Here is a 57671-nt window from a genome sequence, read left to right as displayed (position 1 = left end):
GACGAACGGCGAAGAAGGACCCTGCAAGGCCGCCGAACATAGCGCCCATCGCAAACGCAGTCAGCTTGGTGGTGACCGTGTTGATGCCCAGCGAACGGCAGGCGATCTCATCTTCGCGCAGCGCTTCCCAGGCACGCCCGATCGGCATCCGACGCATCCGGATGGTGACGAAGGCCGTCAGCATGCAAAGGCCGAGGGCCAAATAGAATAGAAAGATCTTATAGTAGGCCGAGGAGATCGGCAGGCCCATCAGCGCCGCGAAGCCGTCCTTGGAAGCATCGAACTTGATGCCGAACAGCGTCGCCTTGGCGATGCCGGACACACCGAAGGTACCCTTGGTGACCTCGGTCCAGTTGATCAGCACGAGGCGGATGATTTCCCCGAAGGCGAGGGTGACGATCGCCAGGTAGTCACCGCGCAGGCGCAGCACCGGGAAACCGAGGACCATACCCCAGCAGGCGGATAGAAGGCCGGCAACCGGCAGCAGCACCCAGAATGACAGGCCGAAATAGCTTGAGAGCAGCGCATAGGAATAGGCGCCAACCGCATAGAAGGCCACGTATCCAAGGTCGAGAAGACCGGCAAGGCCGACGACGATGTTAAGGCCCCAGGCGAGCATCACGTAGATCAGGATCTGGATGCCGAAGTTGTCCACCCACTTCAGCGATCCCTGGACACCGGTGAGGGCCAGTATGACCGGCGGATAGAGAACCAGAGCCACTATCGCGATCTTCGAGAAGTTGCGGCTGAAGAAGCTTTCCTCCTTGGCAACCTCTGGAGCGGCAGCCTTCACCGCCTTTCTCTGCGCGAGCCAGGGCTGGGCGTAGGCGACGATCAGGAAGCGACCGACCATGGCAACGATCACGAAGATCGCCAGCAGCCCCCAGCGCTGGGTGAGGACCAACTCGTTGCGAATGTTCTGGTCGGTCTTGAGGCCAACGAAGAGCACGAACAGACCGAGGGTGATGAGGCCGGCGAAGACAGCCTCGCGCAGGGCCCGCGCCGTCACCTCAGTGCCGGCGCTTGCAGTAGTAGATGCAATGTTTGCCATGGAATTATACCTTCTCGACTTCCGGTCGTCCGAGAATACCCGACGGCTTGAAGATCAGGACGATTGCGAGAATCGAGAATGTCGCAACGTCCTTGTAGTCGATCGTGAAATAAGCCGACCACAGGGATTCGATGAGGCCGATCAGAAGTCCGCCCAAAACAGCGCCCGGCAGCGAGCCGATGCCTCCGAGAACGGCGGCAGTGAATGCCTTGACCCCGGGAACGAAGCCGTCGGTGAAGACGACCACACCATAGTACATGAGGTACATGGTTCCCGCGACCGCAGCGAGAGCGGCACCCATAATGAAGGTCACGGAGATCGTACGATCGACGTCGACGCCAAGCAGAGCCGCCATCTTGCGATCCTGCTCGGTGGCGCGCTGCGCACGACCAAGCGGCGTCTTGTTGACAATGTACCAAAAGACGGAAAGCAGAAACGCCGTGATGATGATGATGATGATCTGCTTCAGCGATATGGCGATGCCGAACACGTCATAGACTGACGACACGAGCGGCGGGATCGGCTTGTTGCGCGGTCCCTGCGTCACCTGAATGAAGTTCGACAGCACGATCGACATGCCGATCGCGGTAATCAGCGGCGCCAAGCGGAAAGACCCGCGCAACGGACGGTAGGCCACTCGCTCAATCGTCCAATTCCACAGCGACGCCGCGAGCATCGCCACGATCATCATAAGCAAAAGCGCCAATACAACGGGCACGCCTGCTATGAATGAGGTGAGAAGCAGAAAAACAATCAAAGCGGCGAAGCCGCCAAGCATGAAGATATCGCCGTGGGCGAAGTTGATCATGCCGATGATGCCGTAGACCATGGTATAACCAATTGCGATCATACCATAAATAGACCCAAGCGTCAGCCCGTTGACGAGCTGCTGGACGAAATACTCCATCAATCTTCCCCTGGACCAGATCCTATCGGTCCGATCTCTTGTTATTGGCGCTCATTGTGAGCGTGCTATTTGCCCCGATTCCATACCTCTTTCAAATGAAAATGAAAGCTAAAAAATGCTTCCTCGCCAGATTCTTCGGCGATAAAATCGATTTGGCGCTTTCGGAGCCAGAAAAATCAAATTTTTAGCAGCATTCGCACGCCAAATGGGCAACTTTGAACGCAAAAGCGCGGAAATCGGTGGCTGGCGTGCCGACATAGCGCGCGGATCATATCAGGGCGGATTCTCGCCGCGGCCTGCCTCGTCAACCGGCGAATGCCGCAGTCAGATCGTATTCGCGTCCCATCGCCATGAGGTCGTCGAAAAGGGATTCGGCAAAAGAGCGTGGAGCGATCAGTTCAAATGTGTCGTCTCCCGTTCGGGCCAGATTGACGGCGATGTGGCCGCACAACGCATTCGCGCTGGCGCCGGTCGCAAAGGCTGCGGGATGCAGGTCGAGGCCGACGCCCTTTGCAAGAATCCGGTGCGTCGACGGACCGGAAAGCCGGAACAGGACACGTGCCTCGCTTTGGTCGACGACATAGGCCCGGCCGGCGCAAAAGGCGTCGATACGACGCTGCAGCCCTTCCGACGTATCGCTTTCAGAAACAACCAGCCATTCGCCTGGCGCGCTGAAACGCACGGTGAATTCAGTTGCCGATGACAACACCTGTTGGACGGTGTCCTCCTCGCCGGCGTGGGCGAGCACCATAGCGACCGCCTGCCTGTGGCCGATGGCCAGATGATTGACACCTGCCGGCCGAGGCGCGCCGCGCAGCTTCTCATCGAGTGCATGACGGTTGTAGTAATCGCGGATCATCGGCAGTCCCTCAGGCTTTCATTCTGGCGTTTTCGGGATCGACGAAGACCGGATCGCAGACCTCGGCCATCACCTCCTGATCGCGCAGCTTGTCCCAGACAACAATCCGTTCGCCATAGCGCTCACGGCCCGACTTGAGGAAGGCAAGCGCAATATGGTGACCGAGCACCGGCGAGAAGCAGGCGGAGCTCACCCAGCCCTGGTCGTTGAGGGTCGATGGCTTCATGCCCTCACGCAGCAGATGCGCACCCGCGCGAATATCCTTTTCCTTGTCCACCGGCTTCAGTCCCACGAGTTGCGAGCGGTCTGCGGCGGTCAGCCCGTATCGTGCCGAAAGATGCTTGCCGATGAAGTCCGTCTTCTGCGCCGAAACCATTCGGCCGAGTCCGGCGTCGTCCGGCGTCACCCGGCCGTCGAACTCGGCATGCGTCGGCAGGCCCTTCTCCAGCCGCAGGACGTTGAGCGCTTCGACGCCATAGGCGCAGATATCGAAGGCATGGCCCGCTTCCATGATCTGATCGGCGACCGCCACGCCAAATCCTGCCGGAACGGCCAGTTCGAAAGCCAGCTCGCCGGAGAAGGAGATGCGGAATAACCGCCCTTTCAGGCCGCCTTTGAGCGTTACTGTTCCGGCAGCGAGGAACGGGAATGCCGCATTGGAGATGTCGTCCTCGACGATCTGCTGCAGCACGCTGCGCGCCTTCGGACCGGCGATCGCGATCTGCGCCCATTGGTCGGAGACGGAGCAGAAGCGAATCTTCAGGTCCGGCCAGAGCACCTGCGAGCAATATTCCATGTGGGACATCACGCCACCCGCGAGCGCGGTCGTCGTCGTGACGAGAAAATGCTCCTCCGCGAGCCGGCTGACGGTGCCATCGTCATAGACGAAGCCGTCTTCGCGCAGCATCAGGCCATAACGCGCCTTGCCGACCGGGAGCTTCAACATCGCGTTGGAATAAAGCCGATTGAGGAATTCAGCCGCGTCCGGTCCGAAAAGTTCGATCTTGCCTAATGTCGACACATCGCAAATGCCGACGTTCGCGCGCACGTTCAGCACCTCGCGATCGACGCTCTCGCGCCAGGTCTTTTCGCCCGCCCGAGGAAACCAGGCGGATCGATACCAAAGGCCCGCTTCGACGAAGGTCGCCCCGTTTTTCCGTGCCCATTCATGCAACGGCGATTTGCGGACAGATGCTGCATGCTTGTCGCGCGCCGTGCCGGCAAGCGCGCCGAAGGAAACGGGTGTGTAGAACGGGCGGAATGTCGTCGTCCCCACATCCGCGGGGCTTACTCCTCGCATACCGGCAAGAATGCCGACTGCATTGGTGTTCGAGAGCTTGCCCTGGTCCGTGGCCATGCCGCTGGTCGTGTAGCGCTTGGCGTGTTCGACGTGGCCAAACCCTTCGCGGAGCGCAAGCCCCAGATCCTTTGCGTGCACGTCGTTCTGGAAATCGACAAAGGCCTTGGACTTTGCACCGGGTGCGTACCAAAGTGCGGTGAACGACGGATCGGTCTCCTCTCCCGTTGCCGGCAAGACGTCCTGAACGGGTTTGAATCCCAGCTCGGACGCGATCGCCGACGCCTTGGCGGCCCCGTCGCCGAGGCAGCCCGAGAGCGTGTAAACGCCATTCGCCGAACCGGCAACGCGCAATCCACCGCCGACAGCCGGCGCGACGAACGTGCTTAGAGCTTCGGACCACACAGGCTTCGCTCCCCGTTGGCAGGCCAGGTGGATGACCGGGCTCCAGCCGCCGGACATGCCGACCGCATCGCAGGCGACGAGCTCCTCGAAACCCGACCGTTCGACCACAAGCCCGGAAACCCGCAGGCGTCCACGCGTATCGACGACGGAGGCCGAACGGATCACGCGCACGCCTTCCGGCGCGGCGTCCGCTGCCGCTGCGCGACTGTCGACGATTGCAGCAATGGCGATGCCCTTGGCGCTGAGATCGCGGGCGGTGCAATACCCCGCGCTGCCATTGGTGAAAATCGCAACCGACCTGCCGGCCGCCACGCCGTAACGGTTGGCATAGGTGCTGAGTGCCCCGGCCATCATGACTCCCGGCCGGTCATTGCCGCCGAAGACAAGCGGGCGCTCCTCCGCACCGGTCGCGAGAAGCGCTCGCCTCGCGACAATGCGCCAGACCCGCTCCGTCGGCAGCTTGGCCGAGGGCTCGGCGACATGCTTCTGGACCCGCTCGACCGCGCCGAAAACATTGTCGTCGTACCAGCCGAAGACTGACGTCCGCGGCAGCAAGGTTACATTCGGCAGCGCCTGCAATTCGGCAACGGCGCGATCGGCAAAGACATGCGCGGGCGCACCGTCTATCGGCTGCGTCTCCGAAAGGAGCGAACCGCCCAGGCGAAAATCCTCGTCGGCGAGAATGACGCGAAGCCCCGCGCGTCCCGCGGTCAGCGCGGCCATCAGCCCGGCCGGGCCGCCGCCAACGACGAGCAGATCGCAATGTGCCCAGGATTTCTCGTAGCTTTCCGGGTCGCGTTCGAGCACTGCGCGACCGAGACCGGCAGCCCGGCGGATCAGCGGTTCGTAGAGCCTTTCCCAAAGTTGCGCCGGCCGCATGAAGGTCTTGTAGTAGAAACCCGCACCGAGAAATGGCGAGAAAAGATCAACTACCGCGCCGATATCTACGCCGAGCGACGGCCAGCGATTCTGGCTGCGCGCCGTCAATCCGGCATAGAGCTCGGCAACGGTCGCCTTTGTGTTGGGATCGCTGCGCGCGCCGGAGCCGATGGTGACGAGCGCATTCGGTTCCGAAGAGCCTGCGCTGACGATCCCACGCGGACGATGATATTTGAAGCTGCGGCCGACCAGAATCTGGTCGTTGGCAATCAGCGCCGAGGCCAGCGTATCGCCGGCAAAACCACGCAAGGGGCGGCCGTCGAAGCTGAAACTGAGCGAACGGCTGCGATCGACCAGCCCTCCGGCCGTCAGGCGATAGGCGGTCATCGGCCGTTCTCCCGGGCGAAGACCGCGCCGTCGGTCACGGAATGGACCTCATGGGTGAACGTGTCGCGCTCGACCACGAGGAAACGGCGGCAGCCCGCCACGTGCTGCCAGTGCTCGAGCGTGCGCCCGCGCGGGTTGGCGCGTACATAGACGTAATCGTGCCAGGCCTCGTCCGATGCGGTCGGCGCCGGACGAACGAGCGACGCGTCGCCGCGGATCGAAAACTCTTCTTTTGGACGGACCCCGCAATGGGGACAGGTGATCAGGCTTGCCATCGTCTTGTCCTTGGGCCCGAGCGGGTCCAGTTGGCTCGAAATGCGGCCGCTGCGGGCTCGCCGCTTCTGTCAGTGAAGATTGGGTTGTGGACCGGCACCGGCCTCGTCGACCGCATAGCCGCGGGCGAAGCGGTCGAGCCTCAGGGCACGTGCGACCGGATGCGTGTCGTTCTTGGCGATCAGGTGGGCAAAGCAGTAACCGGATGCGGGAGTAGCCTTGAAGCCGCCGTAGCACCAGCCGCAGTTCAGGTAGAGATTGTCGATCGGCGTGCGGTCGATGATCGGCGACCCGTCCATGCTCATGTCCATGACGCCGGCCCAGGAGCGCAGCACGCGGACGCGCGAAAGACCGGGGATCATCGTTACGCCCTCCTCCATCACATGCTCGGCGGTCGCGAGGTTTCCGCGCTGGGCATAGGAGGAGTAGCCGTCGATCTCCGCCCCGAAGACGAGGCCGCCCTTGTCCGACTGCGAGATATAGAAGTGGCCGCCGCCATAGACGATCACATGATCGATGCAGGGCTTCAGCCCTTCGGTGACGAAGGCCTGCAGCACATGGCTCTCGATCGGCAGCTTCAGATCCGCCATCTCACCGACGCGGGAGCTGTTGCCCGCGGCCGCCAGCGCGAGCTTGCCGCAGCCGATGAACCCCTTGGTCGTCTCGACACCGGTGACGACGCCATTCTCGCGACGGATCGCGGTCACCTCGCAGTGCTCGATGATATCGACACCATGCCGGTCGGCGCCGCGCGCGTAACCCCAGGCGACCGCATCGTGTCGGGCCGTACCGGCGCGCCGCTGGAGGAGCCCGCCGAGGATCGGATAGCGGGCGTGGTCGTAGTTGAGAAAGGGGATCATCTTCTTCAGCTGATCGCGCTCGATCAGCTCCGCCGCCACGCCTTCCATCCACATGGCGTTGCCGCGCCGTATATAGGCGTCGCGTTGGCCATCGCTGTGGTAAAGCATGATGACGCCGCGTTGCGACAGCATCACATTATAGTTCAGCTCCCGCTCCAGCCCTTCCCAAAGCTTCATGGAAAATTCATAGAACGGCTCGTTGCCCGGCAGCATGTAATTGGAGCGGACGATCGTCGTGTTGCGGCCGACATTCCCGGAGCCGAGATAGCCCTTCTCCAGCACGGCAACGTTTTTGATACCGAATTCCTTGGCGAGATAATAAGCGGTTGCAAGGCCATGACCCCCACCGCCGACGATGATCACGTCATAATGCGATTTTGGCTCGGCCTGTCGCCATTGCGGCTTCCAATTCAGATTTCCGGAGAGAGCGTTCTTGACGATCGAGAATGCGGAGTAGCGCATGAAGGCATCCAGTTCACTTGCGCGGCCACTTTTGCATAAGCGAAGCGCAACGCAAAGATGCAAGAGGCCCTGCGGCTGCAAAATGCCGCGGTGATGGGTCGCCACGGCGTCGAGCGTCCGCGATTGCGGCAAAGAGAAAGATTTGAGTATGAACGGAAGAAGCCTATCGGTATTCGGCCCGGCTCATGCGAATCGCAGCAACGGCGTGGAAAAAGAAGAGTGACGATGCTGGAAATACTGGAAAGATCGGCGATCGCGGCTGGAAGGGCAATCCTGGACATTTACAACGCCGGGCCGGCCGTCGCCTACAAAGCCGATGCTTCGCCGGTCACCGACGCGGACCACAGCGCCGAACGCATAATCCTCGCCGCTCTCGCGGCGAACTTTGTCGATATTCCGGTCATCGCCGAGGAATCGGTTGCGGCCGGGCATGTACCCGATATTTCCGGAAAACGCTTCTTTCTCGTCGATCCCCTGGACGGCACCAAGGAGTTCGTAGGCCGCAGCAGCGATTTCACCGTCAACATCGCCTTGATCGAGAATGGCGTCCCCGTTGCCGGCGTGGTTTATGCGCCCGCGCTCGGCATCCTCTATTCGGCAAGTGCCGGCAAAGCGAGGAAGGCCTTGATCGAGGACGATCGCGTTGCCGCTCCCCACGCAGTTATCGGCTGCCGCACCTGCGGCGACCGGCCGGTGGCGCTGACCAGCCGCTGGCACAACAGCGCAGAGACGATCGCCTACCTCGCCGATCAGGGCATTGCCGATTATGAGGCTGTCGGCTCATCGCTGAAATTTTGCCTACTGGCCGAAGGGCTTGCCGACATCTACCCGCGCTTCAGCCGTACCATGGAATGGGACACGGCAGCCGGCGACGCCATTCTGCGGGCTGCCGGCGGCGAGACGCTGACCATGGAGGGAACGCCGCTCACCTATGGCAAGCGCAATCAGCGCCACGACAGCGATTTTGCCAATCCCTGGTTCGTCGCCCGCGGCAGGCCCTGATGATCAACGAAATCGTTTCAAGGACCGCGCTGGTCATACGCGGCGGCGATAAGGCTGCCGATCGTCGTCTCGCTGAAAGGTTTGTCGATCCTCGGAATACTGCGCAGATGCTGCGGCGAAGGAAACGATTCTCCGTATCCGCTGGTAAATCCGACCATGATGCCGCGCGCGATCAGGGCATCGGCGACGACAAAGCTTGTATCGCTGTCGAGATTGACGTCGATGAGGGCAAAATCGATCGAGTGAGCGGTAGCCATTTCCAACGCCTGCTCGGCATTGGTGGCGACATGAACCTCTGCCACTCCCAAGGATGTGAGGATTTCCTCGGCGTCCATCGCAATGATGAAATTGTCGTCCAAAACGAGAACCGTCTTAATTGTCGGCGGAATTTCGTTGCTTTGCACTCCCGACGCCCTTTCAGAACCCTGCGCAAGACCGGGGCTCGACCCGACAAGCTAACCTAGGCGCTAAGGAGCGGTTCGGCACTTAAAAATGACATACGGCCAGTAAATCAGATGAATGGACGCTTGTGCTCGGTGATACCCCTCCACTCGGCAATCGCAAGCAGCCCATCGACATTGCGCACGTTGCACCCACCGTCCACCCACCGAATAAGCCCGCGGTCGGCAAGTTTCTTCAGGGTCTTGTTGGTGTGGACGACCGAAAGGCCAAGCGTATCGGCAACATGTTGTTGGCGGATCGGGATCGCGACTCGATTGCCGCGAAAGAGGTCCAGTACCTTTGCCCGCTGGTAAAGAAAAGCAAGGAGATAGGCGGCCCTCTCAAGTGCCGAACGCCGGCCGATGCTCAGGAGATGCTCGTCAAGCATGCGTTCCTCCCGGGCTGCAATCCAGGTCAGATCATAAGCAAGGTCGGGATGCCTGGTATAAAGCTGATTGAGCCTGTCCCGTTCGAAGACGCAGAGAGTAACCGGTGAAAGCGCCTCGATGGAATGTTGCATTTCTCCCATCAGACTGCCTTGCAGTCCGACGATGTCTCCAGGCATGACATAGTTCAGGATCTGGCGCCGGCCGTCATCGAGCATCTTGTATCGAAAGCCCCAACCGGAAAGAACGGTGAAGAGGTGAGCGCTATGCGTGCCTTCAAGAACTATCGTCGCGCCGCTATCGACTGCCAACTCGCCCGTCTTGAAGTCCGAAACGAAGGCGAGTTCCTCGGCTGTGAAATCGCGGAAGACCGCGAGCTGACGAAGAGGACAATGGTCACAGGGCGTGCGCTTGCTGTTCTTGCTCGTTTGGCTTGCCATGAACTTCTCGTGGCCGGGCGTGCAACGGCACTCATCCATTAGACCCAAGTCGTGAAGTAGCGCTCACGCGCTTGCGGACAAGGAGGTTGCTGGAAAGCGATGACATTTCAGATGTTTCACGGGCCCGTTCGGCGGTGATTGCGATGGACTTGGCAGCGGCGCCGCTCTATCTCTTTCGGAACTTTCCGCCGTCAACGGGGATCTACGCCATGTCCTACGCCGCCATTGCAAAAAACCATGTCGCCGTCATCACCGGAGCTGCCTCTGGCATCGGACTTGCCGCGGCCAAGCGCTTCGCTGGCCTCGGGCTGAAGGTTGTCCTTGCCGACCTGCCCGGTGAGCGCTTGCAGGCGGCTGCGACCGAGGTGGCAAAGGGTGCCACGGGGGGCGCGAGCGATGTCGCCGCAATCGCCACGGATGTCTCCCGGCCTGACGATCTCGTGGCGCTGGCGCGCTCGGTACGCGAACGCTTCGGCCACGTTCATGTGCTGATGAACAATGCCGGCATCCAGCCTGGCAGTTCGATGTTCGGCCCGCTGGAGAACTGGGAAGGCGTGATCGCCGTCAATCTCTGGGGTGTCATCAACGGCTCGCGTATTTTCGCGCCCGCGATGATTGCCCATGGCGAACCGGGGCTGATCATCAATACCGGCTCGAAACAGGGCATCACCACGCCGCCCGGCGACCCCGCCTACAACGTGTCGAAGGCCGGCGTTAAGGTCTTCACCGAAGCGCTGCAGCACGAGCTGCGCAACACCGAAGGCTGCAAGGTTGCCGCCCACCTGCTGATCCCCGGTTTCGTCTATACGTCGCTGACCGCCCATGGACGGACGGAGAAACCGGCGGGAGCGTGGACGCCCGAGCAGACGGTGGACTTCATGATGGATAGCCTCGAACGCGGCGATTTCTATATCCTCTGCCCGGACAACGAAGTCGTCCGCTCGACGGACGAGAAACGCATCCTGTGGGCCGCCGGGGATATCGTCGAGAACCGGCCGCCGCTTTCGCGCTGGCACCCCGATCACGGCGACGCTTTCAAGGCATTCCTCGACCGCGATTGAGAAACGGCCGCCCGACGAAACAAGGCAACCCGACGGGCGGTTCTACAGCGCCGCGCGTCCAAGCGGACGCGCTAAGATCGCTGTAGCACCTTGAATCGCTGCATGATTCCTTAAATCGATTCCGATTTAAGGAATCATGCAGCAGGGGAACAGCAGGAAGGACAAGACGGTGACGAGCGGTATTCACCACATCACCCTGATCGCCCGAAAAGTGCAAGCAAATGTCGATTTCTATGTCGGCTTTCTCGGCCTGCGCCTCGTCAAGCGCACCGGCGGCTACGAGGACCCTAATCAATTGCATCTCTTTTACGGCGATGCGGTGGGATCGCCAGGTTCGCTCGTTACCTTCCTTATGTGGGAGGACGGCTCGCCAGGACGCGTCGGGCATGGCCAGCCGAGCGAAATCGCCTTTGCCATCCCGCCGGAGAGCATCGGCTTCTGGCTGACGCGTGCGTTGCAATTCAACATTCAGGCGACCGGCCCGGCACAGGAGTTCGGCGAACCGGTGTTGCGTCTGAAAGATCCGGACGGCGTGATCGTGAAACTGGTCGGAACGAACGCGCTCGCCGAACCTGCCCCGTGGGCGAGCCGGGACATCCCCGAAACGGACGCGGTCCGGCGGCTGCGCGGCGCGACCATTCTCACCGAGAAGCCCAAGGAAACCGCTCACTTCCTTCAAAACCATTTCGGCTATTCGGAGACCGGAGCGACAGCCACGATCCGGCGCTTCACGTCGAAATCCGGAGATGTCATCGACGTGCGCGACGCCACCGGCTTCTGGACGTCGGCGCCCGGCACGGGCACGATCGACCATATCGCCTTTCGCGCGCCAGACGAGGCGACGGTGCTTGCCGTGCGCGCCGATCTCGAGCAGGAGCACGCCGGCGCCACCAATGCGCATGACCGGAAGTACTTCTTCTCGCTCTATGTGCGTGAGCCGGGCGGCTCGCTCTTCGAGCTGGCCACCGACGGTCCGGGTTTTTCTGTCGACGAGCCTTCGGACACGCTCGGATCCAAGCTCTTCCTGCCATCGCATCTGGATGCCGACGCGGCTGCGACTTTGGTCAAGCTGCCGCAATTCGCCCTTCCCGGCGAGCCGCGGCTAACGCCGCGCGACCTGCCCTTTATCCACCGGTTCTATCATCCGGACCAGCCGAATGATCGCACCTTCGTGCTGCTGCACGGCAGCGGCGGCAACGAGACGGATATGCTTCCCTTCGGACATCAGGTCGATCCGCACGCCACCTTGCTCGGAATGCGTGGCCGAAGCAACGAGGAAGGTTTTCCCCGGTGGTTCCGCCGCGTGTCGATGACGACCTTCGACCAGCAAGACATCCGCTCGGAGGCAGCGGCCTTCGTGGCCTTCGTCGAAGGCGCGTGCGAGGGCTACGGGCTCGCTCCTGACAAGACAATATTCATCGGCTATTCCAACGGCGCCAACATGCTGGCTGCCGTCATGCTGCTTTATCCCGGCCTGCTCAGGAACGTGGTGATGATGCGCGCGATGTCCGCGCTCGAAGACGCGCCGAAGCCCGATCTTGCCGAAGCAAACATCCTGGTGCTCACCGGAAAGCAGGATCCCTACGGCAAACATGCGCCGGCCTTGAAGAAGGTCCTCGCCGATACCGGCGCCAATCTCGAGGCACTAGATATCGATACCCATCACGGTATCGGCGACGACGATGTTGCAGCCATTCGCCGCTGGATGGCGGAAAACAGGCTCTGAACACCGCCTTATGCTTTCACTGTCGCGACATGGTCGGCGAAAGCCCTGACGAAGCCGCGCAACCGCTCCCTGGTCTGGTCGTCGGTCAACTGCCCTTCGCTGTCGAAGAGCGTGTCGGCCTTCGGCAGCATCAGCCGCTTACCCGACCAAAGCTCGGCTCCGAGCGTCCGCATCACGGCGAGCCAGGCATTCTGGCTGAGAATGGTCCCGAAACTGCCGGGAGAGGCGCCGGCCAAGGCAAAGGGACGACCACCGAACACCTTTCGGATGTCAGCCGGCGGGCGACTGAGCCAGTCGATCGCGTTCTTAAAAACGCCCGGCATCGAATTGTTGTATTCCGGCGTGAAAAGGATCACGCCGTGCGCCGCCACGATCTTCTGCTTGAGATCGGCCGCCGCCGCCGGAACGCCGCTCTCAGCCTCCACATCGCCGTCGTAAAGCGGGATGCCGTGCAGCGTCGCGCTCTCGAATTCGACATCGTCCGGCGCGACGGACTTTGCAGCCTTCAGCAAGGCCGTATTGAAGGAAGCCTTCCGCAGACTGCCTGATATGCCGAGTATCTTCGTCATGAATGCTTGGTTTCCTCTTATTTATGCCTCGGTGGCGCTACTCCATGTTTCCTTAAATCCTAGCCGATTTAGGGATAAGAACATGCAGCAATTCAAAGGGCTACAGCATCTTTTGCGCGTCGGACAAGACGCAGGGCGCTGTAGGCCGCATCTCATTAGAACTAGAGATCAAAGGACAAAAAGAAAGCCAGGAGGAGCGTCCCGGCTTTTGCTTTGGCACTATTCCAGCGGTTTCAGCCTTGCCTCGATCTGAGCCCGCTTGGGCTCCAGGAAGGGCGGCAGCGACAGGCTTTCGCCGAGCGTTTCCATCGGTTCATCGACAGCAAAACCGGGCCCGTCGGTCGCGATCTCGAACAGGATGCCGTTCGGCTCCCGGAAGTAGAGCGAGCGGAAATAGAAGCGTTCGACCTCGCCGCTCGACGGCAGGCGGAAGCCGTTCAGGCGTTCGGTCCACTGATGCAGCGCGTCCACGTCCGGCGCCCGGAACGCCACGTGGTGAACGGCGCCAGCGCCCTGGCGCGCAATCGGCAGGTCCGGTTGAACCGCGACATGCAATTCGGCCGCCGGACCACCCTCGCCCATCGAGAAGACGTGTACTTCGCCGGAGCCGTCGGGCGAAGCGTAGCGGCGCACCTCCGCCATGTTCATCACATGCGTGAGCACGAGCGCCGTGTTGGTGATATCCGGCACGCTGATGGTAATGGGACCAAGGCCCTTGATCTGATGCTCGGCTGGAACCGGGCTCCTGTCCCAGGGATGCGACGGCGTCAGTCCGCCATCGTCCAGCAGCCGGAAACGCTGGCCTTCGCCGTCTTCGAAGGCAAGCGAGGTGCGGCCATCGATTTCCGTGACCTCGCCGGCGGAGACGCTTAGCTCCTCGAAACGGCGCTTCCACCATCTGACGCTTTCGGCACTGCCAACGCGAAGGCCGGTGCGCGAAATGCTGTGCGTGCCGCGTCCCTCGGGGCCGACCGGCCAGTCGAAGAACGTCAGGTCCGTTCCGGGCGTCGCCTTCCCGTCGGCATAGAAGAGATGGTAGGCGGTCGTATCGTCCTGATTGACGGTTTTCTTGACCAGCCTCAGTCCCAGCGTCTTCGTGTAAAAGCGCAGGTTTTCCGGTGCATTGGCCGTGATCGCCGTGAGATGGTGGATACCTGTTAGTTGCAAGCTCATGATTGCCTCCAATTCGAAGCGTTACGGCGGACTTTGCGCATCCGGGGACGCGCGGCGCCGTAAGGCGGGCACCTCGTTGAGCAGAACATCGGTCGGCCCGGTCGTTTCAAAAAGAGGAAACGACGCGAACAGATTGTTCTCTAAACGCGAACGATCTAGCGGTGCGGACGCTGCAGGTCCTTGAGATAAGTATTCTCCAAGCGCGAAATGGCAAATGCCCCCGGGTCGATCTCGGCAAAGATCAGGGTCTCGTCCGCGGAATTGGCTTTCGCCAGGGGTTGGCCGTCCGGCGAGGCAACCCGCGACAAGCCGGCGAAAGAAAACATCGGATCGGAACCGCAATGATTGATGTAGGCGACGAAGACCTGGTTTTCGAACGCCCTTGTCTGGATCATATGCTCGGTGATGAAGGTTCCCGACCAGCCGGCCGGAAGCGCCGTCGGCACCAATACCGCCTCGGCGCCGGCAAGCGCGAGCCGCCGGACATTTTCGGGAAACTCGACATCGTAGCAGATCAGCATGCCGCAGGTGACGCCCCGGTGTTCGAAGAGGCGCGTCGACGGCTCAGCCGGCGTGAACAGCCCGCGCTCATAGTCGCCATAAAGATGCGATTTGCGATAGACGGTCGGGGCGGCGTCGCCGTTGACGTAGACCGCGCTGTTGTAGACGGCATTGCCCTCGCGCTCGGCGAAGCCGGCAATGATCGCGATACCGGTTTCGGCCGAAATCTGCTGCAATCGCCGCACGATAGGGCCATCGGCGGGCTCGGCGAGGTCACGGATCACATCGCCCGCGCCGTAGCCTGTAATGCCGAGTTCGGGCGTGACCAGCAACGTCGCACCCTGGAGTGAAGCCTCCGCCGCCGCCCCGCCGATCCGGCCGAGATTGGCGGCAACGTCGCCGGCAATGGATTTCATCTGCAGAGCGGCAAGCCTCATCATTTACCATCCGATGACATGGCGCCGAGCAACTTCGGTAGGTCTCCGAAGCGGGCGACGAGACCGAAGATGACCGCAGCCGTCGTGACGAAGAGGATCGTCACCGACGCCATGGTCGGCGTGTAGCCATAGCGCAGCGCGTTGAAGATCTTGATCGGCAGCGTCTCCATGGTGAAGCCGACGGTCATATAGGCGACGATATATTCGTTGAGCGATAGCACGAAGGCAAAGGCATAGCCTGAAACGATGTAGGGCAGGATCAGCGGCAGCACCACCGTACGGAAAACCGTACGCTCGTCCGCGCCCATGGTTGAGGCCGCCTCGACCAAAGAACGATCGATCGACGTGAAACCGAGCGACAGGGTGACGAGCGGCAAGGTCACGAAGAAGATCGCGTGGCTGACGACTGCAGTCCATGGCTGGCCGTAGAATCCGGCGGTCGCCCAGAAGGTGAGAAGCCCGAGCGCCGTGATGACCGGCGGCAGCGTGAAGGGTGCGACGCCCAGAAGCTGGAAGATATTCGCCCAAGGCGCCACGCGCCGCCACAGGAACCAGGCAAGCGGCAGGGCTATGGCGACGGCAAGCGCCGCCGAAAGCACGGCAAGCGTGATCGAGGCCATCAGCGCGTTTCGCCATTCGGGATTCAGGAAGATCTCGCCATACCAGGATGTCGAGAAGCCTTGCGGCGGGAAGGCGAGCGTCTGCTTTTCGTTGATCGAAACGCCGGCAACCACAATCAGCGGCAGCGCGAGGAAGAGCGCGATCAGGAAGAAATAGAACTTGCGGAAAATGGACGTCATGCCGCTTCTCCCTTCCGTCCCGCAATCACCGTCAAGGCGACCAGGCCGAGCGTCACCAGCACGAGGAACACCGCCATCGCCGCAGCAAAGGGCATGTTCGACTGGTAGATCGCCTGGTCGGTGATCAGGACGGACAGCGTCCAGTGCTGAGGCCGTCCGAGAAGCTGTGGCAGCAGATAGGACCCGAGCGCGAAGATGAAGACCATGATCAGCGTCGCGACGATCGTGTTCCTGAGTGCCGGAACGACGACGGTGAAGAAGGCCTTGAGCGGCGAGGCGCCGAGCGTGCGAGCAGCTTCCGTCAAGGTCGGATCGAGGCGGACGAGCGCCGGGAAGAGGACGAGCACCGTATAAGGGAAGGCCTGATAGACCATGCCCGTCAGCACTGCCGCGAAACTCGGCGTCAGCGCCTTAGCCTCACCCATGAGGCCGAGCGCGACAAGGATATTGGTGATGCCGGCCGTGCGCGAAAAGAGCGTCGACCAGGCAAAACCGATGATGACCTCCGAGAGCGATAGCACCGAGAGCAGCGCGACAAGCCAGACGACCTGCACGTTGCGCGCCATCCGCGTCAGCATATAGGTGAAGGGCAGCGCCAGCACGATGCAGCAGATGGCGACCGCGATCGCCATCATGAGCGAGAAGCCGAGCACGCCGCCGAAGAAGGCCGAGAGGAAGCGGGCGTAATTGTCGTAAACGAAGGCCGGCGTATAGAAACCGCCCTGCTGGCGCTGGAAGAAGCTGACGGCGATCATCGTGCCGAAGGGCACGACGAAGAAGATCGTGAGCATCGCCGCGGGGAAAAGAAGCGGCGCGTAGTCGCCGATGGTCTGGGGCGGTTCGCGTCTCATTTCCTGAGCACCACGCAAACATCCGGAGTGAGCGCGACGCCGACCTGTTGGCCGACGGTGACGTCCGGCCGCTCGCGCGGCGTGGAAACGGCGACAATCTGGCGACCGGCAACATCCACAAAGGTTTCGATCGTCCCGCCCAAATCGCGCACGAAGGTGACCGTGCCGGAAATTGCACCGGCACCCGGCGCCGTCAGGTGCACGTCCTCGGGACGGATCGACAACGTCGCCTTGGCCGCGCCGGGGAGCAGCGCGAGACCGGGCACTGGCTGGCCGAGCACGGAAACATGGCCGACCGAGTCCGCTTCGGCTTCGATCAAGTTGGTCTGACCGATGAAATCGGCCACGAAACTGTCCGCCGGCCGACGGTAGATTTCGATCGGCGAGGCCGCCTGACGGATTTCCCCGCCGTTCATGACGACCACCGTATCGGCCATGGTCATCGCTTCGCGCTGGTCGTGCGTGACGACGATTGTCGTGATCCCGAGTTTCTGCTGCAGTTGCCGGAGCTCCACCTGCATCGCCTCGCGCAGTTTCGCGTCGAGCGCCGAGAGCGGCTCGTCGAGCAGGAAAAGCTTCGGCGAGATCGCCAGGGCGCGAGCGATCGCGACACGCTGACGCTGGCCGCCGGAAAGCTTGGAAACTGGCCGGTCCGCATAGCCCGAGAGATGGATCATTGACAGCAGTTCCTCGACCCGCCGCTTCTGGTCCTCCTTCGGTGCATTTCGGATGCGCAAGGGATAGGCGATGTTTTCGCCGACGGTCAGGTGCGGAAAGAGCGCCAGCGACTGAAACACCATGCCGAGGTTGCGCTTGTGGGTCGGCACGCGGGTGATGTCTTCGCCGTCGAGATGGATCGCACCTCCCGTCGGGAGATCAAGCCCGGCAATCATGCGCAGCAACGTCGTCTTGCCGCAGCCCGATGGGCCGAGCATGCAAACGAAGGTGCCGTGCGGCACGGTGAGCTCGACATTGTTGACGGCCGTGAAAGATCCGAATTCCTTGACGACGTTCTGAAGGGCAAGTCCCGACATGTATTCCCCGTCCCACAGCGCCGTGCGTCTCTAGGTCGCTGTATCGCTTCCTTAACTCGGTTCCCGATTTAAGGAACCATGCAGTAGCGCCTCATGCGCAGATGGTTTCCACAGCGCCGCGTGTCTTGTCAGACGCGCAATGGCGCTGCAATGCGGTCTCCCGCCGGCGCTCGGCTGGCGGGAGCCCTGTTGGCGATCAGCCGACGATCAGTTCCGTCCACTTCTGGTTCAGCCAATCCGACTTGGTCTGGTAGAGATCGTAGCGCGGGACAATCGGTTCGATGTCCGATGACACGGCTGCAAACTCCTTGTCCGTGAGATCTGTCGATTCGCGCTTGACCGTCGGCGAAGTTCCGACCTTGCGCGACAGCGTCGCCTGAATCGACGGCTGGCACATATAGTCGATGAAGATGTGCGCTTCCTCTGTCTTCTGCGAGGCGCGCGACAATGCCCAGCAACCCGAATCCTGAATGCCGCCCTCCTTGGGGAAGGTAGAGCGCACCGGATGGCCATCGGCCGCGGCAAGGCCGGTCACGTCGTGGTAGTACTGGCCCATCGGAATTTCACCGGACTTCAGCGCCTGTTCGAACTGCGCTTCGTCACGATACCAGAGCCGCACGTTCGGCTTCACTTCGGCGAGCTTTTCGAAAGCCTTGAGAATGCCCTCTTCACTGTCGAGCGCATTGGTGCCACCCATGAAGGTCTTGGCGGTCACCTCGAGCAGGAAGGAGTTCGAGACAAGCGCGAGCAGCCCGAGCTTGTCGGCATTGGCCGGATCCCAGAAGGCGGACCAGGATGTCGGCGCTTCCTTGTAGGCGTCGGTGTTGGTGACGAGAGTGATGTACCAGGAAACCGCACCGATACCTGCAATACGGCCGTCCGGATATTTGTTGACGAACCGGTCGAGCAGGTTGGAGCTGTTCTTGATCTTCGCCATGTCGATCGGTGTCCAGAGATCGGTCGCCTGCCCCTTGAGCATTGCGACCTGCGACATCATCGAGACATCCGCCGGAGCCTGGCCGGCGCGAGCGGCCTGTTCCAACTGGACGAGCCAGGCTTCACCGGTCGGCTCCGCGACAGACTCGATCGCGATGCCCGTGGCCTTGGTGAATTCGGGGAAGATGTTCTTGTCGAACGAATCCTTGAAGTAGCCGCCGTAGACGCCGACCTTCAGCGACTTGTCCTGCGCTCTCAGGACGGCCGGCATCGCCAGCATCGACGCGCCGGCAAGCCCTGCCCCCAGCAGCGTGCGGCGCTTGATGGAATTGATGTTCATCGCATGTCTCCTTTGTTTTGGCGGCTACCGCCGCGTTCCCTGTTGTAGTTGATTCCTTGCATCTTTTCGGCTCGCTCCGCCAGCATTTGTCGCTGGAGAATTGTCCCATGTTCGATCAGCGCGTCGCAAAGCGCGAACAAGGCCGCAATCAGCCTGTCGGCCGCAAAAAACTCCACGTCCGCATTATCGACCGCATTGGCCATCCTGAGAAGCCTGGCATTCGATCACTGCTCCCGATGCGTGTCAAAGGCGATGCCGGACACGACCGCATCCGGCTTCGTCGGCGCCGACGATCGCTTCATTCCCGATGCAACCGGCAAACTGTCCCGGTTCCGGAAACAAGACGACATCGTGGTCCCCCTGCCTGGAAGTTTGTTTGTTCCGGCTCTCGCTCCGCCGCCGCTTCCAGTTCGACGGCAGAACGAGCGTCAAAGGCTCAGCCGGCCCTGCCGGTGATCGCCGGGCTGAAAACCATCAGGCTCAGGATTTCGAAGAGCACCTGCGCCCCGGCATGCGCCGTATTGGTCGTCGCGTCGTATTGCGGGGCGACCTCGACGACGTCGCCGCCGACGAGATTGACGCCCTTGAAACCGCGAATGAGTTCAAGCACCTCACGGGTCGTCAGGCCGCCGACTTCCGGCGTGCCGGTCCCGGGAGCGAAACTCGGGTCGAGGCTGTCGATGTCGAAGGAGAGATAAGTCGGACCCTCGCCGACGATCCTCTTCGCCTTCTCGATGATCGCCGGAATGCCGAGACCGGAAACCTCTTCCGCATGGATCACGGTCATGCCGGATTCGTAGGAGAATTCCCAGAGATACTCGGCCGAGCCGCGGATGCCGATCTGCACGACGCGAGTGGGATCGAGCACGCCGTCGAGAACCGCGTTGCGGAACGGGCCGCCGTGATGGAACTTCGTGAGGTCATAGGCGCCGCCGGTGTCGCAATGGGCGTCGATATGAATCATGCCGACCGGGCGTTTCTTGCCGACCGCCTTCAGGATCGGATGCGTGATCGAATGGTCGCCGCCGACCGACAGCGGTACGACGCCGGCGTCGACAATCTGGTTGATGCGCTTTTCGATGTCCTCATGACTGAGCTCCAGCCGGTAGCGGCTTTGGAAGGCAACGTCGCCGATATCGGCGACCCGGAGATCGTGGACGGGCGCGCAGCCGAGCACGTGGTTGTAGGGCCCGATGCGCTCGATCGCACGCAGCGCCCGCGGTCCGAAACGGGAGCCCGGACGGTTGGTGACACCGAGGTCCATCGGTATGCCGACGATTGCCACCTGGAGATTGCCGAAATCCGGATTTTCGGCATCGACCGGCATATAGGGCGCGGTCAGGAAGGTCGGGATGCCGGAATAGGGCGCCAGCCGCGTGCCGCTCTTCGTGAAGATCTTGTCGGCGACCTTGCGAAACGCCGGATCGAAGAGCTCACCGCCGTGGCTTTCGCCATATTTCACCTTCAATTCGTTGAGCTTCTGTTCATCCCAGGCCATGCGCCCGAACCTCCGTGTGTTCAGCCGGGGACATGTGCGCGAAGCACCGCAAATGACGATCTGCGATTTCGCCGGCTTTGCCGGCGCGGTCACGTTCCCCAGGCTTTTGCCCTTGTTGGCACATATTAGGAAACAATTTTGCTGGAAAATCAATTGACATTGTTATAGCGTTTCGTGTGAGAAAAATTCACATTCTTGCACCGCCTTTCGGAGCCTTTCTTGTCGAGCCGACTGCCCCCGCTGAACCCGCTGCGTGCCTTCGAGGCGACCGCCCGGCGCGGTTCCGTTTCGGCCGCGGCACGTGAGCTCAACGTCACGCACGGTGCGATCAGCCATCAGATCCGCGCGCTCGAACTTTCCTTCAACGCCACTCTCTTCGAGCGCGGCGGCAAGCGGCTGAGATTGACGCCACAGGGTGCCCTGCTGCTACCGGCCGTTACCCACGCCTTCGCGGAAATCGCCGCCGCGACCGCGGCCATGACCCGGCCCGCAACGAGCGGCGAGCTTCGGATCACCTGCGTGCCGGCGCTGCTCTCCTTCTGGATGATCCCGCGCCTGCACCAGTTCACCGAGCAGTTCCCCGATGTCAGGCTGACGCTGATCGCCTCCAACGACGCGGCGCACCTCCATTCCCCCGATGTCGACGTCTGCCTGCTCTATGGCGATGGCAACTGGAACGACTGCTGGGCGAAGCTCTGGAGCCGGCTCGAGCTTTTCCCGGTCGTAAGCCCGACCCTCCTCAACATGCGGCCGCTGCGCTCGGTACGGGATCTGCGCGACCACGTAATGCTTCACGGCGATGACGGCCGAGAGTGGAACACGTGGCTCGCCGCAGCCGACGCCATCGACCTGCAGCGCGGCCGCCAGCATTTCATGAGCGATGCGCGACTCTCTACCGAGGCGGCACTGCACAATCAGGGCGTGGCGCTCGGCGATACGATCACCGCCGGAAGCCTGATCGCGCGCGGCGAGCTGATCGCTCCCTTCGATCTGACGGTGCCTGCCAACGACGCGTTTTTTGTCGCCTGCCGCAACGAAATCCGCGCCGCGCCGATCGTCCGCGTTTTCATCGACTGGCTGTTCGCAGCGCTCGAAAGCGATCCTATGCCGGAGCTCCAGGTCTCCGCCCGTACGATCATCCGCAGCCGCATGTCCAGACCGGAAGCCGCGCAAACGTCGAAAGCGGATAGCTTTCAGCCGATCTCGTCGCCGACGCGGAATCGGCGCCCGGAACGCCCCCCGAAACGCAAGGCCAAATCATAGAGCGAAGGGGCCTGTGCAGTTCTCTCCGTCAGCACTTCGTCCGCCGCTAACAGCAACAGGAAGGTTCAAATGCCGCATTTCAATCCCCTCGTCGAAAAGCTCTCGCCGCCGCCGGTTCCCTCCGTGCTTGCCTGGGCGAAGGCCTATGACGGGGCGAGAGGTCCGCTGATCGATCTTTCGCAGGCCGTGCCGGGCTATCCTGCACATCCGGACATGCTGAAATGGCTCGGCGAAGCTTCCGCATCGACCGCCTTTACCGGCTACGGTGCGATCGAGGGCGAGGCGGAATTGCGCGCGGCCTATGCCGCCCATGTTGCGGGCCTCTATGGCGCGGCGGTTACGGCCGACAACATTCACATCACCTCCGGCTGCAACCAGGCTTTTATGTGTGCCGTCATGGCGATCGCCGGCGCGGGCGACACGGTGCTGATGACCAACCCCTATTACTTCAATCAGGAAACGACGCTGGCGATGCTGGGCATCAACGTCGAGCTGGTGCCCTGCGACGCCGGGGCCGGATTCCTGCCGGAGATCGACGCGATCGTCTCGGCGCTTCGGCCGGGCATTCGCGCGCTTGCCCTCGTTTCCCCCAACAATCCCACCGGCGCCGTCTACCCGCCGGAACTTCTCCAGCGCATTCACGAAGCGTGCCGCAAGAACGGCACCTGGCTGATCCTCGACGAGACCTATCGCGACTTCCTGCCATCGGCCGACATTGCGCCGCACGGCCTGCTTCAGACGAAGGGCTGGCAGGACAGCTTCATCGGCCTCTACAGTTTCTCGAAATCCTTCTGCATTCCCGGCCATCGCCTCGGCGCAATTACCGCCGGTCCGGCGCTCGTGGAACAGATCACCAAGGTCATGGACAACCTGCAGATCTGCGCCCCCCGGGCCGCACAGGCGGCAGTCGCCAAGGCCATTCCAGCACTCGCGGACTGGCGGCTTGCGAATCGCGCCGAAATTGCCGCACGTGCCGACGCGCTCAAGGGCGTCATGAGCCGCCTGGCAAAATGGAAGCTGCAGGCAGTCGGGGCGTATTTTGCCTATATCCGCCACCCCTTCCCCGACATCGATTCGCAATTCGTCGCCGAAAAACTGGCGAAGCTCGCCGGCGTGGTCTGCCTGCCTGGCGACTATTTCGGCGAAGGCCAGGAAAACTACCTGCGCTTCGCCTTCGCCAATGCCGACGTCGTGACGATCCGCAAGCTCGAAGAACGGCTCGCGGGCTTCGAGCTGCCCGGTATCTGAGCGATCTTCGAGGCTTATCCGCGGCGGGCGATCAAGATCCCCACGAGCACGATCGCGCCGCCGATCGCCTGCGCGAGGCCCACCGGTTCGCTGAGCAGCATCCAGGCGAGGATCGCCGCCACCACAGGTTGCAAGAGCAGCGTCAGCGAGGAGAAAGCTGCCGGCAGGTAGGCGAGCGCATAGGTGATCGCCACCTGTCCGCCCGCATGGCTGACAAAGGCGAGACCGAACAGCATCGCCCATCCGAAGGCGCTTGCCGGAAACAGCGCAGGTTCAAACGCAAGCGTCATCGGCAGCATACAGACGGCAGCCGAGGCGGTGCTCCAGATCATGATCCGGTTGGTGCTGAACCGGCTCCGCAACCTGCCGATCGCAAGGATATAACCAGCATAGAACATCGCGGCGACGACAGCGATGCTGTCGCCGAGGACATCGCCGCCAGCGAGCGCGGCAGGCCCGCCCTTCAAGATCACCACGCCGGCAACGGCCGTGGCAAGCCCCGCGACGAAGACGGCGCTGACCGGCGAGCGAAACAGCGCCCAGCTTGCGAGCGTCACGAAGACCGGCGCAAGGTTCGCAAGCAGCGTCGCGTTCGCAACGGACGTCATGGTCAGGGCGAGATGCCAGGCGGCGAGATCGATCGCAAGCAGGACGCCCGGCAGGATGAGCGTGGCGTAATCGGAAAGTTGCTCCGGCCGCCTGTCGCTCGCCGATCCGTTGCGCAACCATGACCAGGCGACGAGCGGGAGCAGCGCGAGCGCCACGCGCCAGAAGGCCGTCGCCATTGGCCCGACTTCGGAGAGCCGAACGAAGATCGGCGAGCCGCCGATGGCGACACCACCGAGCAGCAGCGCTGTCATCGCAATCGAGTCGCGGGAAGAAACGGAACCGGCGGGTTGGGTCACGGCGATGTCCAGAGAAGTCGACTCATGGCAGGCGCCACGAGATCAATGGCACCTCGCAAGCCAGCTATCAGAAGCCTGCTGCCAGCAACAGCGGCCAACCGCTAAATTAGCGATATAAATCAGCCGGCGCGGCGCGCACCGGCTGATTGTCGACTGGCGCGGATCATGCCGCGTCCGGAACGTGGACGGTCTTTACTTCCAGGAAATCCTCAAGCCCGAACATGCCGCCTTCGCGACCGTTGCCCGACTGCTTGTAGCCGCCGAAGGGGCTGCCGTATCGGTGCGGACCGCCATTGATATGCACCATGCCTGCACGCAGCCTTGCGGCGACGCGTTCGGCCCGTTTCCGATCCCCCGTTTGAACATAGGCTGCAAGCCCGTAGTTGGTGTCGTTGGCGATTCGGATCGCTTCCTCTTCCGTATCGAAGGGAATGATCGCAAGCACCGGACCGAACACCTCTTCGCGGGCGATGCGCATGGTGTTGTCGACGTCGGCAAAGATCGTCGGCTTGACGAAATAGCCCGTCTCAAATCCTTCCGGCTTGCCCACCCCGCCGACGAGCAGTTTGGCGCCCTCGGCAATACCCGCCTCGATCAGCGCCTGGACGCGGCCGTATTGGACGTGGCTGACGAGCGGGCCGATGTGCGAGCCCTCCTTTGTCGGGTCGCCGACCTTCGCCTCGGCGCCGACGCGTCTCGCAATCTCCACCACCTTGTCGTAGACGCTGCGCTCCACCAGCATGCGCGTCGGCGCGTCGCAGGACTGGCCGGAATTGTTGAAGCATTCGAGAATACTGCCGGTGACGCGATCCTCGAGATCGGCGTCGGCAAAAACGATGTTCGGCGACTTGCCGCCGAGTTCCAGCGTGACGCGCTTGACCGTCTCGGCCGCATCCTTGCTGACGGCGATACCAGCCCTGGTCGAACCGGTAAACGACATCATGTCGATGTCCTTGTGCTTCGAGAGTGCGGCACCGGCATTGACCCCGTCGCCGTTGACGAGATTGAAGACACCCGCCGGGAAGCCCGCCTCGTCAATCATCTCCGCATAGAGCATGGCGTTGAGCGGCGTGAACTCGCTTGGCTTCAGCACACAGGTGCAGCCGGTCGCAAGCGCCGGCACGACCTTGAGAGCAACCTGGTTGATCGGCCAGTTCCAGGGCGTGATCAGGCCGCAGACGCCGATCGGCTCGCGCAGCATGACATCGCCGTTCGGAAGCCGGTCACGCGTCTTCAAGCGTTTCAGCGCGTCGATGAAGCCCTGCAGGTGACCGACCCCTACATCGGCCTGTTGTTCGCGCGCCATCGTCGCCGGGGCGCCCAGTTCCATCGTGATCGTCGCGGCCATCTCGTTATAGCGACGCTTGTAGATGGAAAGCAGCGTTTCGAGCAGCGCCAGACGCTCCTCGACGCTGGTCTGGCTGTAGCTTGCGAACGCCTTCTTCGCGGCGGCAACGGCACGATCGATATCGGCGGCGGTGCCCCTGGAAATCACTGCGATCGGCTGCTCGGTCGCCGGGTTCAGGACCTCCAGATCCTTGGGCTCGATGGGGTCGATCCATTCGCCGTTGATGTAGAATTTTCTCCTGTCGAGCATTCGCTCCCTCCTTCGCGTCAAAGTGCTTGTTGTATCTCGGCCTGCCAGGTTTTGATCAGCTCCCGGTAGCGTTCGCCGGAAAAGCTCGGAAAATGCCCCACCATGGACGATGCGTGCCGGTATTCTCAGCAGGCCCATCGACGCCAGATCGTCCGCATTGGAATGGTAAGTGTTCTCGATCAGCGGTCCGTCGCACAGAATGTCGCCGCTAAAGACGCTGTCGGCCAGCATGTCACAATCGCGGCCGCGGACGTGCCAGACGTTGCAGCGGTAGAGTTCCTGGGTGCAAGGCTCCGAAATAGCGGTCACGTCATCTTCGAGACGCTTCACCGCATACCAGTCTTCCGGAGCAATTCGCCGCATTTGTCACGCATTCCCGCTTGCCGACGGCAAGCTACGACGTCGGCGGCACGAACCGCAAGGGGAACGATCCCGCCTTTACTTCACAACTGGCCACTGCACAGCAGATGGGAATACAAAGCGGAATGGGCGCTATGTGAGGCCCGCGACGGCTTCCATGTCCGAGCCTGTCGGTCGAGCGACCGAAAGGCTGTCACCCACTGCGTCGAAAAGGAACTCGAGTTCGCAGTGTGCCGACAAATGTGCAGGAAAGGGAAAGGTGCTCAAGAGGACGCCAAGCGGCCGACGGCTCGCGGACACGCGGCTAAGCTAGACGTATCAGATCGCACCGATAATGAGCGCCGAGACGAAACTGAACGCCGCGGCAAAGGCAATGGTGTGAGGGATCAGATTGACCGGAGAGCGTCGGGCCGGCGGTGCAGCGTAGATCACGTGGCGGGACTGAGTCGCTCTGGTCGCGTTCATCTTGTCTCTCCGCGTTTGCAGCTTCACTACGCGCCGGACGTCCTCTCAGACGCGTAAAGGACGCTGTAGCACGTTGAATCGCTGCATGTTTTATCCTCAAATCGGCCAGGATTTAAGGAAACGTGCAGCGATAGTAATGTTCTCCCATGTATTCGATTGAGTTTATAGATATTATTTTCTGCCGATTGCGTGGGAAATGAAAAATCCGTTTACGCGCCATGGCCGCGGTCAATGCCGATTGCGGTCGCGCTCCTGCAGGTGTCGCGACCAGGTTTCGCTGAACCAGGGCGTCAGCAGCGAAACATCGGCCGCGCGGTGGGACCGGGTGAGCGACACGTCGCTTTCGACCGAGGTCCACACGGTAAAGGCGGTGAGTTCGTGTTTGCCGAAAGTCTGCATCAACGGGATGTCTGCCGCGTCGCGGCCGCGCGCGACCGGGATGCGGCCGATGCGCCGCGCATTGTTCTTGGCATCGAAGGTATACCAGCGATCGCCGAGATAAACCTCGAACCAGGCATTGAAATCCATCGGCGCCGGGCTTTCCGGCGCGCCGGCATCGGTCATGTAGCCGTTGACGAAACGCGATGGCATGTTCATGCAGCGGCAGAAAGCAATGGCGAGATGGGCGTAGTCGCGGCTCACGCCCAAGCGATCCTCGTGCGCTTCCAGTGCCGTGCGCATCGCCTGCGCATAGCCGTAGCTGAAAACCAGCCGGTCGTGGACATAGTCACAGATCGCCTGGACGCGCAGCCATCCCGCCGGAACATCGCCGAAAAGCCTCCACGCCAGCGCACCGAGCCGGTCCGTCTCGCAATAGCGGCTGGCAGAAAGATAGGGCAACCAGGCGGGCGGAAGCCTTTCCACCGGCACGGCTTCCGCCAATGGATCCGAGGCGTCCGGCCTGCCGTCATCATTCATCACCGCGTCATAGCTGAGCCCGGTTTCGCCCTCGGGCAAGACCATCCGCAGGCAGGCATTGCCGTGGGGATCGGTAATTTCCTCCATCGCCAGGATCGGTGACGCGACCGGGCCGTGCTCCCGGACAATACTTCCACGCCGTTCGGGTACGACCGAAAGATAGGTCATCATGGGCGTTGGCTGGGTGCACCGAATGCCGATCTCGTAGCCGAAGCGTATGAACATTTCCGACCTCCCTGATCGACCGCGCCCGTTCCGTCATGGCTCTGACCCGCAGTCAGGGCGTGAACGCCCCGAAATGGATGTCCATGCGTCGCGTTTGCCGCGATCTCGATTTGTTGAGATTCGGGCTAGGGACAGCCCTCGGCGTACCGTTGCCGTACGCAGGATATCACGCCCAGACGGACGCCCCGGTCAGACGGTCCAGCCAAGAAATTCTAGCGCATGATCGGGACGAGCGGAATCGATTTGGGAGGGAAAGACGTCATCCGCAGCAACCAATCGCCTCGGAAGAGCGGCAGTCATTTCACCAGCCGACCGCATCTTTCAGCGAATACCACCAGGAACCGATCGTCGAATATTGCGCGCGGAACATTCGCCCGCCCGGGAACGGATACCACGGCAGTTTCTCGAAGACGTCGAAGCGCGCGGTGTCGCCGTCGATCGCCTCGGCGAGCGTGCGGCCGAAGAGGTGGGAACCGGTGACGCCATGACCGCTATAGCCATGGGCAAAATAGGTGTTGGCGCCGATCCGTCCCATCTGCGGCACGCGCGTGAAGGAGAGCGCAAAATTCCCGCTCCAGGCATAGTCGATCTTCACACCCTTGAGCCGCGGAAAAACCTTTTCGAGATTGGGCTTGAGCTTGGCGACGACATCCGCGGGGTCGGTGCCGCCATAGACGGTGCCCCCACCGAAAATCATCCGCTTGTCGGCCGAGAGCCTGAAATAGTCAAGGATATAGCGGACGTCTTCCACGCACATGTCGCTCGGGATCAGCGATTGGGCGAGTTCCTCGCCGAGCGGCGCCGTGGTGATCATCTGCGTCGAGACGGGCATGACGCGCGAGACAAGCTTCGGCACGGCATCGCCGAGATAGGCGTTGCCGCAGAGCACGACGATGCGGGCACTGACTTCGCCTTCTCGGGTATAGACCGTCGGTCGCGCCGCCTCATGGTCCACGCGTGTCACTGGAGACATCTCGTAGATCGTGCCGCCCAGGCTCTCGAGGGCGCGGGCCTCGCCGAGCACGAGGTTAAGCGGGTGCATGTGGCCGCCCGTCGTGTCGAGCATGCCGCCGCAATAGGCATCGGAATTGACGAGCTTCCTGAGCGCCTCGCGGTCGAGAAGCTGATGATCGTCCATCCCGTATTTGCGCCAGAGCGCCTGCTTGGCCTCCAGTTCCCTCATATGCGCGGCGGTATAGGCGGCATAGATATTGCCGGGCTTCAGGTCGCAGTCGATCTGGTACTGGCTGACGAGCCGGCGGATGATCCGCCCGCCCTCCTGCACCAGGCTGCCGATGAAACGCGCGGCGTCCTCGCCATAGCGGCGCTGGATCGTCGACAGGCTGGCGTTGAGGCCGTTGACGACCTGTCCCCCATTGCGACCCGAGGCACCCCACCCCACCTGCGCGCCTTCGATCACAGTGACCTTGTAGCCTTTTTCCGCGAGGTGGATTGCCGTCGACAGGCCCGAATAGCCGGCGCCGACGACGCAGATGTCGCTCTCTATGCGACCCTGAAGCTTGACCGGGGTGTGGATAATGTTGCGGGAGGCGGCGTAATAGCTCGTCGGATAGCTGCCGTCACCGGCGTAGGATTTCGTTGCGCTTGCCATCATACGATTTCCAGATAGGCGCTGAACTCATAATCCGTAACCTGCTCGGCAAAGCCGGCGATCTCCTGGCGCTTGCAGGCGATCAGCATGGAGCGAAGCACGGGATCGAAAATCTCGGCGGCAATCGGTCCGGCCTCGAAGGCATCGACCGCCTGCCCCCACTCGGCAGGAATTTTGGGCAGTTTCTCCGCGTCATAGGCCCGCCCCTCAACAGGTGCCGCTGGCTTCCATTTGTTGCGGATGCCGACGAGTGCTGCGCCAAGGATAGCGGCGATGACGAGGTAGGGATTGGCGTCGGCACCGGCCACGCGGTGCTCGATGCGCCGCGCCGCCGGATTGCCGCCCGGAATGCGGATCGCCGAAGTACGGTTCTCGTAGCCCCAGGAAATCGAGGTCGGCGCATGCGTGTCGGGCCTCAGCCGCCGGTAGGAATTGAAGTGCGGTGCGAAGAGCAGCGTCGTCTCCGCCATCCCTCGCAACAGTCCCGCGACCGCATGCTTCAGCACGGACGACCCTTCGTCGCTGCCGTCGTCGAAGACATTGTTGCCTTCCTCGTCGAGCAGGCTGAAATGGACGTGCATGCCATTGCCGGATCGCGTGCCGTAGGGCTTGGCCATGAAGGTCGCGGCGAGCCCGTGTTTGCGGGCAACCCCCTTGACGATGCGCTTGAAGAAGATCGCGTCGTCCGCCGCTTTCAGTGGATCGTCGGTGTGGAGCAGGTTGATCTCGAACTGGCCGATGCCGTTCTCGGCGATCGCCGCGTCGGCCGGCACGTTCTGACGCGCACATTCCTTGTAGACGTCGGAGAAAAACTCGCCGAAATCGTCGAGCTCGTCGATCGACAGGATCGCGTCGGAATCGAGCCGCTTCCCGGTGTAAGGCGAGATCGGCGGCACGGCGCTGTCGGGCTCCGGATCGATCAGGTAGAATTCCATCTCGGTCGCCACGACCGGACGCAGGCCCAGTTCGCGGTATTCCCTGACGATTGCCGCAAGCGCCTGGCGCGGATCGGCCAGGAACGGCTTGCCTTCCTCGACGAAGAGCCAGAGCGGCACCAGCGCGCTTGGCCGGGACGTCCAATTAACCGGCAACGCCCCTCGCCCGGTGACACCGCAGATTCCGTCGCGGTCGCCGGTCGCGAAAACCTGTTCGCTGCCGATGATGTCCTCTCCCCAGACATCCACGCCGACGATCGAGAGCGGCATGCGGATGCCGCCGCCGAGCACCTTGGAGGCCTGTTCGACCGGCACGCGCTTGCCCTGCCGTTCAGGTCGCAGATAACTGCCTGGATGCTTTCGATCGGGCCGTTCTGCTCGAGCCAGACCTTGAATGCGCTTGGATCTTCCGCCTCTAGAGACATATCTCAATTCTTGTTTTGTGATCACATTTATGGAAAGTTGACATAATTTACGGTTTGAAGTCAAGCTTGGCCGAACCGACGCGGCAGGAGGAATCACAGTCTTGAAGACCCCGGTTTTGCCGGCGTTTGAACGGCCGGAAGGCATGACCACGCATGACTATGCCTTTGCACGCCTCAGGCAGGCGATCATGGTCGGCGCCTTTCGTCCCGGGACCTCGGTCACGATCCGAGGTCTCGCCGAAGCGCTGGAGAGCAGCCCGACGCCGGTGCGTGAAGCGCTGCGGCAGTTGACATCGATCGGCGCTTTGCGCTTCCTCGAGAACCGCCGCATCGTTGTGCCGCGCATAACGCCGGCACGGTTCGAGGAGCTTATTTCGCTGCGGATCGTCCTTGAAAGCCACGCCGCGCGCCGCGCTGTCGCCCACCTTTCAGACCGGCAGATCGACCGCATCGTCGCAATCGACGACGCCATCGAGGCCGCAATCCTCGATGGCCAGAAGGCTGCGGCGCTGATCGCCAACCAGGAATTCCATCGGCAGATCTACATGGCCAATCCGGACCAGGTCGCCATGCCGCTGATCGAGAGTGTGTGGCTGCAGCTCGGACCCATTCTCGGTATCGCCATGGAGCACGTTACCAAACTCTACGTCGTCGATCGCCATCGCGAGGCGATCGACGCGCTGAGACGCCGGGACGAGGATGCTGTCGCCGAGGCAATCGGCGCCGATATCCGCGAGGGCATCGGCGGCTTTGACCAGCAAGCGATCGGTAAACTGCTCAGCCTCGCCGGATGAACCCGATCTCAACGCACTGACAGGCAACCGAGCGGCAAGCCCGCTCAAGTACATCCGACGGCGATTTTTAGTATATCTAAAAAATCTCATTGACAGCGGTTCGCGACTGCTCCAGCTTTGAAGAAATACTAAAAAGCGGAGGAGCCTTTGGAGACGGAGAACCCTTCAGAAGCGCACATCGGTGGAGGCGACCCGCCGCTGGGCGAGCGGCTGCGCCGGCGCCGAAAGGAACTGAAGCTGACGCTTCAGAACGTCGCCGACCGCTCCGGCTTTTCCGTTGGCTTCATCTCCCAGATCGAGCGCGGCATCACCGTGCCCTCCTTGACATCGCTGATCGCGGTCTGCCGCACGTTGAACGTCGAAGTCGGCACCTTCTTCTCGCCGCCGAAGGTCGCCTCGCCCGTCACCCGCCGCGCACATCGCCCGGTCTATGCGCTCGGCAAAGGCGACGGCAACGTCTCCTACGAACGCCTCTCCGCGGCCTTTCCCGGCAACATCCTTCGGAGCACGATCATTCATGAACCACCTGGGCGCCGGAGCGAGCCGATGTCGCATGAGGGCGAGGAAATCTACTTCATCCTCGAGGGATCGCTGACGCTGGAGATCGACGGCGAGCGGGTCGTACTGGAGGCCGGCGATTCAGCCCATTTCCCCTCCACGCGTACCCACGCGACCTGGAACCACACGAACGCGCCGGCGACCATCCTGCACACCTGCACCATGGATGTCTTCGGCGATGGCGTGCCTTCCGGCGACCCGGACGACAGCCTGGCGGTGACGCGCGCGGCAGATCGCCGCCGAACAGTGAAGAAACACGAGTCACGCTGACGCCCGCCTCACATGCAGCATTTTCCACCAACACAGGACAGAATCCCATGAACGAGCAGACGAAGACGCGGCTTGCCGCATTGCGCGCACGAATGACGGAAACCGGCACAGGACTGATCGCGATCGCACCTGGATCGCATATGGACTGGATTCTCGGCTTCCATCCGCACCCGGACGAACGCCCCTGCCTGCTTCTGATCGCGCCCGAAAGCGAAGCCTTTCTGATGCCGGCGCTCAATGCCGAGGGCACGCGCGAACACACCGACATCGACTTCTACAGTTGGTCGGACGCGGAAGGTCCCGTTCAGGCGCTCAGGACGGCGCTCTCCGGCCTCGGCGCCGGAGAGCCCGGCCGCGTCGTTCTCGATGAGACGATGCGCGCCGATTTTGCGCTGCTGCTTCTCGACAATCTGCCGCCGGACACAGCGCGCGATTTTACGCTGGGCACGCTTGGTGCACTGCGCATGCGCAAGGATCGCGGTGAATACGAACTCCTGAAGATGAACGCGGCGATCGCCGACCGGGCGATGCAGGCCGCGTTCTCGAAGGTCCGTCCCGGCATGACCGAGAAGGAACTCGCCGCCGAGATCCGAGCCCACTTTTCCTCCGAAGGCGCGGCACCGGCCTTCTGGATCGTGGGTGCCGGCGGCAATGGCGCCTTTCCGCACCACTCGGCGAGCGACCGCGTTATAGAAGAAGGCGACGTCGTGGTGATCGACATCGGCGGCCGCAAACAGGGTTTCCCGAGCGACATTACGCGCATGGCGGTCGTAGGCCGCCCGCCGGAGGGCTATGGCCAGATCCACACGATCGTCGAGAAGGCCGTGCAGGCGGCGATGAAGGCAGCCCGCCCGGGTGTGCAGGCGAAGGAGGTCGATGCGGCCGCCCGCAAGGTGATTACGGATGCCGGCTATGGCGAATATTTCGTGCATCGCACAGGCCACGGCATGGGCATCGACGGTCACGAGCCGCCCCACATCACCGCGACTTCGGAAACGATCCTTGAGGAAGGCATGGTATTTTCGATCGAGCCTGGCATCTACCTGCCTGGCCGTTTCGGGATCCGGCTCGAGGATATCGTGATCCTGCGCGCCGACGGGCCGGAGGTTCTCTCCTCGCTGCCGCGCGAAGTTTATGTCGCCAAGGTCTGACGCGCCTTTCCGTAACTTGCAGGACGCCGGCGCAACGCGCCGGCGTCCTTTGCATTCAAGCTCGGGGCTGGATACCGCCTGCTGGCTTTTCGGTGGCACCCGCTTCCTTCCGGGCCCACCGGGGATGGCCGTGTGATCCGGCGATCCAGAACTCAAGTCCCGCAGTATCAGCCGAGAAAACCGGGCTTGCCGCTTGACCGCCCAACTCGCCGGCGGCATATTGCTCAGATGTCAGACCAATTTGGCGTCATGGGGAGAACCGGATGCCTCAACAAGACAAGGCGACGCTCCTGCCCCTGCCCCCGGTCGATCGGGTGCAGCAGGTCATTGCCGCTCTTGCCGACTACATTCAGCATTCCGGCTTGAAGCAGGGCGATCGACTGCCGGCCGAGCGCGAGCTGATGGCGGCGCTTGCCGTCGGGCGTTCCACGGTCCGCGAGGTCCTCAGCCATTTCCAGGCGCTCGGCGTTGTTGAAGCGCGCAAGGGCAGCGGCACCTATCTTCTGCGCACCATTTCCGGCGCGACGATCCACATGCCGCTGACGCTCGACACCCAGCACCTTCGCGACGCGCTTCTGCAGACGCTCGAGGTGCGGCGTGGGATCGAGGTCGAGGCCGGCATGGTGGCCGCGCGCCGCCGCACCGATGTGGATCTCATCAACATCGAGACAAAACTTGATGAGATGGAACGCGTGCATCTCGCCAAGGGCACGTCCGGTCCGGAAGACCTGGCCTTCCACCTGGCGATCTACGACGCCACCCACAATCCGCTCTTCCGCCAGCTCCTCGAACAGATGCGCGAGGGCTTCGAGCGCTTCTGGGAGAAGCCTTTCGACCGGCCGGATTTCGCGCGGCGCTCCTTCCCGTTCCACCGCACGCTCTTCAACGCAATCGCGGCGCAGGACTCTGACGCAGCGCGCCTGGAAACACTGAAAATCCTCGCGATCGTCGAGGAAGACATCAAGGAAATGTCCAAATGAGCAACGGCCTCGATCCATTCGATGCAGCTTCCCTCATCGTCGCGCATGACGAAGGCAATGCCTTCGATGCGGTCGTGCCGCCGATCGTCCAGACGTCGCTCTTCACCTTCAAGGACTATGACGACATGGTCGCTTCCTACCGGGGCGAGCGGGTGCGGCCGATTTATACACGCGGCCTAAACCCGACGGTCAGGATGTTCGAGGAGATGCTGGCGAAACTCGAAGGTGCCGAGGATGCAATCGGCTTTGCCAGCGGCATGTCGGCGATTTCCTCCACCGTTCTTTCTTTCGTCGAGCCGGGCGACCGCATCGTCGCCGTGAAGCATGTTTATCCCGACGCCTTCCGGCTGTTCGGCACGCATCTGAAGCGCATGCGCGTCGAAGTCACCTATGTCGACGGGCGTGACGAGGAGGCGGTGGCGAAGGCTCTGCCCGGTGCCAAGCTTTTCTATATGGAAAGCCCGACGAGTTGGGTCATGGATACTCACGACGTTGCCGCCCTGGCCGCCCTCGCCAAGGCCGAGGGCATTGTCACCGTGATCGACAACAGTTGGGCGAGCCCGGTGTTCCAGCAGCCGATCGCGCTCGGCGTCGACCTCGTCATACATTCGGCCTCGAAGTATCTCGGCGGCCACAGCGATGTCGTCGCCGGCGTCGTTGCCGGCTCGAAGGAACTGATCGGCCGCATTCGCTCCGAAGCCTACCCCTATCTCGGCGGCAAGCTTTCGCCTTTTGACGCCTGGCTCCTGATCCGCGGGCTTCGGACGCTGCCGATTCGGATGAAGGCGCATGAACGCTCGGCACTCACTGTTGCGCAGCGCCTGCAAAGCCATCCGCTAGTCGAAACGGTTTGCCATCCCGGCCTCGCCAATCATCTGCCGCCGGGTCTTTCCGGCACGTCCGGCCTGTTCTCGTTCATCTTCAGCGAGGGCATCGACGTGCGCCGCTTTGCCGATCATCTTCAATTGTTCAAGCTCGGCGTTTCCTGGGGCGGTCACGAAAGCCTCATCGTGCCGGGCGAAGTCGTTCTGGCGCAGAAAGCCCAGCCCAATTCCGCGGCCGCCTTCGGCATTTCTCCGCGGTCGGTACGGCTCCATGTTGGCCTGGAGGGAACGGAGGCCCTCTGGAGCGATCTCGAAGCGGCGATTGCCGCCGCTTCGTCAGGCTGACGACGAGCGGGATGGGGAAAGTGCAAGCGGTCTTCCGCCCGCATCCCGTTCTCAGAGAAGCGATCAACCACCCAAGAAAAAGGGGAACTGAAATGAGGAAACTGATCACCGCCACGCTGCTTGCGACGCTAATGGCCGGCAGCGCGCTCGCCGACACCAAGCTGAAGCTCGTCGAGGTCATCACCAGCCCCGAGCGCACGGAAACCCTGAAATCGATCGTCGCCAAGTTCGAGGCCGCAAACCCCGGCACCACCGTCGAGATCATTTCGCTGCCTTGGGGCGAAGCCTTCCAGAAGTTCGCGACGATGGTCTCGGCGGGAGAAGTCCCGGACGTCATGGAAATGCCTGACACCTGGCTCTCGCTCTATGCCAATAACGGCATGCTCGAAAGCCTCGAGCCCTATCTCGCAAAGTGGGAGCACACCTCCGGCCTGACCGAGCGTGCGCTCGAACTCGGCCGCGACGTCAACGACACCGCCTACATGCTGCCCTACGGCTTCTATCTCAGGGCGATGTTCTACAACAAGAAGCTGCTTTCCGAAGCGGGCGTTGCCGAGCCACCGAAGACGATGGACGACTTCGTCAAAGCATCCGAAGCAGTTTCCAAGCTGCCGGGCAAATCCGGCTACTGCCTGCGCGGTGGTCCGGGTGGCCTCAACGGCTGGGTGATGTTCGGCGCGACCATGGCCGGCGACAACAAGTTCTTCAACGAAGACGGCACGTCGACGATGAACAGCGAGGGCTGGGTGAAGGGCCTGACGTGGGTCATCGATCTCTACAAGAAGGGGCTCGCGCCGAAGGACAGCGTCAACTGGGGCTTCAACGAAATCGTCGCCGGCTTCTATAGCGGCACCTGCGCCTTCCTCGACCAGGATCCGGATGCGCTGATCGCCATTGCCCAGCGCATGAAGCCGGAGGATTTCGGCGTCACCACGATGCCGAAGGGTCCGAGCGGCAAGGCGTTCACCACGATCGGCTTTGCCGGCTGGTCGATGCTTTCCGCAAGCCAGAACAAGGATCTGTCCTGGAAGCTCATCGAGACGCTCGAAGGTCCGGAAGGCAATATCGAGTGGAACAAGCGCACTGGCGCGCTGCCGGTTCACAAGTCGGCCGAGAAGGACCCCTTCTACGCGAGCCCGCAATTCAAGGGCTGGTTCGATGAACTCGCCGACAAGGATGTCGTGCTGACCGTCATGCCGACCTACCTGGAAGAATTCGCCTTCTTCAAGGATTCGCTGGCGATCAAGACGACCCAGGAAGCGCTGCTTGGCGACATCACGCCGGAAGAGCTCGCCAACCAGTGGGCCGACTACCTGACCAAGGCGCAGCAGAAGTACCTGGCGAACAAGAAGTAAACCGGCACCGGCGGCGGCTCGCGCCGCCGCCGGTCGACCGCCGTAACGACAAGAAGGCACGCCGATCGATAACGGCGGTCAAAAAGGGGAAAATACGATCGATGGCCTATGCTGCACGCCATGACGGCCTGCCCGCAATTCGTCCGCCGCTGATGAAGCGCATCGCCGACGCGTCCGCGCCCTATCTTTACAGCGCGCCGGCGCTGATCCTGATCGTAGCGGTCATGCTCGTGCCGCTCGTGCTCGGCGTCTCCTATGCCTTCCGCGACATCCAGTTGCTCAACCCCTTCTCCGGCGCCTTCGTCGGGCTCGATCATTTCAGGGCGCTGTCGCAGGACCAGGCGTTTTTCCGCGCGCTCAGCAACACGCTCTGGTGGACCGGCGCTTCCGTGCTGCTGCAGTTCACTTTCGGGCTGACCCTCGCCCTTCTGCTCGACAAACCCTTTCACGGCCGCGCGCTCGCCCAGGCGCTCGTCTTCCTGCCTTGGGCCGTTCCGAGCTTCCTCGCCGGTCTCAACTGGGCCTGGCTCTTCAACCCCGTCGTCGGTCCGCTGCCGCATTGGCTCTACGGGCTCGGGTTCATGAGCCAGCCGACCAATATCCTGTCCGATCCGCAGCTCGCGATGTGGGGACCGATCGTCGCCAATATCTGGTGGGGTATCCCCTTCTTCGCCATCACCCTGCTCGCCGCGCTGCAGGCGATTCCGCGCGATCTTTACGAGGCCGCCAGCATCGACGGGGCAGGACCGGTTCAGCGCTTCCTTTCGATCACCCTTCCCTTCCTCGCTCCGACGATCGCGATCACCATTCTTCTGCGCACGGTCTGGATCTCGAACTTCGCCGACCTCATCATCGTCATGACCAATGGCGGGCCGGCCGACCGGACGCAGATCGTCGCCAGCTACATCTTCACCCAGGCCTTCAAGCGGCTCGATTTCGGTTATGCCTCGGCAATCGCGCTGGTGCTGCTCGCACTGCTGCTCGCCTATTCGCTGCTGATCGTCATCCTGAGACAGTGGCTGCTCAGCAAGGATTGAAACCGATGCGCACCAAATCAGCCTTCCTCACCATTGCGCACCGTCTGGCGATCCTCGCCTACATCGCCTTTGCGCTCTTCCCCTTGTTCTGGCTGCTCAAGGTCGCGGTCACGCCGAACGATCTGCTCTATACCGAGGGCGTTCGCCTCTGGCCGTCGCGCGCCAGTTTCGAGCATTTCGACTTCGTGCTCAGGCACAGCGCCTTTCCGGTCTTCTTCCGCAACAGCCTGATCGTCTCGGGCTCGACCGCGGTCATCGTGACGATCCTTGCCTCGCTCTCCGGCTATGCGCTCTCGCGCTTCCGTTTCCGCGGCAAGTACTGGCTGGTGACCTTGATGCTGCTTACCCAGATGTTCCCGCTGGTGATGCTGGTCGCGCCGATCTTCAAGATCCTGTCACCGATGGGGCTGACCAACAGCCTCACCGGCCTCGTCATCGTCTACACTGCTTTCAACGTACCCTTTGCCACCTTCCTGATGCAGTCCTTCTTCGATGGCATTCCGAAGGATCTGGAGGAAGCGGCGATGATCGACGGCGCCACGCAATTCGTCGCCTTCCGCCAGATCATCCTGCCGCTGACGCTGCCAGGCATCGCCGCCACCCTCGGCTTCGTCTTCACCGCCGCGTGGAGCGAACTGCTGTTCTCGCTGATGCTGATCTCGGGCAACGAGCAGGCGACCTTCCCGGTGGGGCTCTTGTCCTTCGTGTCGAAGTTTTCGGTCGATTTCGGGCAGATGATGGCGGCCGGCGTGCTGGCATTGGTCCCCGCGTGCCTCTTCTTCCTGCTCATTCAACGCTATCTCGTCCAGGGCCTCACGGCCGGCGCGGTCAAAGGCTGATTACCATGGCTTCCATCGATATCGCCAATATCCAGAAATCCTACGGCATCCACCCGGTGCTGCACGACGTGGATCTGAAGATCCGCGACGGTGAGTTCGTCGTCCTCGTCGGCCCGTCCGGCTGCGGCAAGTCCACCCTCCTGCGCATGATCGCGGGGCTTGAAAGCGTGACGGCCGGCGAGATCCGGATTGCCGGCAAGCGGGTCAACGAACTGGCGCCGAAGGACCGCGACATCGCGATGGTGTTCCAGTCCTATGCGCTCTACCCGCATATGTCGGTGGAGAAGAACATGAGCTACAGCCTGCGCCTTCGTAAAACGGCCAAGGACAGGATCACGACCGTCGTTTCCGGCGCCGCCGCCAAGCTCGGTCTCGAACCCCTGCTGGAGCGCCGCCCGCGTGCGCTCTCCGGCGGCCAGCGCCAGCGCGTCGCCATGGGGCGTGCGATCGTGCGGCAGCCGAAAGCGTTTCTCTTTGACGAGCCGCTCTCCAACCTCGACGCTCGCCTGCGCGAACAGATGCGCGCCGAGATCAAGAAACTGCACAAGGACCTCGGCGCCACGTCGATCTACGTGACGCACGACCAGATCGAGGCGATGACGCTGGCCGACCGCATCGTCGCCATGAATGCCGGCGTGGTCCAGCAGGTGGGAAGCCCGCTCGAACTCTACGACCGACCCGCCAATCTCTTCGTTGCAGGCTTCATCGGTTCTCCCGGCATGAACTTCTTCGAGGGCACATACCGTGCCGGAGAAAGGCCGAGCTTCGAGATGGAGAGCGGCGTCAGCATTCCGCTCGATGCGTCCGCCTCGGCCGCGGACCATGCCAAGGCGACGCTCGGCATCCGTCCGGAGCACGTCGTGCTCGCGGGTCACGGGCCGGACAGCCTGCTCGCGACCGTGGAACTCGTCGAGCCCACCGGCTTCGGCATCATCCTGCACCTGTCGCTCGGCCGGACAAGCTTCAAGGCCTTCACCAATGACCGGTCGTTTCTGACGACCTCCGGCACGATCCCGGTCCGCTTTCCCGCACACTACCTGCATTTCTTCGACGCGGCGGGAAACCGCATCTGACCGGGCGCGCCGCCGCGGAAACCGTCAGGGATCGCATCTCCCGGGCCTTCGCACCGCTGGACGCGCCCCGACATGGCAATTGACTTCTGCCAAGCGAGCCTTAGTTTTGTTCTTGTCGCAAGTATCAACCGCCCTCGGCGCGCCACCATTGAGAGAAGCAAGCACCGCCAATACGACGAATTGACGATAGTCCTCCTTGCCCCGCGCCCGGCGAAATTGAGGAAGTGTCATGCGAATTTCTGTTGTTGCCCTCTCCTTTTCGGCACTCTCACTCTGTCCCGTGACGGCCCTCGCCCAGGAGGGTGACGCGGAGGCCGGCGCGGTCGTCTTCAAGAAATGCTCGGTCTGTCACGTCGTCGACAAAGACACCAACAAAGTCGGCCCATCACTCAACCATGTCATGGGCAGGACAGCCGGCACGCATCCCAATTTCCGCTATTCACCGGCTATGGTCGAGGCCGGCAAGGGCGGCCTGGTCTGGGACGACGCGACGCTGCGTGAATACCTCCAGAATCCGAAGGCAAAGGTGAAAGGAACCAAAATGGTCTTTCCCGGCCTGAAGGAAGAGGCCGATATCTCCAACGTGATTGCCTACCTCAAACAACATTCTCAATAGCCAAACTCACGCGCGAAAGGGAGCCTGATAACAACCCTTTCTGGCGATTTGCGACTATTTTCCGTTCGTGCAATAATCGTGATCGGAACTCTGCGGATTGCGTATTCATGCCCACAGCCGATCACGGCGAGGAGGGACAAGAAATGGCCGTGGTGGTGATTCTGGTGTTGTTGGCCGCCGGATCAGTGTTGTTCCATTTGTTGAGTCCCTGGTGGTGGACACCAATCGCCTCCAACTGGAATTACATAGACAATACCCTGATCATAACCTTCTGGATCACTGGCTTCGTCTTCGTCGCGGTCGTCCTGTTCATGGCCTATTGCGTTCTGCGCTTCCGCCATCGCCCGGGCAATCAGGCCGCTTACGAACCCGAAAACAAGCGGCTTGAAGGCTGGCTTGCAATGAGCACGACGGTTGGCGTCATCGCAATGCTGGCGCCCGGCCTGTTCGTCTGGAACCAGTTTGTCACCGTCCCGGCGGAGGCCACGGAAGTCGAAGTGGTCGGCCAGCAGTGGTTGTGGAGCTTCCGGCTGCCGGGCGCGGACGGAAAGCTCGGAACATCGGAAACCCGGGACGTTGCGCCCGAGAACTCCCTCGGCCTCAACCGCAACGACGCGGCCACTCTTGACGACCTCATTATAGAAGGCGGCGAGTTGCACCTGCCGATCGGCAAACCTGTCAAGGTCCTTCTGCGCTCGGTCGACGTCTTGCATGATTTCTATGTGCCGGAATTCCGCGCCAAAATGGACATGGTGCCCGGCATGGTCACCTATTTCTGGTTCACGCCGACGCGGACGGGCACATTCGAGATCCTCTGTGCCGAGCTCTGTGGCGTCGGCCATCCGCAGATGCGCGGCACGGTGGTGGTCGACACCGAGGCCGATTATCAGACGTGGCTCGCCCAGCAGCAGACTTTTTCGCAATTGACGGCATCGGCCGGTGGGAGCTCGACGGCAGCCACGGCCGACGCCTCGTCGGCGCAATAGGAGGCGCCAGGAACACTACGGCGCCGGGCGTCTTCATCGGACGCACAGGGTCGCCGTAGCACTTTGAATTACTGCATGTTTTTGCCCCTGAATCGGCTCCGATCTGAGGAAACATGCGGTAGCGAACGGGGAGGAACATGATGGTCGACGTCCGGTCAGGTATTGGCGAGGCGGTCCCGCCCGCCGAAGTCGAGGATGTTGAACTTTATCATCCGCACAGCTGGTGGACCCGATACGTTTTCAGCCAGGACGCGAAGATCATCGCCATCCAATACTCGACGACGGCAATCGCCATCGGCATGGTCGCGCTGGTGCTCTCCTGGTTGATCCGCCTGCAACTCGGCTTTCCCGGCACCTTCGAACTGATCGATGCGGAACGCTACTACCAGTTCATCACCATGCATGGAATGATCATGGTCATCTATCTGCTTACCGCGCTCTTCCTCGGCGGCTTCGGCAACTATCTCATTCCGCTGATGGTCGGCGCTCGCGACATGGTCTTTCCCTACGCGAACATGCTGAGCTACTGGATCTATCTGCTCGCGGTGCTGGTGCTGGCCGCAAGCTTCTTCGCGCCCGGCGGACCGACCGGGGCAGGCTGGACGCTCTATCCGCCGCAGGCGATTCTCTCCAATACACCGGGCGGCAGGGACTGGGGCATCATCCTCATGCTCTCTTCGCTGATCATCTTCATCATCGGCTTCACGATGGGCGGCCTCAATTATGTCGTCACCGTCCTGCAGGGCCGGGCCCGTGGCATGACGCTGATGCGCATGCCGCTGACGGTCTGGGGCATCATCACCGCCACGGTCATGGCGCTTCTCGCCTTCCCGGCACTGTTCGTCGCCTGCGTCATGATGCTCTTCGACCGCCTGCTCGGTACGAGCTTCTTCATGCCGGCGATCGCCGAGATGGGAGAGCAGTTGGAATATGGCGGCGGCAGTCCGATCCTGTTCCAGCACCTCTTCTGGTTCTTCGGCCATCCGGAAGTCTATATCGTCGCCCTGCCCGCGTTCGGCATCGTTTCCGATCTTATCAGCACCCATGCCCGCAAGAACATCTTCGGCTACCGGATGATGGTCTGGGCGATCGTCATCATCGGCGCGCTCTCCTTTGTGGTCTGGGCGCACCATATGTACGTCAGCGGCATGAACCCGTATTTCGGTTTCTTCTTCGCGACCACGACCCTGATCATCGCCGTGCCGACAGCAATCAAGGTCTACAATTGGGTGTTGACGCTTTGGCGCGGCGACATTCACCTGACATTGCCGATGCTTTTCGCGCTCGCCTTCATCGTCACGTTCGTCAATGGTGGGCTGACCGGCCTCTTCCTCGGCAATGTCGTCGTCGATGTGCCGCTATCCGACACCATGTTCGTGGTGGCGCATTTCCACATGGTGATGGGTGTTGCGCCGATTCTCGTCATCTTCGGTGCGATCTACCATTGGTATCCCAAGGTTACCGGACGCATGCTCAACGAGGCGCTCGGTCAGTTGCATTTCTGGGTCACCTTCCTTGGTGCCTATGCGATCTTCTTCCCGATGCACTATCTCGGCCTTGTTGGCGTGCCGCGGCGGTACCACGAGCTTGGCGATGCGTCGTTCGTGACGGACTCCGTTCACAGCCTCAACGCGTTCATCAGCGTCGCAGCGCTCATCGTCGGCGCCGCCCAGATCGTCTTTCTCTTCAACCTGGTCTGGAGCCTGCGCCACGGCAGAGAGGCCGGCGGTAATCCCTGGCGCGCAACGACTCTCGAATGGCAAACACCCGAAACGCCGCCGCCCCACGGCAACTGGGGCAAGGAACTGCCGGTCGTCTATCGCTGGGCCTACGACTATAGCGTCCCGGGCGCGCCCGAGGACTTCATTCCACAGAACCAGCCGGCACCCGGACGCATGTCCCATGAGGCCGCTTCATGACGGTCGTGATGGTCTTCCTGGCGGTCATCGCCGTCATCATCGCCTGGTGGCTGGCACAGCAGCGACTGGCCTCGAAACCGTGGCTGGAAGTTGGGCACACGCACGACCACCGTGGCATCGAGCCGGTGCCGGCCGCCAAGATCGGTCTCGGCGTGTTTCTCGCCGTTGTCGGCGCGCTCTTCACGCTTTTCATCAGCGCCTACTTCATGCGCATGGCCTCGTCCGACTGGTCGCCAATGCCGCTGCCGCGCTTCCTGTGGATCAATACCGGCGTTCTCGTCGTGAGCAGCGTGACACTGCATTGGGCAAAGGTCGAAGCCGAGCGCCGGAATGACGAGGCGGCACGGACCAGCCTGCTCGTCGCGCTCGCCGCTGGCCTCGCCTTCCTCGTCGGACAGCTTTTCGCCTGGCGAGCGCTTTCTTCCGCCGGCTATCTCTTGAGCGGCAACCCCGCCAACAGCTTTTTCTACATGATCACCGGAATGCACGGCCTGCACATCGTCGGCGGTCTTGCGGCGCTGGGGCGCGTCACGCTGCGCACATGGGACGCGCCGATCGACCGGCGGACGCGTCTCGCGATCGGGCTCTGCGCCACGTATTGGCATTTCATGCTGGCCGTCTGGGTGGTTCTCTTCGCCCTCTTTTCCGGTTGGGCCAACGACGTCGTCGACCTCTGCCGTCAATTGCTGACATAGGAACGCTGACATGTCTGCTCCGCTAAAGCCGTCTGCCTTGGAACCGCTGCCCCGCTCGTCCGGCCTCGCCGGCTTTGCCTCCGACTGGGCCTCGGACCAGCGGGCATTCAAGAACGTCTCCTGGGGAAAGGCCATGATGTGGATCTTTCTCCTGAGCGATACGTTCGTTTTCGGCTGCTTCCTGATCGCCTACATGTCGGCGCGCATGTCGACAACCGTGCCCTGGCCGAACCCGAGCGAGGTCTTCGCGCTGGAGATCGGCGGCGTCCATGTGCCGCTGATCCTAATCGCGATCATGACGTTCGTGCTCATCTCCAGCAGCGGCACCATGGCGATGGCCGTCAATTACGGTTACCGCCGCGACCGCCGCAAGACGGCCGCTTTGATGCTTCTGACCGCGCTGTTCGGCGCAACTTTCGTCGGGATGCAGGCCTTCGAATGGTCGAAGCTCATTGCCGAAGGCGTGCGGCCCTGGGGCAATCCCTGGGGAGCGGCGCAGTTCGGCTCGACCTTCTTCATGATCACCGGCTTTCACGGCACCCACGTCACGTTCGGCGTGATTTTCCTGCTGATCATCGCCCGCAAGGTCTGGCGCGGCGATTTCGATACGGAGCGGCGCGGTTTCTTCACCAGCCGCAAGGGTCACTACGAGATCGTCGAGATCACCGGCCTCTACTGGCACTTCGTCGATTTGGTCTGGGTCTTCATCTTTGCATTCTTCTATCTCTGGTGAGGAGGGCATCATGGCTACGGTAGAGGCGCATGCCGAGCAGCAGCAGCACCACCCGATCAAGCTTTATCTTCTGGTCTGGGGACTGTTGTTCGTCCTCAGCGCTTTTTCCTACATGGTGGACTACCTCGGCCTTGAGGGCTATCTGCGCTGGTCGCTGATCCTGATCTTCATGATGCTTAAGGCTGGTCTCATCGTCGCTGTGTTCATGCACATGGCTTGGGAGCGCCTCGCGCTGACCTATGCGATCCTGCTGCCGCCCCTCCTCGTATTGGTTTTCGTGGCCCTGATGGTGTCGGAATCGAACTACGTGCTCTTCACCCGACTCGCGTTCTTCGGCGCGGGACAGTGAAGGCGCGGATGCCATTCTTGTGGTGGGCTCACCTTCAGGATGCGCGAACCGTTCTTACGATATCGGCCATGACACCATGCAGTGCGTCACGATAGCCATTGCGCGCCGACGGCCCGCTCTCCTCCGAGGTCATCACGACGGTGAGCTGCAGCGACGGCACGATATAGAGCATCTGGCCACCATATCCCCAGGCGAAATACACGTCCTCGCCGCCGATCTGCCGTCCGAACCAACCGTAGCCATAGGCATCGCCTGAGAAACGGGAGTTGGTGCGCGCCTGCCATGAGGAATCGATCCAATCTTCCGGAACGATCTGCCGGCCCTCCGCCGTCCTGCCGCGATTGCGGTAAAGTTCTCCGAACGCAAGCAGCGAGTGGGCGCTCATCGCCATCTGGTTGCCGCCGAGATAGATGCCCTGCGGATCGCGCTCCCAGGCTCCGATCCGGAAGCCTTCGACCGGCCCTAGCCACTCGCGCGCGAGCGCCAGGGTAGATTTGCCGCCGACTTTCGTCAGGATCGCCGAAAGGAGATGGGTAGAGGCCGTCGAGTAAAGCATCCGCCCTCCCGGCTCGTCGTCGAATGGCTGCGCGAGTGCAAAACGAACCCAATTGCGGCTGGAGACCCAGCGTCCATAGTTCGGCCCCGACATCCGTCCAAGTCCCGCTTGCATCGAAAGCAGGTTGCCGATCGTGATGTCGTTGATTCGCGGGTCCGGTGAAGCCGGTAGCTCGCTTTTCAGGATCGGCGCGATCTTCTGATCCGGCCCTTCGAGCAGACCTTTGTCGATCGCAATGCCGACAAGCGCAGACACGATAGCCTTCGATGCCGACTTGATATTGGTCGATTCCCGAGGCGTATGACCGCGATAGCCGCGTTCCGCGACGACCTCGCCGTCGCGGGCAATGACGACGGTTTTCAATGCATTCAGATCGTCGCGGGCAGCAAGGCCATCGAGCAGCGAAGGCACGGAGGGGACCTCCTGCGCGATCGCAAAGGGCAGGAATGCCAGGAACGACAGAAATGCAGCAACCAGCTTGATCATCGACGCACCCTAGGGTGGATGCTCGAGGAAATCATCACGCTGACACCGAAGCTCACGTCGATGTGAAACCAGTTTATTGCAATCCCGTTGAGCGACAGACCTCGTCCTCAAATGGGTTAGCAATTGATCGATCTCGGCCAGCGCGGCTGATCAACGGCCGGCCTCCGCCGGGGACTGCAAGAGCAGCCAACGGGCGCTATCGGAGTCCGTAACGAGCGCGGTTGCCAAACGTGCCTTTATCGTGGCCAAGAGAATGGCGCGCTTATGGGATCCACCCGACGCGATTATGCGGCAGGGAATGCCGAGATAGTCCGCAAGCTCTGGCGAGATGACCTGGCGATTGAGCGGATGATCGACAGGTCTCCCTTCGGCATCGAGGTAGTGCCCGAGCAAATCGCCCACGGCACCGGTCGCAACAAGCTCCCGTATGTCGCTTTGCAGCGGCAGTCCGTAGCGGACTTGCAGGGACTGGTCGGTGACATCGCCGACGCTCAGGAAGGACATATCGACGTTTGAACTTTCCCGAAGCAGTTCCTGAAACACCGGCTGCGCAACGATGACGTCGCGCGATTGCTCGCTGCTCGCATAGATCGGTGCCGCGAAATAGTGGCACTTGGCATTGAGAACCGCAGCGAAGCTACGCACGATCTCGAAGGTGTTGATTTCAGAACCGCGCGTCAGCCCACCCATCATGGAGCAGACTTCGATATGCGGCTCGTTCCTCGCCGTCAGATGCTGCACCGTCTCACGCAATGTCGCGCCCCAGCCCACACCGATGGCGCCTGGTTTGCGGACGTGGATCAGGCGATCGAGGAAAGCGGCGGCGGCACGGCCGAGCACGGCATGCATCTGGCCGGAATCCAAGGGCGTGGGCACGACCACAGCTTCCTGGAGGCCGAAGCGCCTGCATAGCTGCGCTTCCAGTTCGATACTCTCCGCAAGCGGGGAATTGAAGTTGACCCGCACGATGCCCTTGTGCAACGCGGCGGCGAGCAGCTCATTCACCCGACGCCGCGTGAGATTCATCCGTTCGCCGATCTCTGCCTGCGTGAGACCTTCCACGTGGTAGAGCCACGACGCCTTCACCATCAGTTCCTGGATGTCCAAGCTCAATTCCTCCTGAACAAATGTCACATCGGCGTAACAATTGTAACCTAGAAGCAGCGCAACACGGTCGCTCGGCCAAAGGCAATTCTCACGCCGAGCGAGCCGGTCAGCAACCGAATTGGAAAACGGCAATCCGAAACTCTTCGGGAGTTCGCCTTCCTGCATTCCAGCATGCCCGCATAACCACCACCAGGCACGTGCATCATGATGACCCCAGAACTGCTTATTTTCGATTGCGACGGCGTGTTGATAGACAGCGAACCTGTCGCAAGCCGTGTCTTTTGGAAGGCGTTGCAGCGCGCTGGCGCAACATTGTCCCATGCCGAGGTGCACAAGCGGTTCACCGGTTATTCGGAGGCGGATGCAAGGGGCATTTGTATCCAGGAACTGGGGCTCAAGGACGCCGACGGTATTTTTGCGGATGCCCGGGACAATCTCTACGCCGAGTTCGCCCGGTCGCTGGCGCCGATGCCGGGCATCGCAGAGCTTATCCGCTCCTTGCCGCATATGAAATGTGTCGCATCCAACAGCACTATGGAGCGGTTGGAGAACAGTCTCGGTCTCTTCGATCTCTGGGATGAATTCGCCCCGAACATCTTCAGCGCCGACATGGTCGCGCGTGCCAAGCCTGCGCCCGATCTCTTCCTGCTGTGTGCCAAGACTCTTGGCGTCGATCCAGACAAGTGCCTGGTGATCGACGACAGCCCTCACGGAATTGCCGGCGCCGTCGCCGCCGGGATGAGCGCGATCGGCTTCATCGACCCTACCGACCCTCGCGAGGGGCGTAGCGCGGTGCTCGCCGAGGCGGGCGCGACACTGGTCGCCACCGGCGTCGCGGAACTGTCGGCGGCCTTGAGCACCGTCTTTTCCGCAGCACCCGTTCATCCGGCCGAGCGCGCGGTGAAAATTCCAACGCCGGTATGACTGGCGCCCTCGAGGATGCAAGCGATGTCACTGAAAATTCACAGGATTATCAAGAAGCCGACACCCGGAATGCACAAGACAGATTTCTGCGCTTTTTGAGTTGTCCCTTGTAGAAGGAGAGGATCCAGATGCTTTCAATCACCCGACGCAGCGCGCTTGGACTAATGGGAGCCACCGCCGGCAGCCTGATAATGCCGCGCATGGCCTTCAGTCAGGGCAAGCGCCCTTCCGTCACGATCGCCGTCCAGAAGATCACCAACAACAACACCCTCGACATCTGGAACGAACAGTCGAACGTCGGCGAGCGCGTTTTCTTCCCCAATTTCTGGGAAGGCCTGATCCTGCGCGACTGGATGGGCAGCCAGGGTCCGGTGCCGGGTCTCGCCACCGAATGGAAGCGGATTGACGACAAGACGCTTGAACTCAAGCTGCGCCAGGGCGTCAAGTTCCACAATGGCGACGAACTGACCTCCGACGATGTCGTCTTCAGCTTCTCGGCCCAACGCCTCTTCGGCGATACCCAGCCCGCCGGCGGCAAGACGATCTTCGCCGATGAACACAAGCCCACGACGGCGAAGGAACTGCCTGCCTCCGTTCCGGGCATCGGCCGTCGTCTCTGGCCGGCGCTCGCCGGCGTGGAAGCCGTCGACAAGTATACCGTGCGCTTCCACAATGCGACGCCGGACGTCACGCTCGAAGGTCGCCTTTATGCATTCGGCAGCCAGATCGCAAACCGCCGCGCTTGGGACGAAGCTGCGACCTACGCCGATTGGGCCCGCAAGCCGGTCACGACCGGCCCCTATATGGTCGGCGAGTACAAGCCGGACGTTTCCCTGACGCTGGTTGCCTTCGACGAATATTGGGGTGGCCGCCCGCCGCTAGAAGAAATCCGCTTCGTAGAAGTTCCCGAAGTTTCGTCCCGTGTGAACGGTCTGCTCTCCGGCGAATATGATTTTGCCTGCGACCTACCGCCGGACCAGATCGGCGCCGTTCGCGCCGCTTCGGGCTTCGAAGTGCAGGGTTCGACCATTCTCAACCACCGCATTTCGGTCTTCAACGTACAGAATCCGGTATTGGCGGATCCGCTCGTGCGCCGCGCCATGACGCATTCGATCGACCGCCAGGCGATCGTCGATGCGCTCTGGGCCGGCCAGACCGTGATTCCGGACGGGCTCCAATTCTCATCCTATGGCGACATGTTCATCAAGGACTGGAAAGCGCCCGAATACAATCCGCAATTGGCCCAGGACCTTCTGAAACAGGCGGGATACAAAGGTGATCCGATCCCCTTCCGCCTGCTCAACAACTACTACACCAACCAGACCGCCAACGGTCAGGTCATGGTGGAGATGTGGAAACAGGTGGGCCTGAACGTCCAGATCGAAATGAAGGAAAACTGGGGCCAGATCCACGATCCGTCCGGCGTGAAGGGCGTCCGCGACTGGTCGGCTTCGGCCAATATCAACGACCCCGTAACGCCGATGGTCGCCCAGTTCGGTCCGAACAGCGAAGTCCAGCAGAAGAAGGACTGGACCAATGCCGAGGCAAACGAACTGTCGGTCGTTCTGGAGACCAGCACCGATCCGGCCCTGCGCAAGAAGGCCTTCGCCCGCATGCTCGAAATCTGCGAGCGCGAAGACCCAGTCTATCAGGTCCTGCACCAGAACGCCGTCTTCACCGGCATGAAGTCGTCGCTGAAGTGGAAGGCTGCTCCGGCCTTTGCAATGGACTTCCGTGCCAGCAACTGGACCATGTGATCCCCAAACAAGAGACACCGGTGGCCCGAAGTCCCGGTGTCTTTCCCCTTTTCAGCAAGCGCAGTTGCGAACCGGAAGGCACGCAAGCGCGGACATCGAAGGAGGTCAGTGGAATGATCCCCAACCTCGTGGAATTGCGCAGTCTGAGAGTTGCTTTTGACGGCGTCCAGGTCCTGCACGGCATCGACCTTGATGTCGGGCGCGGCGAGTCCGTGGGGCTTGTCGGCGAATCCGGCTGCGGCAAATCGGTGACCTGGCTTGCGGCGCTGGGCCTGCTTCCGGGCAAGGCGAGCGTCACCGGTTCCGTTCGGATCGAAGGCCGCGAAATCTGCGGTGGCTCCCGCCATGTGCTGGAGGAGGTTCGTGGCGGCCGGATCGCAATGATCTTCCAGGACCCATCGAGTTCCCTCAATCCCGTGATCCGTATCGGACGACAGATCACCGAAGCACTCGCGATCCATCGCAGGCTTCATGGTGAGGCGGCCAAAACTGAAGCCCTCAGACTGATGGACATGGTCGGCATTCCGGATGCCCGGCGCCGCTTCGATCTCTACCCCCACGAATTTTCCGGCGGCCAGTGCCAGCGGCTGATGATCGCGATGGCGCTTGCCGGTCAACCTGATCTCCTTATCGCTGACGAGCCGACGACCGCGCTCGACGCGACGATCCAGGCGCAAATCCTCGACCTTCTCGTCCAACTTCGGGCCGAAACCGGCATGGCGATGGTGTTCATCAGTCACGATCTTGGCGCCGTGTCGCAGGTCTGCGAGCGCGTCTGCGCCATGTATGCCGGCCGCATCGTCGAACAGGGCCGGATGGAGCAGTTGTTCGCCGAACCGCGCCATCCCTATACCCGCGGCCTGTTCGACGCGATCCCGCGGATCGATGGTCCCCGCCAGCGGCTGATCCCAATCACCGGCACCGTGCCGAATCCAAAAAATCTTCCCGCCGGATGCGCCTTCTCTCCCCGCTGCGGGCGCGCCGTGGAGGCTTGTCGCAGCGACTTGCCGAACCTTGAGCCGATACATGATGGCCGGCGGCTGGCCTGCCATAGGCCCGTTCCCGTCGTCTCGGCGCCACCGGTCAGGACACGAACTCTGGAAGCCGTATAGTGACTAGCGCCCTCCTCGAAGCCAATAACCTGGTACGGATCTATCAGATCCGTCGCGGCCTCTTTGGCAAGCCGACCCCCGTTCGCGCGGTGAACGGGGTCTCGATCAAACTGATGCCCGGCGAAACCCTTGGCATCGTCGGCGAATCGGGATCCGGAAAATCCACGCTGGGGCGCATGCTCCTCGGCATCGATCCGGCGCAATCCGGTGAGGTTAAATTCGAGGGCAAGCCGATGGCACCCCCCGGTACGGCCGAATGGCGGGCGCTACGCGCCAGAATGCAATTCGTCTACCAGGACCCGCTTGCCGCACTCGACCGGCGGTTGACGATCGCCACCCAGATCGGAGAGCCCCTGAATATTCACAAGCTCATTCCGAAGGAACATCGTGCCGCCCGTGTCGAGGAACTCATGTCCGCCGTCGGCTTGCGCCGAGATCAGGCGGGCCGTTTTCCGCACGAGCTTTCGGGCGGCCAGCGTCAGCGCGCGGTCATCGCAAGGGCGCTCGCTTCCCGTCCGCGATTACTGGTCTGCGATGAACCTGTTTCGGCGTTGGACGTCTCCATCCAGGCGCAGGTGGTCAACATGCTGCGCGACCTTCAGGAACAGAATCGGATCGCCATGATCTTTATCAGCCATGACCTGAAAGTCGTGCGCAACATCGCGGACCGTGTCGCCGTGATGTATCTCGGACAGATCGTCGAGGAGGCATCCTCCGACGTGATTTTTCACTCGCCCAGACATCCTTACACTGAGGCCCTGGTATCGAGCGTACCTGTTCCGGGCAAGATACTCGAGGGGCGCAGGATCCTCCAGGGCGAGCCGCCGAACCCCGCCAAACGTCCCTCCGGATGCGCGTTCCACCCTCGGTGCCCCCTGGCGAGCGACATCTGCCGGACAAGCGCGCCGGATCTTCGTTCGATCGGAAATGGTCGAACCGCGGCCTGTCACTTGGTCCCCGGCGAAACCGCGCCGGTCGCCGCATAACGGGAGGTGACGATGATACGCTTCGTTCTTACCCGCCTGCTTCGCGCCGTGATGACCATTTTCGCCGTTGTCACCTTCGCTTTCGTCGTGCTGCGCATGTCGGGCGATCCGGCACAGGTCATGCTCGGACCGGATGTTCCGCAGGACGCTGTGGACGCCTTCCGCAAGGCGTGGGGGCTGGATCAGCCCCTCTGGGTGCAATATCTCGCCTACATCAAATCGATCTTCTCCGGAGATTTCGGCGTCTCGATGCGCGACAAGGTCTCGGCCTTGCAACTCGTTCTGGAGCGCATTCCGGCGACGCTGCAACTGACCCTTCCGGCGCTCCTGCTGAAGCTCCTGATCGGCATCCCGGCGGGTGTGTACGCAGCCCTTCATCGGCAGAGCTTTGCCGATCGCGGCGTGATCCTGCTGGCGATTTTCGGCTTCACCATCCCTTCCTTCGTCATGGGATTGCTGCTGGTGTTGATCTTCTCGGTGATCCTCGGCGTTCTTCCCTCTGGCGGTCAGGACACATGGATGCATAGCATCCTTCCGACCATCACCATGAGCATCGGCGGGATCGGCATCCTGGCGCGCTTCTCGCGCAGCGCCATGATCGAAGTGATGGGCCAGCCCTACATCCGGACGGCCTCCGCAAAGGGGCTGAAGTGGTCGGACGTCGTCTGGGGCCATGCTTTGCCGAACGCGGCAGTGCCGATCGTCACCATTGTCGGCTTCATGGTCGGTTCGCTGATCGCCGGCGCCGTCGTGGTCGAGTCGATTTTTTCATGGCCCGGCATCGGACGCCTTCTGGTGGTATCCGTCACCAACCGCGATCTGGCTGTCGTCCAGTGCATCCTCCTGATGATCGCGGCCACCATGGTTATCTCGAATCTTGTCGTCGATCTGCTCTACGGTTGGCTCGACCCGCGCCTGCGCGCGCAAACTGCACATTGAGGAACGGCGATGACGTCGGCAGACATGGCACAAAAGCAATCGGCACAACCGCAATCGGCGCGCAGCGGCGTCCTCGGGCTGATCTCGTATCTTCGCCGCCACGTACCTTTTTCGGTCGGGCTCGGCATTTTCTGGCTGGCGGCCATGGTCCTGGTGGCCTGCTTTGCCGACTCCTTGAGGCCCTACGGCATCACCGCGATGGATCTGACCAACCGGCTCGCATCGCCCGGCAATGCCGCGCACTGGTTGGGCACCGATGAGCTGGGCCGCGACGTGCTCTCCCGCCTCATCCAGTCGATCCGCGTCTCGCTCGTCATCGCTTTTGGCGCAACGATCCTGTCGGCGGTCTTCGGAACGGCGCTCGGTTTTGCCGCTGCCAAATTCCGTGGTGCGGTCGAACATCTCGTGCTGGTGCTCGCCGATTTTCAGGCCGCTCTGCCGTTTCTGATCATGTCGCTTGCCGTACTCGCCTTTTTCGGCTCGTCCATGCTGCTTCTGGTCTGCCTGATGGGCTTTTATGGCTGGGAGCGTTACGCGCGCATCGCCCGTGGCCTGGCGATTTCCGCAAGCGCGCAGGGATATGCCGCCGCCGTGGTGCAGTTGGGGGCGACACCGACGAGAGTCTATCTGCGCCACATCCTGCCCAACGTTGCTTCCACGCTCATCGTGTCGATGACGCTGACCTTCCCTGAGATCATATTGATGGAAAGCGGCCTCTCCTTCCTCGGCCTCGGCGTGCAACCGCCGGAAACCAGCCTTGGCAACATGGTGGGCTTCGGACGCGAATACCTCACGCGCGCACCCTGGACCATGCTCGCCCCCGCACTCGTCATCATGCTGACCACGCTGTCGATCTCGCTCGTCGGAGACTGGCTGCGCGACACGCTCGATCCGACGGTGCGGTGAACCGTTCCGATACTCCACAGGACCAGCTAATGACCCTCATCACCGGACATCGCGGCGGCCGCAATCTCTGGCCGGAAAATTCCCTGACGGGCTTTCGCAACGTGCTTGCGCTCGAGGTGGACGCCGTCGAATTCGACGTGCACCTGACAGACGCTGGAGAGCTCGTCGTCATCCATGACGCAACGCTCGAACGGACGGCCGAGGGCGAAGGTGCGGTACGCGCGCTCACACCCGAAACCCGTGCACGGATCAGGCTGAGCGGCACTGACGAGAACATCCCCACTCTTGCCGACGTGCTCTCGGTGCTCGCCCCGGCAAAGGACAAGACGCTGCACGTGGAGATCAAGTCCGACGCAACCGGCACGCCCTACCCGGTTATCGTCGAGAAGGTGGCGTCAGAGATCGCCCGCTTCGGCCTTGACGACCGCAGCTATCTCACCTCCTTCGACACGTCGGTCCTCGAGCTTTGCCGTTGCCATGCGCCGCACATCCGGCGGCTCGTCTCCGTCAACGCGGCGTGGGCCGACAAGCAGGGTGGACTGCAGAGCTTTCTCGGCCGCGTCGACGATCTGGTCGAGATCATCGCTATCCATCACGAATTGATGGAGCGCGAATGGGACCTCGTCACCAGGACCATGCCGCTCGACCGGCTCTGCACGTGGACGCTGAACGATGAAGAACTCATCCGCAAATGGCTCGACCGCGGCATCGGACACCTTACCTCCGACAGCCCGGATCTGGCGCTGAAACTGCGCGCGCAGACATTGGTCAACGCATAATCCCAACATCATACGATCGGAGACGAACAATGGGCAATATCATCGCGACAGGCTTCAATTCCGGCTCGACCGACGGCGAGTTGGACAGTCTCGAAGCGGACCTGCACCGCCTTGCAGGAGTCGGCGTCGACACGGTTGAACTGGGGCTCACCAGCCTCGACCTTATCGCCGGCGGCCGCATCATCAAGGAAAGAGCCGACAGGCTCGTGGCGCTCACCAACCAGTTCGATTTCCGCTATACAGTCCACGGCCTCGTATCGTCGAACTTCATGGACCCAGTCACCTGCCGCTACCAGATCGACGCGGCGAAGGCGCTGGTCGAGCTATGTGACCGGATCGATGCGCGTATTCTCGTGCAGCATGGCGGCTATCTGCGTGCCGACCAGATCTTCGATCGGGCGGCCGCCGATCGGTGCGAGCGGGAAGCCCTGTTCGAGCTCGCCGAGTTCTGCAAGCCCTATGGTGTGCGCATCGCGTTCGAAAACATCTTCACCACTGAACCGGGACAATACCGGCAGACGCCCGTCGAGCTGGCGGAAACGGTGAAGGCGGTCGGTCACCCTAACCTGGTGGCGCTGATCGACTTCAGCCACGCCTATATCGAATCGACCTACCGCGGGCTCGATTTTCGCGAACAGCTTCGCGCCATGGCGCCGGTCGCCGGGCATCTACATGTCCATGATTCCTTCGGCCGCCCGCAAGGATTTTACAAGGCGTTCCACCCGCAGGAATCGACTGCGCTCGGCATAGGCGACCTGCACATGCCGCTCGGCTGGGGTGATATCGACTGGGATAGCATTTTCAGCGAACTCGAATTCCTGCCCGACACTGTCCTGATGATGGAAATCGGCGCTCGGTACCGCAACGAACAGCCCGAAAGCCTCGCGCGCGCCAGGAGGCTGATGACGCTGAACAGCGGCGAGCAGACGCTCGCGGCCGAATGATCGACAAGGCGCGGCGGCTTCCGGCTGCCGCGTCTGATCCACGCCTGCGCGAACCAGATCACAACTCCAGAACGCTCGTCTTGGCTCAACAGCGCCTCGTCGACGTTTTTTCAGTACGTCCATGATGCGCATGATGAAGTCGGAGCGGCATGAATAAAGAACCGTCTGCGCTTCTCGCCGGTATTGGACAACGCCTGCCACGCATAGTTTCGCCAGATACTGCGATAATGTCGCCTGCCTGAGCCCGACCCGAACGGCGAGCGTGCCAACAGACCATTCGCGCTCGAGAAGTAATTCGAGGATGAGCAGCCGATGGGCATGCGCCATGGCCCCAAGCGCGTGAGAGACGTTTCCTACATCGAAGTTCATTCCATATCCGCGCGCGCGACAACGCTCGCCAATGGCTGCGGATATCACCAGACGACGCTCACCCCGCCAGCTTCGCCTCCAACACGTCCCACACTTTCGCCGCCACATCCGGACCGCCAAGCTTCCTCACGGCGCGGATACCAGTTGGCGCGGTGACATTTATTTCGGTGAGCTTGTCATCGATGACGTCGATGCCCACGAGAATGAGCCCCTTCTCGCGCAGTGAAGGGCCCAAACGCTCGCAGATTTCCCGCTCCTTTTTGGTGAGGTCGGCGACGGTCGGCGCGCCGCCGCGAACCATGTTGGAGCGCAAATCGCCGGCTGCAGGCACCCGGTTGACCGCACCCGCGAACTCGCCGTCGACGAGGAGAATGCGCTTGTCGCCATGCTTCACGTTCGGCAGGAACTGCTGAATGACCCAAGGCTCGCGGAAGGTCGTGGCGAAGATATCGTAGAGGGAGCCGTAGTTGAGATCGTCCCTGGTGAGACGGACCACGGCTGCACCACCATGACCGAAAAGTGGTTTCATGACGATGTCGCCGTATTCGGCACGGAATAGGTCGATTTCCGTCTTGTCGCGCGTGATGAGCGTCGGCGGCATCAGATCCGCGAACTCGGTGACGAAGAGTTTCTCCGGGGCGTTGCGTACCTCGGCTGGATCGTTGACGACGAGGGTCCTGGGATGGATCTTTTCGAGCATATGGGTCGCGGCGATGTAGGACAGGTCGAACGGCGGATCCTGGCGCATGAGCACCACGTCGACATCGGCCAGGTTCATGCGTTGCTTCTCGCCGAGCACGAAATGGTTGCCCTTCTCGTCGCGCACCTCGACCGACTCCAGCACGCAGAAAACGTCGTTGCCGATCATCGCCAAGCGGTCGGGGGTATAGTGGTAAAGCTCGTGGCCGCGTGCCTGTGCCTCCAGCATCAAGGCAAAGGCGCTGTCACCCGCGATGTTGATTGAGGAAATATGGTCCATCTGGACCGCAACTTTGAGCGCCATGGAGAGTCTCTCGGGAGAACCGCCGCCAAAATGGATTAGACCGGCTGGCGGACTTCGCCGGCCTCATCGTAGCAACATGCGTCTGAGCGGGCATTGCGAACGCCATGCCGCATGTCCAGTCACGTGTCATCTTGAAGCACGACTTCGGCTCGCGTGCAACGTTCGGAGAGTGCCGGAATCGATCCGCTCGCATCCCGCTCTGACTTTTTCGCATCGAAACGTTTATGATCTTAGGCCGAGGCAGCCTGAGATCATCGTCTTCTACAGCGCGGTGGGTCTTCTCAGACGCATAAAGGTCGCTGTAGCACTTTGAATCGATGCATGTCTTATCCTCAAATCGACTACGATTTCAGGGAACATGCAGTAGGCGACGATTTCTCCCGCCACCTTGCGCTCCAGAAGCTATCGATGGCATCATCGCCGTAAACGTATTCGCGCGCGCGTATGCCGGCAATGGGCGAGCGCCGCTTCCCTCCCCTCCGGGATGGCCGGCAACCGATGTCGAGAATGCCGTGACGGCCGGAAATGGATCTTCCTGCGGACAGCTTTTCAGTTCTGCATTGTTGCGAGGGCTTGTTTTATCGGCTCTGCCGCGGCGCCGTTTGCCTGCCGTTTGCGGTTTGGGCGCTTTGTCGTGCGGGCCGATGTGCCAGAAACGGCAAAGGCGCCCGGGAGGGCGCCTTTTGTGGATTGTTGGTTGCGGGGGCAGGATTTGAACCTGCGGCCTTCAGGTTATGAGCCTGACGAGCTA

The 57671-nt window shown here is 61.8% G+C and carries 53 protein-coding genes and 2 pseudogenes (1 of these 55 running past the window's edge); 28 read left to right on the top strand and 27 right to left on the bottom strand.

Translation table 11 applies throughout. The features are described from left to right. The 6 genes from livM to QN219_RS07550 all read right to left on the bottom strand — a co-directional run. A protein-coding gene (gene livM / locus QN219_RS07575) for a high-affinity branched-chain amino acid ABC transporter permease LivM (RefSeq protein WP_283998990.1) crosses the window boundary here: on the bottom strand, positions 1–1051 show its 5' portion. Its footprint begins 335 nt before the window's first position; only the first 1051 of its 1386 coding nucleotides appear in the window; the start codon lies at positions 1049–1051; the stop codon falls past the left edge of the window. 4 nt (positions 1052–1055) lie between these two features. Beyond that, complete coding sequence (locus QN219_RS07570) at positions 1056–1958, bottom strand: branched-chain amino acid ABC transporter permease (RefSeq protein WP_283998988.1); 903 nt, start codon at positions 1956–1958, stop codon at positions 1056–1058. Between the two features lie 304 nt (positions 1959–2262). Then, positions 2263–2817: a sarcosine oxidase subunit gamma gene (locus QN219_RS07565; RefSeq protein WP_283998987.1), complete on the bottom strand. Its 555-nt coding sequence runs from the start codon at positions 2815–2817 to the stop codon at positions 2263–2265. Between the two features lie 10 nt (positions 2818–2827). Next, complete coding sequence (locus QN219_RS07560) at positions 2828–5785, bottom strand: sarcosine oxidase subunit alpha family protein (protein ID WP_283998986.1); 2958 nt, start codon at positions 5783–5785, stop codon at positions 2828–2830. Next, a complete protein-coding gene (locus QN219_RS07555) occupies positions 5782–6060 on the bottom strand; it encodes a sarcosine oxidase subunit delta (protein ID WP_283979053.1) in 279 nt (92 codons plus the stop codon). The genes QN219_RS07560 and QN219_RS07555 overlap by 4 nt, the downstream gene beginning before the upstream one ends. A 69-nt stretch (positions 6061–6129) precedes the next feature. Continuing rightward, complete coding sequence (locus QN219_RS07550) at positions 6130–7380, bottom strand: sarcosine oxidase subunit beta family protein (protein WP_283998984.1); 1251 nt, start codon at positions 7378–7380, stop codon at positions 6130–6132. Positions 7381–7605: 225 nt separating this feature from the next. Here QN219_RS07550 and cysQ point away from each other — a divergent pair, with 225 nt between their 5' ends. After that, on the top strand, positions 7606–8382 hold the full coding sequence (cysQ, locus tag QN219_RS07545; RefSeq protein WP_283998982.1) for a 3'(2'),5'-bisphosphate nucleotidase CysQ: 777 nt from the start codon (positions 7606–7608) through the stop codon (positions 8380–8382). Between the two features lie 17 nt (positions 8383–8399). Here cysQ and QN219_RS07540 read toward each other — a convergent pair whose 3' ends face one another. Further along, the gene (locus QN219_RS07540; RefSeq protein WP_283998981.1) at positions 8400–8786 is read right to left on the bottom strand and encodes a response regulator; all 387 of its coding nucleotides are present in this window, start codon (positions 8784–8786) and stop codon (positions 8400–8402) included. Between the two features lie 107 nt (positions 8787–8893). Further along, positions 8894–9649, bottom strand: a complete 756-nt coding sequence (locus QN219_RS07535) for a Crp/Fnr family transcriptional regulator (protein ID WP_283998980.1) — start codon at positions 9647–9649, stop codon at positions 8894–8896. Positions 9650–9858: 209 nt separating this feature from the next. On the opposite strand from QN219_RS07535, the gene QN219_RS07530 reads away from it, so the two are divergent. Both QN219_RS07530 and QN219_RS07525 read left to right on the top strand, forming a co-directional pair. Then, entirely contained in the window at positions 9859–10710 is an 852-nt protein-coding gene (locus QN219_RS07530) for an SDR family NAD(P)-dependent oxidoreductase (RefSeq protein WP_283999485.1), read from the top strand. Positions 10711–10879: 169 nt separating this feature from the next. Then, positions 10880–12436, top strand: a complete 1557-nt coding sequence (locus QN219_RS07525; protein ID WP_283999484.1) for a VOC family protein — start codon at positions 10880–10882, stop codon at positions 12434–12436. Between the two features lie 8 nt (positions 12437–12444). Here the strand turns inward: QN219_RS07525 and QN219_RS07520 are convergent, their stop codons facing one another. From QN219_RS07520 to speB, 9 genes are all read right to left on the bottom strand, one after another. Continuing rightward, on the bottom strand, positions 12445–13005 hold the full coding sequence (locus QN219_RS07520) for an NADPH-dependent FMN reductase (protein ID WP_283998979.1): 561 nt from the start codon (positions 13003–13005) through the stop codon (positions 12445–12447). Positions 13006–13224: 219 nt separating this feature from the next. After that, positions 13225–14178 carry a ring-cleaving dioxygenase gene (locus QN219_RS07515; protein ID WP_283998978.1) on the bottom strand — a complete coding sequence of 318 codons (954 nt, stop codon included), beginning with the start codon at positions 14176–14178 and terminating at the stop codon, positions 13225–13227. A gap of 155 nt (positions 14179–14333) precedes the next feature. After that, positions 14334–15119 (bottom strand): carbon-nitrogen hydrolase family protein, encoded by a 786-nt coding sequence (locus QN219_RS07510; protein ID WP_283998977.1) that lies wholly within the window; start codon positions 15117–15119, stop codon positions 14334–14336. Continuing rightward, a complete protein-coding gene (locus tag QN219_RS07505) occupies positions 15116–15916 on the bottom strand; it encodes an ABC transporter permease (RefSeq protein ID WP_283998976.1) in 801 nt (266 codons plus the stop codon). The genes QN219_RS07510 and QN219_RS07505 overlap by 4 nt, the downstream gene beginning before the upstream one ends. After that, positions 15913–16767: an ABC transporter permease gene (locus QN219_RS07500; RefSeq protein ID WP_283998975.1), complete on the bottom strand. Its 855-nt coding sequence runs from the start codon at positions 16765–16767 to the stop codon at positions 15913–15915. The genes QN219_RS07505 and QN219_RS07500 overlap by 4 nt, the downstream gene beginning before the upstream one ends. Further along, positions 16764–17801 carry an ABC transporter ATP-binding protein gene (locus QN219_RS07495; protein ID WP_283998974.1) on the bottom strand — a complete coding sequence of 346 codons (1038 nt, stop codon included), beginning with the start codon at positions 17799–17801 and terminating at the stop codon, positions 16764–16766. Before QN219_RS07495 ends, QN219_RS07500 begins: the two co-directional genes overlap by 4 nt. A gap of 196 nt (positions 17802–17997) precedes the next feature. Beyond that, a complete protein-coding gene (locus tag QN219_RS07490) occupies positions 17998–19077 on the bottom strand; it encodes an ABC transporter substrate-binding protein (RefSeq protein ID WP_283998973.1) in 1080 nt (359 codons plus the stop codon). Continuing rightward, entirely contained in the window at positions 19074–19280 is a 207-nt protein-coding gene (locus QN219_RS07485; RefSeq protein WP_283998972.1) for a hypothetical protein, read from the bottom strand. Before QN219_RS07485 ends, QN219_RS07490 begins: the two co-directional genes overlap by 4 nt. A gap of 233 nt (positions 19281–19513) precedes the next feature. Next, positions 19514–20575: an agmatinase gene (speB, locus tag QN219_RS07480; protein WP_283998969.1), complete on the bottom strand. Its 1062-nt coding sequence runs from the start codon at positions 20573–20575 to the stop codon at positions 19514–19516. Between the two features lie 219 nt (positions 20576–20794). On the opposite strand from speB, the gene QN219_RS07475 reads away from it, so the two are divergent. Next, complete coding sequence (locus tag QN219_RS07475) at positions 20795–21838, top strand: LysR substrate-binding domain-containing protein (protein ID WP_283998967.1); 1044 nt, start codon at positions 20795–20797, stop codon at positions 21836–21838. A gap of 69 nt (positions 21839–21907) precedes the next feature. Then, positions 21908–23086, top strand: coding sequence for an aminotransferase (locus tag QN219_RS07470; RefSeq protein ID WP_283998965.1), 1179 nt, complete (start codon positions 21908–21910; stop codon positions 23084–23086). Positions 23087–23100: 14 nt separating this feature from the next. On the opposite strand, the gene QN219_RS07465 is transcribed toward QN219_RS07470, so the two are convergent. The 6 genes and pseudogenes from QN219_RS07465 to QN219_RS07440 all read right to left on the bottom strand — a co-directional run bounded on the left by QN219_RS07465 (position 23101) and on the right by QN219_RS07440 (position 30528). Next, a complete protein-coding gene (locus QN219_RS07465) occupies positions 23101–23946 on the bottom strand; it encodes a DMT family transporter (RefSeq protein ID WP_283999483.1) in 846 nt (281 codons plus the stop codon). A gap of 208 nt (positions 23947–24154) precedes the next feature. Then, entirely contained in the window at positions 24155–25588 is a 1434-nt protein-coding gene (locus QN219_RS07460; protein ID WP_283999482.1) for an aldehyde dehydrogenase family protein, read from the bottom strand. A gap of 678 nt (positions 25589–26266) precedes the next feature. After that, the gene (locus QN219_RS07455; RefSeq protein WP_283998963.1) at positions 26267–26413 is read right to left on the bottom strand and encodes a hypothetical protein; all 147 of its coding nucleotides are present in this window, start codon (positions 26411–26413) and stop codon (positions 26267–26269) included. Positions 26414–26641: 228 nt separating this feature from the next. Next, positions 26642–27556, bottom strand: a complete 915-nt coding sequence (locus tag QN219_RS07450) for a transglutaminase family protein (protein ID WP_283998960.1) — start codon at positions 27554–27556, stop codon at positions 26642–26644. A 301-nt stretch (positions 27557–27857) separates the two neighbouring features. Beyond that, positions 27858–29171, bottom strand: a complete 1314-nt coding sequence (locus QN219_RS07445) for an FAD-binding oxidoreductase (RefSeq protein WP_283998959.1) — start codon at positions 29169–29171, stop codon at positions 27858–27860. Then, positions 29168–30528: pseudogene (locus QN219_RS07440) on the bottom strand (glutamine synthetase family protein). The gene QN219_RS07445 and the pseudogene QN219_RS07440 overlap by 4 nt, the downstream one beginning before the upstream one ends. A gap of 101 nt (positions 30529–30629) precedes the next feature. Here QN219_RS07440 and QN219_RS07435 point away from each other — a divergent pair. The 15 genes from QN219_RS07435 (at position 30630) to QN219_RS07365 (ending at position 45052) form a co-directional block, all read left to right on the top strand. Continuing rightward, the gene (locus tag QN219_RS07435) at positions 30630–31322 is read left to right on the top strand and encodes a GntR family transcriptional regulator (RefSeq protein WP_283998958.1); all 693 of its coding nucleotides are present in this window, start codon (positions 30630–30632) and stop codon (positions 31320–31322) included. Between the two features lie 147 nt (positions 31323–31469). Then, the gene (locus tag QN219_RS07430) at positions 31470–32150 is read left to right on the top strand and encodes a helix-turn-helix domain-containing protein (RefSeq protein WP_283998957.1); all 681 of its coding nucleotides are present in this window, start codon (positions 31470–31472) and stop codon (positions 32148–32150) included. A gap of 47 nt (positions 32151–32197) precedes the next feature. Further along, positions 32198–33301, top strand: a complete 1104-nt coding sequence (locus QN219_RS07425) for an aminopeptidase P family protein (RefSeq protein WP_283998956.1) — start codon at positions 32198–32200, stop codon at positions 33299–33301. 263 nt (positions 33302–33564) lie between these two features. Continuing rightward, entirely contained in the window at positions 33565–34281 is a 717-nt protein-coding gene (locus QN219_RS07420) for a FadR/GntR family transcriptional regulator (RefSeq protein WP_283998955.1), read from the top strand. Beyond that, complete coding sequence (locus QN219_RS07415; RefSeq protein ID WP_283998954.1) at positions 34278–35450, top strand: PLP-dependent transferase; 1173 nt, start codon at positions 34278–34280, stop codon at positions 35448–35450. The genes QN219_RS07420 and QN219_RS07415 overlap by 4 nt, the downstream gene beginning before the upstream one ends. A gap of 92 nt (positions 35451–35542) precedes the next feature. Beyond that, the gene (locus QN219_RS07410) at positions 35543–36805 is read left to right on the top strand and encodes a sugar ABC transporter substrate-binding protein (protein WP_283998953.1); all 1263 of its coding nucleotides are present in this window, start codon (positions 35543–35545) and stop codon (positions 36803–36805) included. Between the two features lie 101 nt (positions 36806–36906). Further along, a complete protein-coding gene (locus QN219_RS07405; protein ID WP_283998952.1) occupies positions 36907–37842 on the top strand; it encodes a sugar ABC transporter permease in 936 nt (311 codons plus the stop codon). Positions 37843–37847: 5 nt separating this feature from the next. Beyond that, positions 37848–38681: a carbohydrate ABC transporter permease gene (locus QN219_RS07400; protein WP_283998951.1), complete on the top strand. Its 834-nt coding sequence runs from the start codon at positions 37848–37850 to the stop codon at positions 38679–38681. Positions 38682–38686: 5 nt separating this feature from the next. Further along, entirely contained in the window at positions 38687–39754 is a 1068-nt protein-coding gene (locus QN219_RS07395) for a sn-glycerol-3-phosphate ABC transporter ATP-binding protein UgpC (protein WP_283998950.1), read from the top strand. Between the two features lie 229 nt (positions 39755–39983). Further along, entirely contained in the window at positions 39984–40370 is a 387-nt protein-coding gene (locus QN219_RS07390) for a cytochrome c family protein (RefSeq protein WP_283998949.1), read from the top strand. A 143-nt stretch (positions 40371–40513) separates the two neighbouring features. Beyond that, positions 40514–41356 (top strand): cytochrome c oxidase subunit II, encoded by an 843-nt coding sequence (locus QN219_RS07385; protein WP_283999481.1) that lies wholly within the window; start codon positions 40514–40516, stop codon positions 41354–41356. Positions 41357–41493: 137 nt separating this feature from the next. Next, positions 41494–43275, top strand: coding sequence for a cytochrome c oxidase subunit I (gene ctaD / locus QN219_RS07380; RefSeq protein ID WP_405052091.1), 1782 nt, complete (start codon positions 41494–41496; stop codon positions 43273–43275). Further along, complete coding sequence (locus QN219_RS07375; protein ID WP_283998947.1) at positions 43272–43970, top strand: cytochrome c oxidase subunit 3; 699 nt, start codon at positions 43272–43274, stop codon at positions 43968–43970. Before ctaD ends, QN219_RS07375 begins: the two co-directional genes overlap by 4 nt. Before the next feature lie 10 nt (positions 43971–43980). After that, positions 43981–44703 carry a heme-copper oxidase subunit III family protein gene (locus tag QN219_RS07370; RefSeq protein WP_173509358.1) on the top strand — a complete coding sequence of 241 codons (723 nt, stop codon included), beginning with the start codon at positions 43981–43983 and terminating at the stop codon, positions 44701–44703. Between the two features lie 10 nt (positions 44704–44713). Then, positions 44714–45052: a cytochrome C oxidase subunit IV family protein gene (locus QN219_RS07365; RefSeq protein WP_269281898.1), complete on the top strand. Its 339-nt coding sequence runs from the start codon at positions 44714–44716 to the stop codon at positions 45050–45052. A 34-nt stretch (positions 45053–45086) separates the two neighbouring features. Here the strand turns inward: QN219_RS07365 and QN219_RS07360 are convergent, their stop codons facing one another. Continuing rightward, positions 45087–46094 (bottom strand): serine hydrolase, encoded by a 1008-nt coding sequence (locus QN219_RS07360; protein ID WP_283998946.1) that lies wholly within the window; start codon positions 46092–46094, stop codon positions 45087–45089. A 150-nt stretch (positions 46095–46244) separates the two neighbouring features. Further along, entirely contained in the window at positions 46245–47183 is a 939-nt protein-coding gene (locus QN219_RS07355; protein WP_405052122.1) for a sugar-binding transcriptional regulator, read from the bottom strand. Positions 47184–47408: 225 nt separating this feature from the next. Here QN219_RS07355 and QN219_RS07350 point away from each other — a divergent pair, with 225 nt between their 5' ends. The 8 genes from QN219_RS07350 (at position 47409) to QN219_RS07315 (ending at position 55548) form a co-directional block, all read left to right on the top strand. Continuing rightward, positions 47409–48125, top strand: coding sequence for an HAD family hydrolase (locus tag QN219_RS07350; protein WP_283999479.1), 717 nt, complete (start codon positions 47409–47411; stop codon positions 48123–48125). Between the two features lie 128 nt (positions 48126–48253). Beyond that, positions 48254–49882: an ABC transporter substrate-binding protein gene (locus tag QN219_RS07345; protein WP_283998944.1), complete on the top strand. Its 1629-nt coding sequence runs from the start codon at positions 48254–48256 to the stop codon at positions 49880–49882. 113 nt (positions 49883–49995) lie between these two features. Further along, positions 49996–50994 (top strand): ABC transporter ATP-binding protein, encoded by a 999-nt coding sequence (locus tag QN219_RS07340; protein ID WP_283998943.1) that lies wholly within the window; start codon positions 49996–49998, stop codon positions 50992–50994. Then, positions 50994–51980: an ABC transporter ATP-binding protein gene (locus QN219_RS07335; RefSeq protein ID WP_283998942.1), complete on the top strand. Its 987-nt coding sequence runs from the start codon at positions 50994–50996 to the stop codon at positions 51978–51980. The genes QN219_RS07340 and QN219_RS07335 overlap by 1 nt, the downstream gene beginning before the upstream one ends. A 12-nt stretch (positions 51981–51992) precedes the next feature. Beyond that, positions 51993–52919 carry an ABC transporter permease gene (locus QN219_RS07330; RefSeq protein ID WP_283998941.1) on the top strand — a complete coding sequence of 309 codons (927 nt, stop codon included), beginning with the start codon at positions 51993–51995 and terminating at the stop codon, positions 52917–52919. A 24-nt stretch (positions 52920–52943) separates the two neighbouring features. Then, positions 52944–53825 carry an ABC transporter permease gene (locus tag QN219_RS07325; RefSeq protein WP_405052121.1) on the top strand — a complete coding sequence of 294 codons (882 nt, stop codon included), beginning with the start codon at positions 52944–52946 and terminating at the stop codon, positions 53823–53825. Positions 53826–53854: 29 nt separating this feature from the next. Then, a complete protein-coding gene (locus QN219_RS07320) occupies positions 53855–54604 on the top strand; it encodes a glycerophosphodiester phosphodiesterase family protein (RefSeq protein WP_283998939.1) in 750 nt (249 codons plus the stop codon). Between the two features lie 29 nt (positions 54605–54633). After that, positions 54634–55548: a TIM barrel protein gene (locus tag QN219_RS07315; RefSeq protein WP_283998938.1), complete on the top strand. Its 915-nt coding sequence runs from the start codon at positions 54634–54636 to the stop codon at positions 55546–55548. Between the two features lie 138 nt (positions 55549–55686). Here QN219_RS07315 and QN219_RS07310 read toward each other — a convergent pair. Then, positions 55687–55917: pseudogene (locus tag QN219_RS07310) on the bottom strand (metalloregulator ArsR/SmtB family transcription factor); the annotation flags it as partial. Between the two features lie 58 nt (positions 55918–55975). Then, on the bottom strand, positions 55976–56920 hold the full coding sequence (gene gshB / locus QN219_RS07305) for a glutathione synthase (RefSeq protein ID WP_283998937.1): 945 nt from the start codon (positions 56918–56920) through the stop codon (positions 55976–55978). Positions 56921–57671: the final 751 nt, after the last annotated feature.

It is taken from the genome of Sinorhizobium sp. 8-89 (genome assembly GCF_030124325.1).
Taxonomy (GTDB): domain Bacteria; phylum Pseudomonadota; class Alphaproteobacteria; order Rhizobiales; family Rhizobiaceae; genus Sinorhizobium.
The sequence above is the reverse complement of the archived record's forward strand: the minus strand, read 5'-3'. Positions and strand labels throughout refer to the sequence as shown.

Excerpts from the sequence above, each read along its gene's own strand:
- QN219_RS07385 (WP_283999481.1), top strand. The coding sequence starts at position 40,514 with ATGGCCGTGGTGGTGATTCTGGTGTTGTTGGCCGCCGGATCAGTGTTG.
- QN219_RS07460 (WP_283999482.1), bottom strand. The coding sequence starts at position 25,588 with ATGCTCGACAGGAGAAAATTCTACATCAACGGCGAATGGATCGACCCC.
- QN219_RS07375 (WP_283998947.1), top strand. The coding sequence starts at position 43,272 with ATGACGGTCGTGATGGTCTTCCTGGCGGTCATCGCCGTCATCATCGCC.
- QN219_RS07450 (WP_283998960.1), bottom strand. The coding sequence starts at position 27,556 with ATGTTCATACGCTTCGGCTACGAGATCGGCATTCGGTGCACCCAGCCA.
- QN219_RS07565 (WP_283998987.1), bottom strand. The coding sequence starts at position 2,817 with ATGATCCGCGATTACTACAACCGTCATGCACTCGATGAGAAGCTGCGC.
- QN219_RS07405 (WP_283998952.1), top strand. The coding sequence starts at position 36,907 with ATGGCCTATGCTGCACGCCATGACGGCCTGCCCGCAATTCGTCCGCCG.
- QN219_RS07560 (WP_283998986.1), bottom strand. The coding sequence starts at position 5,785 with ATGACCGCCTATCGCCTGACGGCCGGAGGGCTGGTCGATCGCAGCCGT.
- QN219_RS07455 (WP_283998963.1), bottom strand. The coding sequence starts at position 26,413 with ATGAACGCGACCAGAGCGACTCAGTCCCGCCACGTGATCTACGCTGCA.
- QN219_RS07410 (WP_283998953.1), top strand. The coding sequence starts at position 35,543 with ATGAGGAAACTGATCACCGCCACGCTGCTTGCGACGCTAATGGCCGGC.
- QN219_RS07515 (WP_283998978.1), bottom strand. The coding sequence starts at position 14,178 with ATGAGCTTGCAACTAACAGGTATCCACCATCTCACGGCGATCACGGCC.
- QN219_RS07555 (WP_283979053.1), bottom strand. The coding sequence starts at position 6,060 with ATGGCAAGCCTGATCACCTGTCCCCATTGCGGGGTCCGTCCAAAAGAA.
- QN219_RS07365 (WP_269281898.1), top strand. The coding sequence starts at position 44,714 with ATGGCTACGGTAGAGGCGCATGCCGAGCAGCAGCAGCACCACCCGATC.
- QN219_RS07445 (WP_283998959.1), bottom strand. The coding sequence starts at position 29,171 with ATGATGGCAAGCGCAACGAAATCCTACGCCGGTGACGGCAGCTATCCG.
- QN219_RS07395 (WP_283998950.1), top strand. The coding sequence starts at position 38,687 with ATGGCTTCCATCGATATCGCCAATATCCAGAAATCCTACGGCATCCAC.
- QN219_RS07325 (WP_405052121.1), top strand. The coding sequence starts at position 52,944 with ATGGCACAAAAGCAATCGGCACAACCGCAATCGGCGCGCAGCGGCGTC.
- QN219_RS07315 (WP_283998938.1), top strand. The coding sequence starts at position 54,634 with ATGGGCAATATCATCGCGACAGGCTTCAATTCCGGCTCGACCGACGGC.
- QN219_RS07490 (WP_283998973.1), bottom strand. The coding sequence starts at position 19,077 with ATGAACATCAATTCCATCAAGCGCCGCACGCTGCTGGGGGCAGGGCTT.
- QN219_RS07415 (WP_283998954.1), top strand. The coding sequence starts at position 34,278 with ATGAGCAACGGCCTCGATCCATTCGATGCAGCTTCCCTCATCGTCGCG.
- QN219_RS07390 (WP_283998949.1), top strand. The coding sequence starts at position 39,984 with ATGCGAATTTCTGTTGTTGCCCTCTCCTTTTCGGCACTCTCACTCTGT.
- QN219_RS07370 (WP_173509358.1), top strand. The coding sequence starts at position 43,981 with ATGTCTGCTCCGCTAAAGCCGTCTGCCTTGGAACCGCTGCCCCGCTCG.
- QN219_RS07500 (WP_283998975.1), bottom strand. The coding sequence starts at position 16,767 with ATGAGACGCGAACCGCCCCAGACCATCGGCGACTACGCGCCGCTTCTT.
- QN219_RS07530 (WP_283999485.1), top strand. The coding sequence starts at position 9,859 with ATGTCCTACGCCGCCATTGCAAAAAACCATGTCGCCGTCATCACCGGA.
- QN219_RS07340 (WP_283998943.1), top strand. The coding sequence starts at position 49,996 with ATGATCCCCAACCTCGTGGAATTGCGCAGTCTGAGAGTTGCTTTTGAC.
- QN219_RS07345 (WP_283998944.1), top strand. The coding sequence starts at position 48,254 with ATGCTTTCAATCACCCGACGCAGCGCGCTTGGACTAATGGGAGCCACC.
- QN219_RS07535 (WP_283998980.1), bottom strand. The coding sequence starts at position 9,649 with ATGGCAAGCCAAACGAGCAAGAACAGCAAGCGCACGCCCTGTGACCAT.
- QN219_RS07320 (WP_283998939.1), top strand. The coding sequence starts at position 53,855 with ATGACCCTCATCACCGGACATCGCGGCGGCCGCAATCTCTGGCCGGAA.
- QN219_RS07520 (WP_283998979.1), bottom strand. The coding sequence starts at position 13,005 with ATGACGAAGATACTCGGCATATCAGGCAGTCTGCGGAAGGCTTCCTTC.
- QN219_RS07330 (WP_283998941.1), top strand. The coding sequence starts at position 51,993 with ATGATACGCTTCGTTCTTACCCGCCTGCTTCGCGCCGTGATGACCATT.
- QN219_RS07425 (WP_283998956.1), top strand. The coding sequence starts at position 32,198 with ATGAACGAGCAGACGAAGACGCGGCTTGCCGCATTGCGCGCACGAATG.
- QN219_RS07465 (WP_283999483.1), bottom strand. The coding sequence starts at position 23,946 with ATGACAGCGCTGCTGCTCGGTGGTGTCGCCATCGGCGGCTCGCCGATC.
- QN219_RS07470 (WP_283998965.1), top strand. The coding sequence starts at position 21,908 with ATGCCGCATTTCAATCCCCTCGTCGAAAAGCTCTCGCCGCCGCCGGTT.
- QN219_RS07420 (WP_283998955.1), top strand. The coding sequence starts at position 33,565 with ATGCCTCAACAAGACAAGGCGACGCTCCTGCCCCTGCCCCCGGTCGAT.
- QN219_RS07570 (WP_283998988.1), bottom strand. The coding sequence starts at position 1,958 with ATGGAGTATTTCGTCCAGCAGCTCGTCAACGGGCTGACGCTTGGGTCT.
- ctaD (WP_405052091.1), top strand. The coding sequence starts at position 41,494 with ATGATGGTCGACGTCCGGTCAGGTATTGGCGAGGCGGTCCCGCCCGCC.
- cysQ (WP_283998982.1), top strand. The coding sequence starts at position 7,606 with ATGCTGGAAATACTGGAAAGATCGGCGATCGCGGCTGGAAGGGCAATC.
- QN219_RS07550 (WP_283998984.1), bottom strand. The coding sequence starts at position 7,380 with ATGCGCTACTCCGCATTCTCGATCGTCAAGAACGCTCTCTCCGGAAAT.
- QN219_RS07495 (WP_283998974.1), bottom strand. The coding sequence starts at position 17,801 with ATGTCGGGACTTGCCCTTCAGAACGTCGTCAAGGAATTCGGATCTTTC.
- QN219_RS07360 (WP_283998946.1), bottom strand. The coding sequence starts at position 46,094 with ATGATCAAGCTGGTTGCTGCATTTCTGTCGTTCCTGGCATTCCTGCCC.
- QN219_RS07400 (WP_283998951.1), top strand. The coding sequence starts at position 37,848 with ATGCGCACCAAATCAGCCTTCCTCACCATTGCGCACCGTCTGGCGATC.
- QN219_RS07505 (WP_283998976.1), bottom strand. The coding sequence starts at position 15,916 with ATGACGTCCATTTTCCGCAAGTTCTATTTCTTCCTGATCGCGCTCTTC.
- QN219_RS07350 (WP_283999479.1), top strand. The coding sequence starts at position 47,409 with ATGACCCCAGAACTGCTTATTTTCGATTGCGACGGCGTGTTGATAGAC.
- QN219_RS07355 (WP_405052122.1), bottom strand. The coding sequence starts at position 47,183 with ATGGTGAAGGCGTCGTGGCTCTACCACGTGGAAGGTCTCACGCAGGCA.
- QN219_RS07485 (WP_283998972.1), bottom strand. The coding sequence starts at position 19,280 with ATGGCCAATGCGGTCGATAATGCGGACGTGGAGTTTTTTGCGGCCGAC.
- gshB (WP_283998937.1), bottom strand. The coding sequence starts at position 56,920 with ATGGCGCTCAAAGTTGCGGTCCAGATGGACCATATTTCCTCAATCAAC.
- speB (WP_283998969.1), bottom strand. The coding sequence starts at position 20,575 with ATGGCCTGGGATGAACAGAAGCTCAACGAATTGAAGGTGAAATATGGC.
- QN219_RS07510 (WP_283998977.1), bottom strand. The coding sequence starts at position 15,119 with ATGATGAGGCTTGCCGCTCTGCAGATGAAATCCATTGCCGGCGACGTT.